Here is a 54,808-nt window from a genome sequence, read left to right as displayed (position 1 = left end):
GGTTCCAGGTCCATCGCAACATTGAGCGCAAGGCCGTGATAGGTGCAGTGGCGGCTGACCTTGATGCCCAGGGCGGCGATCTTGGCCAGGCCCTTGAAGGCGTCCGCCGGATCGGTCGGGCCGGCCAAGACCGCATGGCTGCCGGGGTCGGCCGGGCGCACATAGATGCCCGGCGCGCCGCCGATGCGCAGGCCGGTCACGCCATAGCTGTCCAAGGTCTGGATGAGGGCCGTCTCGAGGCGGAAAACGTATTCCTTGACGAAGATACCCAGGCGTCGCAGGTCCACGAGGGGGTAAGCCGTCACCTGGCCGGGGCCGTGATACGTCACCTGGCCGCCGCGTTCGGTGGCGACGACGGGAATGTCGCCGGGCAGCAGCAGGTGCTCGGGCTTGCCGGCCAGGCCCTGGGTGAAGGTGGGCGGGTGCTCGCAGAGCCAGAGCTCGTCCGGCGTGTCTGCATCGCGCGCCGCCGTGAAGGCGCGCATGGCCTCCAGCGTGGGCAGGTAATCGACCCGCCCGAGGGTCTTGACGATCATGCGGGCATCATAGGCAGACGCTGTAAGCCTTCGCCCACCTGAGCCGACTCGACCCGATGAAGACGCCACTGATTGCCGTTGCCCTGCTGCTCGCCGCCACCCTGGCCCGGGCCGCCTCACTGCCCGACGCGCTGACCGCCTACGACGAGGGCGACCTCAAGGCCGCGGCCCAGGGCTTTGCCGAGTCCGCCCGGCGCGGCGAGGCGCTCGGCCAGTTCAACCTCGCGATGATGAATCTGCGCAAGGAGCTGCCCGGCGCCAGCGACGCGAAGGCCTGGCAGTGGCTGCAGCGTGCGGCGGCGCAGAAGCTGGCACTGGCCGAGAACGCGCTGGGCGAAATGATCGAGCAGGGCCGCCACGGCAAGCCCGACGCGAAGGCCGCCTGCGGCTGGTTTGAGCGCGCCGCGCAACAGGGCAACGGCGACGGTGCCCTCGCCACCGCCACCTGCTACTACCTCGGCCGCGGCCGGTCCCAGGACCTGGCCCAGGCCCACCGCTGGTATCTGGAAGCGGCCAAGGCAGGCGACGTCGGCGCCCAATACATCGTCGCGTCGATGTTCGAGACGGGGTCGGGCGTCGAGGCCGACGCGCGCCTGGCGCGCTATTGGTACGACATCGCCGCCAAGAACGGCGATGACGCGGCCAAGGCCAAGATCAAGGCCATGCAGGCCGGCGACGCGGCGACCTGATCAGAGCACGACCTTGACCATGGGATGCGTGGTCAGCGTGCGGTAGATCTCGTCGAGCTGCTCGCGGCTGGTGGCCGTGATGGTGATGGTCAGGCCGAGGTAGTTGCCGCCCTTGCTCGGGCGCTGCTCGATGGTGGCGGCATCAAAGGCCGGGTCGAACTGTCGCGCCACATGGGCGATGGCCTCGACGAAGCCCTCGACATGGGCGCCCATGACCTTGATCGGAAACTGCGAGGGGTATTCGATGAGCGATTGCTCGGGCGGAATGTCGGGCGGCAGGTTCATCATGACCTCACTTGATCCACAGGCGCAGCGAATCCCAGGCACGACCGAGCAGGCCGGAGCCGGGCACGGCTTCCTGCACGATCAGCGGCACCTCGGCCACCGGCGCGCCGGCCGTCGTCGTCACGCGCAGGGTGCCGACGCGCTGGCCCTTGCTGAGCGGCGCCACCAGGGGGTCGGTGCGCTCGACCTGGGTTTGCAGCTTGGTGCCGTCGCCATGCGGCACGGCGACGAAGATGGCGTCAGCCGCACCGAGCCTGGCTTCCTTGGCCTCGCCCTTCCAGACCGGCACGGTCGCAATCGCCTTGCCGGCGTCAAAGATCTTGACCGCATCGAAGGCCGTGTAGCCCCAGTTCAGCAGCTTCTGGCTCTCGCTGGCGCGAGCTTCCTTTGACGCCGTGCCCATGACAACGGACAACAGGCGGCGCTTGCCGTTGGGGAAATCGCGGTTGGCGCTGGACACCAGGCAGTAGCCGGCGGCCTCGGTGAAACCGGTCTTCATGCCATCCACCGTCGGGTCGCGACGCAGCAGCAGGTTGCGGTTGTCCTGGCGGATCTTGTTGAAGGTGTAGTCGCGCTGCGAGTAGTAGATGTAGTACTCGGGGAAGTCCGTGATGATGTGTGAAGCCACCACCGCGATGTCGCGCGCACTGCTCTTGTGGCCGGGCTCGGACGTGCCGGTCACGTTCTTGAACTCGGTGTTCTTCAGGCCCCAGGCCTGGGCCTGGCGGTTCATCAGCTGCACGAAGTTCTCGACCGAGCCGGCGGCGCCTTCGGCCAGGGCCACGGCGGCGTCGTTGCCGCTCTGGATGATGAGGCCGTGCAGCAGCTCGTCGACCTTTGGCGTCATCGTCGTGTCGATGAACATCAGCGAAGGATCACCCTTGCGTTCATCCCAGGCGCGCTTGGACACGGGCAGCGTCTGCTCCAGCGTCAGCTTCTTGTCGCGCAAGGCGCCGAAGACGACATAGGCGGTCATCAGCTTGGTCAACGAGGCCGGATCCTGAACCGCGTCGGCATCACGCTCGGCCAGGGTCTTGTGCGTGGTCAGGTCGATCAGCACATAGTTGCGCGCCGCGAGTTCCGGTGGCTGGGGGGCCTGGGCCAGGGCAGTCAGCGAGAGCGCGGCGAGGAGGAAAGCAAGCAGTCGTTTCATGGATCTGTTCAGACGCAGCGACTAGATCTTCGTGGGATCGAACGCGCGCACCACAAGGGACTTGAGCAGCGGCAACTGCCCGTGGAAGAAATGGCCCACGCCGGGGACGACGGTCACGGGAAGGCTTTGCGGCCGCGCCCAGTCGAGCACGGCGGCGAGCGGCACAACGTCGTCGACCTCGCCATGGATGACCACGGTGTCGGCAGGCACCGGGGCGGTGTCAAAACGACTGGTCGCCGGGCCGACGAGGACGAGGCGCCGGGCCGGTTCGGCCAGGCGTTGGGCAGCGCGGGAGGCCACGTAGCCGCCAAAGGAGAAGCCAGACAGGATCAATGCCTCGCCGGGCGCGCGAACAGCGTCGAGCACGGCCAGCGCGTCATCAACTTCGCCACGGCCTTCGTCCCAGCCACCTGCCGATTGGCCGATGCCACGGAAGTTGAAGCGCACGGCCCGCCAGCCGAGTTGAATGAAAGCCCGCGCCAGTGTCTGCACGACCTTGTTGTCCATGGTCCCGCCCTGGGTCGGGTTGGGATGGCAGATCAGGGCCGTGCCCAGCGGCGGCGTGCCTGAATTGGAACCAGGCGGCAGGTCGATGGCAACTTCAATCTGCCCGGCCGGGCCGGGGACGAGGCGCTTCTCGGTCTGCGAATTCATCGGCCGACGGAATCCGGCAGCACCAGGCGCTCGACCACCTGGCCGTCGCGCAAATGGCGCTCAACGATCTCGTCCAGGTCGCTCTTGTCGACCCAGGAGTACCAGATGGCTTCCGGGTAGACGACAGCCACCGGGCCGCCGGCGCAGCGGTCCAGGCAACCGGCCTTGTTGACGCGCACGCCACCCTTGCCGGCCAGGCCGAGTTGCTTGACGCGCGACTTGCAGTGGTCGAAGCCGCCTTGCGCGTCATGGTCAGCGCAACTGGCCTCGCCATTGGTGCGCTGGTTCAGGCAGAAGAAGACGTGGCGCTCGTAGTAACTCATCGCCGCGGATTGTCTCACTGGGGCTTTTGCACCAGCCGGGCGGCGAGCCAGACGAGGGCGATGAACGGCCAGGTCCAGGCCACCCAGCGCGTCAGCCCATAGAGGTTGATGAAGCGGCCCTGCTCCCAGGCCTGCATGTTCAAGGCCAAGTAGGGGTCGCTGGGCGCCAAGCTGATGAGGCCGATCAAGGCGCACAGCACGAACAGGCCCAGGGCCGCCGCGACACGCGAGGGCAGCAAGCAGGCCACCAAGGCCAGCACGACGCCCAGGCCCACGCCGGGGCGTGTGGCATCGCTGAGCCAGGCCCATGCATGGTCGGGCCCGAAGGCCATCGCGGTTGACGTCGCCGTGCCCAGCAGGCCCAGCAGCACCGCCCCCCCGGCCAGCGCCAGCCGGCGCAGGCCGGAGCGAGCGACGGTGATCATCAACAGCACCGGCGCTAGCAGCCCGAGGGCGATGGCCAGCGCCTCCAGGCCAGGCGGCAGCTCATGCTCGACGGTGACCGCGTCGCCCCAGTTCAGCGCCCAGGGCGTGCCGGTCAGGGCATCCAGCAACATTCCCCGCCACCAGGGCAGCCATTGACCAAGGCCGAAAGGCAGCGGCGTCGGGTACAGCAGTGCCAGCGGCCACAGCGCCAGCAGAGCGAGGGCCGGTGCGCTGCTGGCGCCAAACCAGTGGTCGCGCACGTCCTCCCAGCGCTCCAGGCCCCCGAGGGCGCTGAGCACCAGGCCCAGGGCGGCACCGAGCAGGCTGCCGGCCGAGTTCAGGACCCAGTCAGACAGGGAGGGCACGCGGCCCGGCACGAAGAACTGCAGGGTCTCCATCGCAAACGAAAGCGCCGGCCCGGGCAGCAGGCCGAGCAGCAGCCCGCCGCGCACCCCCCAGCCCGAGCGCATCGCCGCAGCAAAACCGAGCAGGCCCAGGGGGATGTAGCCAATCAGGTTGGCCTCGACGTCGAAGGCCCAGAAGCGGGCCGGCCAGGGCAGGCTGAACAACCAGGGCAGGCCCATGCCGGGCGGCCAGCGCCAGGGCCAGAAGGGGTAGAGGCTGGCATAGGTGACCAGCCCCATATGGGCCAACAACAGCCAGGTGGCGGAGCTTTGACGGCGACGCACTTCCGACCTCAGAAGGGCTTGACGGTCACCAGCACGACGATGGCCGCGAAGAGCAGCACGGCCGTCTCGTTGTAGACGCGGAACCAGCGGTGGCTGCGCTTGTTGGACAGCGTCTCGAAGCTGCGCAGCAGGCGTCGGTTCATGTGGTGATAGCCGATGACGCCGACGACCAGCAGCATCTTGACGTGCAGCCAATAGCTGCCGGCGAAGCGGCTGGCGCCCCAGCCCACCAGCACCCAGATGCCGAGCAGCAGGGCCACGCCCATCAGGATGCTGCTGAAGCGGTGCAGCTTGTGCGCCATCAAAAGCAGGCGCTCACGTTCGGCATGGCTGTCGGCCGGCACCATGGCCAGGTTCACAAAGATGCGCGGCAAATAGAAAAGGCCGGCAAACCAGGCGGCGACGAAGACGATGTGAAAGGCTTTGACCCAGAGCATGCAGCCATTATGGGCAGCACCGGCGTCAAGCACGGCCGCAGCGCGGACGGGCTTGGGGGAGAGTCGGACATGGGCCGCAGGCACACCGCACGAAGGTGCGGGTTGGGTCGCTCCACGACACAACAGTCCGGTGAACACCAAAAAAAAGCCCCGGTTCAAGACCGGGGCCGAGAAAGCCTTATCGCTGTCATCACGCTAAGGCTCCTGCTCAGGGAGGAAAAGCAGGGAACGACCACCTTGCGGCTATCATTCAAAAACAAGTTTAGCGCGCTTGAGCGGTGACGTCAGGAATAAATGACGTCTGGATGTGTCAACCATCACGCGCCGGGCCGCACCCCCCGCAGCCTGAGGATTCGACTTGGCCCGCTACGTTTTTTCTCCCTCCGCCTTCCCTGCGGCGCGCCCGCGGCGCCTGCGTCGCGACGCCTTCACGCGCGCCCTCGTGCGTGAACATGCGCTGAGTGCCAGCGACCTCATCCTCCCCGTCTTCATCCATGAGGGCGAGAACCGTCTGGACGCCGTGGCTTCCATGCCCGGCGTGTCGCGCCAGAGCCTGGACCACCTGCTGCGCACGGCCGAGCAGTGCGTCGAACTGGGCGTGCCCGTCATCGCCCTTTTCCCCGTCATCGACGCCGCGCTGAAGACGCCCGACGGCGCCGAAGCGCTGAATCCGAATGGCCTGGTGCCGCGCGCGGTGCGCGAGGTAAAAAAACATTTCCCGCAACTCGGCGTGCTGACCGACGTGGCTCTGGACCCTTTCACCAGCCATGGCCAGGACGGTGTCATCGACGAGACCGGCTACATCCTCAACGACCCGACCGTCGAGATCCTTGCCAAACAGGCCCTGGTACAGGCAGATGCCGGCGTCGATATCGTTGCGCCCAGTGACATGATGGACGGCCGCATCGGCGCCATCCGCCAGGCGCTGGAAGCCGCAGGCCACATTCACACGCGCATCATGGCTTACAGCGCCAAATACGCGAGCAGCTTCTATGGCCCCTTCCGCGACGCGGTGGGATCGGCTGCCAACCTCGGCAAGGCTGACAAAAAGACGTATCAGATGGACCCCGGCAACAGCGACGAAGCCCTGCGCGAGGTGGCCCTGGACCTGGCCGAGGGCGCCGACATGGTGATGGTCAAGCCCGGCATGCCTTACCTGGACATCGTGCGCCGCGTGAAGGACGAGTTCCGCGTGCCGACCTTTGCCTACCAGGTCAGCGGCGAATACGCGATGGTCAAGGCCGCCGCGGCCAATGGCTGGCTGGACCATGACGCCGTCATGATGGAGTCGCTGCTGGCCTTCAAGCGCGCGGGCGCCGACGGCGTGCTGAGCTACTTCGCGCTGGACGCCGCGCGGCTGCTGAAAGCGGGTTGAGCCGGTGCGGGTCTTCCACATCGAGACCGACAGTTTTCGCGAGCTTGCGGCCCTGCCCGAAGCGCTGCCGGAGCGTGGCTTCCTGTGGGTGGGCTATGGCCGGCGCGAGTTCGAAGTGGGCGAGCCGGCCGTGCAGCAGGCACTGGCGCGATGGGGCTGCGGCAATATCGTCGACCTGCATGTGTCAGATCTGATCAACAACCAGTTGCCCTCGCATTTCGACTACACGTCCTGGTACGACATGCTGGTTTTCCGGCGCCTCGCCGCGGCGCCGGGCAGCCAGGATCTCTTCGTCGATGACGAGCACGGCACGCTGGCCTCGGCCCAGCGCGCGCTGCGGGCCATCGACACCAGTCCGGTCGGCTTCGCCGTTTTCGACCGCGTGCTGATCACTGTGCACCCGACCGACTGCCAGGTGCGCGAGTTCTTCGCCCAGAAGCTCGACCGCCTGACCGAAGGCCGCGAGAAGCGCGATGCGCGTGGCGGCGCCCGCCTGCCAGCCAGCCCGGCCGACCTGATGCTGCGCATGGTCAACCACATGGTGGACAGCTATCTGGAGCTGCGGCGCCTGCTGACCCGCCAGCTCGGCACGCTGCAGCGCGTGCTGCTGGACCAGAGCAGCGAGTTCGATGACTGGCCGCTGCTGCTGGAGAGCCGCGATGCCCTGCACCGGCTGGAGGACACCTGCGAAGACCAGCGCGCCGCTATCCAGGAGTGGATAGACGCGCTGGACGAATGGCCGGTCGACGGCGACCCGCAGGTGACGCGCGAACGCGAGCTGCTGCGGGTGCGCTCACGCGACGTGCTGGAGCATGTGGAGCGGGTGCTGACCCATGTGCGCCGGCTGGAGTCCTCGGCCGAGTCGGCCGTGCAGATGCACTTCAGCGCCCTGGGGCATCGCACCAACAGCATCATGCGCACGCTGACGGTGCTGACGGCCATCTTCCTGCCGCTGAACCTGATCACCGGCATCTTCGGCATGAATTTCGAATGGATGCCGTTGATCAAGAACGCCAACGGTTTCTGGGATGCCGCCCTGCTGATGCTGGCCGTGGCGCTCGGGCTTTGGTTCCTGTTCCGTCGCAAGCGCTACCTGAGCAGCAGCCGGTAGGTCGACCTCAGCGCAGGCGGCGGCGCGCCACCGTCAGGATGACGCCCAGGCCGCCGAGCAGCAATGCGGCCGTCTCGGGCTCGGGCACGGCTGCCACCGTTGCAAGAACGCTGGAACTTCCGCGCAGGCAGGCCGAACCGCCGGGGCACTCGGACGGATACAGCGGCGCCAGGGCGGAGAAGGAAGAACCGAGCTGCGCATCGGCCGCACCGCCACCGAACAGGGCCGCCACGCCATTGCTGTTGAAGTAGGCGTTGGCCGCGCCGCCGGCCGCCGTGTCCACATCCAGCAGGCCCGTGCTGAAGCCGGTCGGGCTGGCCGTGCCGATGCCCAGGCCGGTGGCGATAAAGGTGTTGCCTGCGGCGTCGACGGCATGGCCCATGAGGGACAGGAAGAGCGTGCCATTGGACGCTTCGGCCAGGTCACCCGCCGAACCCCCGGCGTTGCCGGTCGTGAAGTCGTTGTTGGCGCCAAAGCCGGCATAGACCTTGAGCCAGCCACCGCTGAAGCGCACTTCGCTGGCGCTGATCGACGAGACCGCGTAGCCGCCGAAGACATACGTCAGCTCGCAGCCCGAGCACAGGCCGGAGACCGCCGCAGAGTTGATGGAATCGATCTTGCCGTAGCCGCTCAGCGTGTCGCCGACGGCCAGTGGCACGTTCTGGTAGGTCTGGGTGACCGCGAAGATCTGGCCCAGCGGGATGTCGACGCCGGCAATCGACACGGCGCCCGCGCTTCCTGCGCAAATCAGCGCGGCGGCGGTCGCAAGGGCGCGGATCGACTTCAGCATGGGAGCCTCCGATGACAGGCGAAGTACAAAAATACTCGCCACCGCCGCCGGTTTCCACAGCGAAATACCCCTAGAAGGGGTAGCAGCCTCAGCCGCGTCGGTAGGGGTCGGAGAAGCCCAGGCCGATCAGGATTTCCGCCTCGCGCGTTTCCATCGCCTCGGCCTCGTCGTCGGCCTCGTGGTCATAGCCCTGGGCATGCAGGGTGCCGTGCACGAGCATGTGGGCGTAGTGGTCGAGCAGCGGGACGCCCATCTCGGCCGCCTCACGTTCGACGACCTCGGCGCAGATGACCAGGTCGGCGCCGACGACGGGCTCGTGAGCGTAGTCGAAGGTCAGCACATTGGTGGCGTAGTCCTTGCCACGGTACTCGCGGTTCAGTGCCTGCCCTTCCTCGGCGTCGACGATGCGCACGGCGATCTCGCCCGGCAGCTCCAGCGCCGCGCGGATGAATCGCTGCACCTTGTGGCGCGGCAGCAGCGCGCGGTGGCGCGGGTCGGCAAATTGCAGGGACAGGCTCAGCTCTGGTTTCATAGGTCGCGTGCTTCGCGCTTGGCGCGCGCTTCGTAGGCCTCGACGATGCGCGCCACCAGCGGGTGGCGAACGACGTCGGCGCTGGTGAAGCGCGTCATCGCAATGCCCTTGACCCGGGCCAGCACATGCTCGGCGTCGATGAGGCCGGATTGCGTTCCCCGCGGCAGATCGATCTGGCTGGTGTCGCCGGTGACGACGCAGCGGCTGCCGAAGCCGATGCGGGTCAGGAACATCTTCATCTGCTCGGGCGTCGTGTTCTGCGCCTCGTCGAGGATGACGAAGGCGTGGTTGAGCGTGCGCCCGCGCATGAAGGCCAGCGGCGCGACCTCGAGCTGGCCCTTCTCGAAGGCCTTGGTCACCCGATCGAAGCCCAGCAGGTCGTAGAGGGCGTCGTACAGGGGGCGCAGATAGGGGTCGACCTTTTGCGTCAGGTCGCCGGGCAGGAAGCCCAGGCGCTCCCCGGCCTCGACGGCGGGCCGGGTCAGGATGATCCGCTGCACCGTCGAGCGCTCCAACGCGTCCACCGCACACGCCACGGCCAGGAAAGTCTTGCCGGTGCCCGCCGGGCCGAGGCCGAAAGTGATGTCGTGCGACAGGATCTGCTGCAGGTACTGGTGCTGGCGCGGTGTGCGGGCCGACAGGTCGGCGCGGCGGGTACGCAGCACCAGCGCATCGCCGTCGCCCGGGCTAGCGGCCGAAACAGGATCTGGCGCCTTGGCCTCGACGAGGGCCAATTGCAGCGTTTCGGCTGACAGCGGCCGCCTGGCGCGCTCGTAAAGTCCTTCGAGCAGGGTCCTGGCGCGCTCGGCAGCTGTCTTGGGCCCGTCGACGCGGAACTCGGCGTCGCGGCGCGAGATCTTCACGCCGATGGCCGCCTCGATCTCACGCAGGTGGGTGTCCAAGCTGCCACAGACGCGGGCCAGGCGCGTGTTGTCGACCGGTTCAAGGGTGAAGCGCAGGATCACGATGGGGCTGAAAAGAAGTGGACGGGGATTGTCGCCGGCTCCGTGCAAAGAGGCTGGCCGCTGGTGCATTCCCGGCCTGCGCAGAACAGGCGCTCACGCACAATGCCGCTCCATGACGTCACCGATTGCGCCGAGGGCCTCCAGGGCTCGGCGCCTGCCTCTTTTTTTGCTGCTTTCAGCCGCCCTGCTCTGCCCGGCCGTAGCGCAGGCTCAAGGCTTCGCCGGGCCGGACTGGACGGCCACCTTGCGCGGCTGGCTTGCTGCCATGCTGGCCCTGATGGCGACCGTCATCGGCCTCGTCTCCAGCCTGCACCACCGCGAACGGCCGGCGAGTTTTCTCATCGGCATGATGCTGAGCTGGGTCGTGCTGCGCGCCGCCGCCGCCCCCAGCGCCGCGGGCTTGCGGCCGCTGCTGCTGACCCTGCTCGTGCTGTGCGGCGTTCAATACCTGCTGCGGCAGATGAACTGGAAACGCAGCTGGATCGACCATGCGCTGTTGATCCAATGCCTCGTTGTGCCGGCCAGCCTGCTGCTCGCGGGTGGCCAGGTCGGCATCCTCGGCTCGGTCTGGCAGGCGGTGTTGAGCCTGGAGCTGGTGGCCGCCATGGGTTGGGCGCTGTGGCTGCGCCGCGAGCGCCTGAAGACGAGCGCCGACGAGGCCCTGTCGCGGGAGTTCGTGCTGATGGCCGCCCTGCTGTTGCCGACCATGGCTGCCCTGGTCGCCGAGCGGTTGCTGGCCGCTGCCAGTGAACCGCTGTGGTCATCCGCCGCGCCCTGGCTGAACCTGATGCTGCCGGTGCTGATGCTGGGCCTGGGACTGCAACTGGTGAACAGCGTCGCCCATGCGCGACTGGACGCCGAGAAGCGCATCGCAGCCATCGAGCAGCGCATGTCCGAGCGCATCGCCGAGGTCGAGCGCAGCCACGCCCAGCTCGCCGAGCAAAAGCTCGAGCAGGTCACCGAGCGCGAACGCAAGCGCATCGCCGCCGATCTGCACGACGATCTCGGCGCCAAGCTGCTGACCATCGTGCACACCAGCGAGTCCGACCGTATCTCCACGCTGGCGCGCGAGGCACTGGAGGAGATGCGCCTGTCGGTGCGCGGCCTGACCGGCAAGCCGGTGCATCTCATCGACGCCCTGGGTGACTGGCGCGCGGAGGTCGTTTCACGCCTGGGCCAGGCCAATATCCTGGCCGAATGGAAGTCGCCGGCCGAGGACATCGAGCACACCTTCCAGGCCCGCTCCTACGTGCAGACGACGCGCATCCTGCGCGAGTCGGTGTCCAACATCATCAAACACAGCGGCGCCACCCATGCGACGATTTCCAGCGCGGTACAGGACGGCGATTTCATCCTGACCATCCAGGACAACGGCCAGGGCATTCCGTCCGAACTGGATGGAAGGTTGGACAGAGGCCACGGCATGGCGAGCATGAAATCACGCGCCAAGCAGATGCATGGCCAATGCCTGGTTGAATCCGGCCCTGGGTGGGGTACTGTCATCCGTCTGACGATTCCGCTCTGAATGCCGAGGCTCCCATGAACCACATCCTGCTGCTCGAAGACATCCCGGAGATCCGCGCCTGGCTCAAGGCGCTGGTCAAGCAGGTGTTCGCCAACGCCCAGATCACCGAGTGCTCGCGGGTGCAGGACGCGCTGGCCCTGGTCAATGGCCAGCGCTTCACGCTGGCCCTGCTGGACCTGGGCCTGCCCGACGGTTCGGGCGTCGAGGTCATCGCGGCGCTGCGCGAGAAGCAGCCCGAAGTGCAGTCGGTCATCGTCACCATCCACGACGACGACGAGCATCTCTTCCCTGCCTTGCAGGCCGGTGCCTTCGGCTATCTGTTGAAGGAACAGTCCCGCGAGCTGCTGGTGGAGCAGCTGCAGCGCATGAGCGGCGGCGAGCCGCCGCTGTCGCCGTCCATCGCGCGCAAGGTCATCGCCTACTTCGCGGCTCAGAAAAAGCCCAGTTCGCAGGCGTTGCTGCACGAGGTGTCGCTGACCGACCGCGAGACCGAGGTGCTGCTGCGCGTGGCCAAGGGCTACACGCTGCCGGAGATCGGCGTGCAGCTGGGCCTGAGCCGCCACACCATTGCCGACTATGTGAAGCAGATCTACCGCAAGCTCAATGTGAGCTCGCGTGCCGAGGCGGCGCTGGAAGCTCAACGACTCGGGTTGTTCGGCAGGAACTGATCGCCCTTCGGCCCAGATAATGGGCCGATGATTGGAAGACTGTCTGGCGTCATCGCCGAGAAATCACCGCCGCAGGTCGTCATCGACGTGGCGGGCGTGGGCTACGAGGTGGACGTGCCGATGAGCACCTTCTTCAACCTCGGCGGCCTGGGCGAGCGGGCCGTGCTGCTGACCCACCTGACCGTGCGCGAGGACGCGCACCAGCTGTTCGGCTTCCTCACCCACGAAGAGCGCGCCACCTTCCGCCAGCTCATCAAGATCAGTGGCGTCGGGCCGAAGATGGCCCTGGGCTTGTTGTCGGGCCTGTCGGTTTCAGAACTCGCCCAGGCCGTGTCGCGCCAGGATGCGGGTCGGCTGACCAAGGTGCCGGGCATTGGCAAGAAGACGGCCGAGCGGCTGCTGCTGGAGCTGAAGGGCAAGCTCGGCGCCGACCTGGCTCTGCCCGCCGCCGTCACCAACGACACGCAGGCCGACATCCTGCAAGCACTGGTCGCGCTGGGCTACAGCGAGAAAGACGCCGCCGCCGCGCTGAAGGTGCTGCCCCCTGATGTCGGCGTCAGCGACGGCATCAAGCTGGCGTTGAAGAAGCTGACATGAGCATCCAGACCGACGACTTCGCTCCGGCGCCCCGCGTCGTCAGCGCCGCGCCCGAGTCCAGCCGCGAGGAGGCGATGGAGCGTGCACTGCGGCCCAAGCATCTCGATGACTACGTCGGCCAGGTCAAGGCCCGCGAGCAGTTGGAGATCTTCATCGGCGCAGCCCGCAAGCGCCGCGAGGCGCTGGACCATGTGCTGCTGTTCGGCCCGCCGGGCCTGGGCAAGACGACGCTGTCCCACATCATCGCGGCCGAGCTGGGCGTCAACCTGCGCCAGACCTCCGGCCCGGTGCTGGAGAAGCCCAAGGACCTGGCCGCCATCCTGACCAACCTCGAGAAGAACGACGTCCTCTTCATCGACGAGATCCACCGCCTGAGCCCCGTCGTCGAGGAAATCCTCTACCCGGCGCTGGAGGACTACCAGATCGACATCATGATCGGCGAGGGCCCCGCGGCGCGCTCGATCAAGCTGGACCTGCAGCCGTTCACGCTCGTGGGTGCAACGACGCGCGCCGGCATGCTGACCAACCCGCTGCGCGACCGTTTCGGCATCGTCGCCCGGCTGGAGTTCTATACGCCGGCCGAGTTGCAGCGCATCGTGACGCGGTCCGCCGGCCTGCTGGGCGCACCCATCGACGCCGACGGCGCGCTGGAGATCGCCCGCCGCTCACGCGGCACGCCGCGCATCGCCAACCGCCTTCTGCGCCGCGTGCGCGACTACGCCGAGGTCAAGGCTGACGGCCGCATCGTTGCCGGCATCGCCGACAGGGCGCTGGCCATGCTGGACGTCGATCCACAGGGCTTCGACCTGATGGACCGCAAGCTGCTGGAAGCCATCGTGCATCGCTTCGATGGTGGTCCGGTCGGTTTGGAGAACGTCGCCGCCGCCATCGGCGAAGAGGCCGGCACCATCGAGGACGTCATCGAGCCCTATCTGATCCAGCAGGGCTTTCTGCAGCGCACGCCCCGCGGCCGCATCGCGACACTGGCGGCCTACCGGCATCTGGGCCTGACGCCACCGGGCGGCAAGACGGCACCCGATCTGTTCGGGGAATGAAAACGGCGCCGCAAGGCACCAATAAAAAAGCGCCCCGAGGGGCGCTTTCTGTATTCCGGTCCCGAAGGATCAGAAGTTGTGGCGGATACCAGCAGCCAGCGAGCTGAAGTCCTGACCAGCGACGCCGGTCTGGTAGTTGCCCTTGGACTGGTTGTCGACCTTGGTCCAGAAGCCGTAGACCTTGGTGCGCTTGCTCAGGTTGTAGTTGTAGCCAACCGTCAGCTGCTTGGCGCCGTCGTCGGCCACCATCTTGTCGGCCTTGCCGAAGTTCAGGTGGAACTCGGACTGGCCCATGACGTACATACCGGAAGCGCGCCAGACGTTCCAGTCCTTCTTGCCGACGCCGGCAAAGGTGTTCTCAGCGCGCTGCACATAGCCGCCGATGACGACGGGGCCAAACTCGTACAGGCCGCGGATGGCGATCTGGGTGAAGTCACCCTTCTTTTCGTAGCCGAGGCCGGCATGGGCGGGGCCCATGTCGTAGTTCACAGCGACGTCGAAAGCGCGAGTCGTCGTGTTTTCACCTGCGGCTGCCGAAAGTTCGGCGGAGAAGCCACCAGCGGTCGGGGTGAAGTAGGAGACCTTATTGTTCGTGTAGAACTGGGTCGCGTACAGCGCATCGGCCGAGGTGCCCGTGTCGTGGTTGTGATTGCTGACGTAGTCGGCAGTCGCGAAATACGAGCCCGGGAACCACTTGCCGAGGCGGATGCCACCGAAGCCGCCTTCCAGCTGAACCCAGGAAGCGCGGTTCCAGAAAGTCGTGCCGCCAGTAGCCGCACCGGTGTCGCTGTTCAGGCCGTGTTCCAGCGAGAAGGAAGCCTTCAGGCCGCCGCCGAGGTCTTCACTGCCCTTGAGGCCCAGGCGCGACGAGTTGTTTTGCACAACGACCTTGCGGTCTTGCGAGCCGAACTTCTGGCTTTCGACGGTGGTGTTGATGCGGCCCCACAGGGTCACGCTTTGTGCGAAAGCCGGCGCGGCGGCGGTGGCGGCCAGAGCGGCGACGAGTGCAATCTTCTTCATCGTTTTGCCTTTGTAGAGAGGTTGGGCGAGGCCATGGGCCTGCCTTGAAGGACCAGTGGCGGCCAGTATAGGAGCGGCTTTTACCGCGCCCGACCGCAGCGACGCGTGGATGCAACAGTGGGCCTAGGGACCTTGAAAAGCCCGCCCTGCCTGCATCAAGCCGCGATGTCGTCGGCGCTCAGCCCGGCCAGGTGGCGGTCGTCGTTCCAGCCGATCAGCGTGAATCCTTCGGCTGTTGCCAGCAATCGGTTGATGGTGGCATTGCCGAGCTGCCAGCTGCGCGGCGCGTCCAGGGCGGACCGGGTCGCAGCCCTGTAGAGGCAGTCCAGCACGCCGCCATGGGCGACGAGCGCAATGCTCTGCCCCGGGTGGGCCGCGGCGGCGCGGCGGGCCGCAGCGACGCAGCGCGCGCTAAAGACGGTCAGGCTCTCGCCGCCGCCGACGGCGAAATCGGGCTCACGACGCCGCCATCGGGCGGCATCCTCGGGATAACCCCTATCAATCTCTTCCCAGCTCAACCCCTCGAACCGGCCGAAGGCGCGCTCGCGCAGGGCGGCGTCGAAGTGGATGGCCAGGCCTTGGACGCCGGCCACGGCCTCGGCGGTCTGGCGGGCACGGCTGAGATCACTGGAATAGATGGCCGCCAACGGCTCGTCGGCCATGGCCTCGGCCAGGCGCTGAGCCTGGGCCAGACCCAGCGGGCTCAAGGGGATGTCGGTATGCCCCTGGATTCGCGTGGCGCGGTTCCAGGCAGTCTCACCGTGGCGGATCAGGATCAGTCGAGTGACTTCTTCCATCGCAACTAGACACCCCAGACGACGTCGGCCTTTTCCTTCATGCTGCGCTGCATCAACTCGTGCAGCGGCCAGGCGCGCTGGCGCAGGGACACGCCCTGGCGGCGCGGCACGGCCTCGCCGGCGGCCTTGGCTTCGTCGACGCTGCGCTGGAATTGCGCCTCATCGGCCGCCACGCCGGCTTCCAGCGCCTGGATCAGGCCCGGCAGTGCAGCCACTTCGAGGATGCCTTGTTGGGCGGGTTCGCGCCCCATCAGGCGCAGCACGGCATCGGCCGAATCGGCCATCATGATGACGTCGGCGCCAGCCTTGGATTTGAAGCGGTAGAGCATGGCCGCATTGTGCGCGTGTACTTGCGCGGGCCGAGCGCCGGGCCGCTCCCAAGCCGGCCCGCCTTGGGCGATGCTTGCGGCTCGATGCCGCAAGCATCGCCGTCCCCTCGGGGGCTGAGGCCGGACACGTTGCGCCCAGTGGGCGCGACGTGCCTGCCGAGGAGCAGCGGCACTGCCGCTGCGCGGTCTGCAAGACCGACCAGACACGCCGGCGTTCAGCAGGGCGGGACTGGGCGAGGGGTGCCGTTTCAGGCGCTGGCCAACCCCAGCCAGCCGGACACCGGCGAGTCGACGACATGGCGGCGCGGGCGCACGCGCTGCTCGAATTCGTCAGGCGGCAGCGGCCTGGCAAACAGATAGCCCTGGAACTCATGACAGCCGGCCTGGGCCAGGAAGTCGCGCTGGGCCTCGGTCTCGACACCTTCGGCGATGACTTGCAGGCCCAGGGCCCGGCCCATCTGCACGATGGCGTTGGCGATGCCGACATCGCTGGCGTCGCTGGGCAGGCCCTGCACAAAGCTGCGGTCGATCTTCAGGCGTTGGATGGGGAAGCGCTTGAGATAGCCCAGGGAGGAGTAGCCGGTGCCGAAGTCGTCGATGGACAGCGTGACGCCCAGCGCCGCCAACGCGCGCATGCGCTTGAGAGCCTCCTCGGCATCACCGAGCAGCACGCCCTCGGTCAATTCCAGTTCGAGCAGGCTGGCCGGCAGCGTGGCCTCGCGCAGGACTGCAGCCACCGTCTCGACGAAATGGGCTTGCTGGAACTGCAGGGCCGACACGTTGACCGCGACCGGCATGCGCAGGCCGCGGCCCAACCAGTAGGCGGCCTGGCCGACGGCCTCGCGCAGCACCCACTCGCCGATGGCGACAACAAAGCCACTCTCCTCGGCCAGGGGGATGAATTCGGCGGGCGAAATGTCGCCACGCTGGGGGTCTCGCCAGCGGATCAGCGCCTCGGCACCGATGACGCGGTCGCTGCCCAGCTCGACCTGGGGTTGATAGTGGAGCCGAAAGCGCCCCTCGGCCAGGGCCTGGCGCATGTCGTGGTCCAGGCGCATGCGCGACAGCAGGTCGACTTCCTTGCGCGGCACGTGGAAGCGGAAGCCCGCGCGGCCGCTTTCCTTGACCCAGTGCATGGCGCGTTCGGCGCTGGCCATCAGCTCGTCGGGCGAACTGCCGTCGCCGGGGTGCAGGGCGATGCCGCAACTGGCCGTGACGGTGAAGCTCAACGTGTCGAAGCTGAAGGGCTGGGCCAGCAGTTGCTGCACATGGCGGGCGGCGGCCTCGGCCTCGAACATTTGGGCACCGTCGATCAGCAGCGCGAATTCATCGCCGCCCAGTCGGGCCAAGGTGTCATTGGCACCGACGGCGCCGCGCAGACGCTCGACGACCTCGCGCAGCACGCGGTCGCCATAGCTGTGGCCCAGGGTGTCGTTGATCTGCTTGAAACGGTCCAGGTCGAGATGCAGCAGCGCAAAAGTGGGAGATTCAGCAGGCGCCGGTTGGCCAGTCTCGACGGCGGCCATCTGCTGCACGATGCGGTCGGCCAGCGCGCGGCGGTTGGGCGCGCCGGTCAGCACGTCGGAACGGCCAAGCTCCTCGATGCGCTGGTGCGCAGCCAGCTTCTCGCTCAGGTCGCGGAATGAAAAGACCCGGCCGATGGGCTCGCCGCGACTCATCTGCGGCAGCGAGACCTGCTCCAGCACGCGGCCATCGGCCAGGCGCAGCATGTCGCTGGAGCGCATCAGCGGCGCGTCCAGCAGTGACTCGATGCGCAGGCGGTACTGCTCGCCGTCGCGCATGACACGCTGCAGGCTCAGCCACAGGCCGGCGTCGCCGGGCTCATGCAGCAGCCCGCCGGGCAGGCCCCAGAGCTTGGCAAAGCGGCGGTTGAAACTGCGCACGCGGCCGCCCAGGTCGACGACGAGGATGCCGTCGGCGGTGGACTCCAGCGTCGCGCGCAGTTCGGCCAGCAGGGTTTCGCGTTCGGCTTCGGCGCGGCGACGGCGCGTCTGGTCATGCAGCAGCACCAGCCAGTAGCGGCCGCCGTCGGGCGTGTGGACGGGGCTGATGCTGCGGCTGACCCAGCGCGGCTGGCCGTCGCTGTGAGTCAGCACCGTGTCGGAGCGGATTCGGGCGAAAGGATCGCGGGCGGCGCCCTGCCAGAAGGCCTCGTCCTCCAGCGAGCCGCACAACAGGGCCGGCGGCTGGCCCAGCGCCCGTTCGGGCTTGAGACCGAGCAGGCGCAACGCGGCGCGGTTGACTGCGTTGACGGTCAGACTTTCACCATCCACCAGCCAGGCCGGCTCGGGCAGACCTTCCAGCAGCGCACCGATCACGGACGGCGCCTCCGAGACGCGGGGCAAGGCTGAGTTCGCCTCGCGGCCGGCGTTCACGCGGCCAACTCCCCTGGTCCCGTACTCGCGGCGTCGAAGAAGTAGGCGATGCGCGCCCGGGGGCTGAGGTAGTCGAGCGACGCTCGCGGCAGGAACTGGGGCTTGAGGCTGCGCCGGATGCCGAGGTCGGGCATCTCTTCGAGGTTGAGGATCAGCGCCTCTTCCTTGACCACCTTGACGTCATGGACCATGACGCGAGGCTTCAGCGGACGCGCCGAATTGACCGAAACGACCAGCGCATAGCGGTCATCGGTGAGCTGCACGGTGGAACCCGGCGGGTAGACACCCATCATGCGGATGAAGGCGTTCAGCATGGTCGCGTCGAAGCGATTGCGGCCCTGCGCAAACATCAGCGACAGCGCCTCGTGGGGCGTCATCGCCTTGGACGTGATCAGCGGATTGCACAAGCCATCAAAGCGGTTGACCAGCGCAACGATGCGCGCGCCGGTGCTCATGCGGTCCATGTTGATCTTTTGCGGGAAGCCGCTGCCGTCGGCATGCTCATGATGCTGGGCAACGATGAGCAGCGGGCCGGGTGCCAGGCCCATGGTCTGGGCGATGGCCACGCCCTTGACGACGTGCTGCTGGTAGGCCTGGGTCTCAGCCGCCGTGAAGCTTTCGTCGCGGTGGCGCAGGCGCGCAGCGACCTCGAGCTTGCCGACGTCGTGCAGCAGCGAGCCGACGCCCAGGTCCATCATCTCGTCGCGACCGAGGCCGAAAGCGCGGCCGAGCAGCAGGGCAATGATGCAGACGTTCAGCGCATGGGCCGTGCTGCGGTCACCCGCGGCCTCATTGAGCAGCCGCATATTGAGATCACCCTCGACCAGCATCTTGTCGAGCAGTGCGGCGGTCAGGCTCTCGGCCTGGGTACGGGCGGCATGGGGGTCGGGCTGGACCAGGTCCATGACACCGCGAAAGCCTTTGGCCGCCTCGCCGTACTGCTCCTCGCACAGACGCAGGGCCTCGCGTTGGGCGGCCAGAGCGCGGCGGTGGGCTTCGCGAGCCAGATCTTCAGGGCTGGGTTGCGAGGGGGCGGAACTGTCGCTTGCAGCACTGACGTCGCCGGCATCCGCAGCCACGGCGTCCTCGGACGACTGCAGGTCCAGGTCGCTCTTGGCGGGGCTCCAGCGCACCTGGGTCAAGCCAAGGCGGCGCAGGATCAGCAACTGATCGCTGGAGGCGATCTTGAAGCTCGACAAGGGGAAGGGATGCGACATCCAGCCGAGATCCAGATGAATGAACATCCCGACCGCCAACTGGCTGACATCGATCAGTGGATCGCTTGTTCTATCCTGCATTCGCTCAAAACCCGTGCGCCGGGCACCCTCGACCCGGCCCGAGCTCCGGCAGCCCTGCCGCAGTGCTCGAACCGGTCTCCTRTCATACGTCAAATCGGCCGATCGCGCCCGCTACCGGCTGGGAAAAGTACCGGCGGGGCGCAAGTCGGAGCTTAGCRCCTGAACGTGACCGATTTCCCGCCGCTTAGTCGGGGCAAACGCGGAGGAATGCATGACCGGCGGCCTGAGTGAGGCCGCGTCGAAGCCCCTCTCACCGTCGGGCGTGATGGAGGGCAACGAAGTCGCGATACCAGTGGGCGCTGTCCTTGAGCAGGCGCTGCTGGCTCGCGTAGTCGACATGGACGAGGCCGAAGCGCTTGTCGTAGCCGGAGTTCCACTCGAAGTTGTCGAGCAGGCTCCAGTAGAAATAGCCGCGCACGTCGGCGCCCAGGCTCATGGCGGTGGACAACGCCTGGAGGTGGGCCGACAGGTAGGCGATGCGCTCCTTGTCGGGTACCCGGCCGTCGACGACGCGGTCGGCATTGGCCATGCCGTTTTCGGTGATGAACATCGGCGGCGGGTTGTACTCGCGCGCCAGGCGCACCAGATGCTGGGCGAAGACCTCGGGCACGATCTCCCAGCCCATGTCGGTGAAGCCGCGCTTGCCCGGACCCGGGACGGTCTTGCCGTCCGCGCCGAAGAGGCTGCGCGTGTAGAAATTGATGCCGAGGAAGTCCAGCGGCTGGCGGATGCGGTCCAAGTCGCCGGCTTCGACCCGTGGGGCGTCGGCGCCGACGTATTCAACAGCGTCGGCCGGGTAGGCACCGCGGAAGATCGGGTCCATGTACCAGCGCACGTTGAGCCCGTCGTCGATGCGGGCGGCGCGGCGGTCGGCCTCGTTGGGCGTGGCGGGGAAGGACGGCGTGTGGTTGAGGACGATGCCGAGCTTGGTCTTGGTGACCGCGCGCATCGCGGCGATGGCTTCGCCATGGGACAACATCAGGTGGTGGGCCACCTGCAGGCTCTCGGCACGGCTGGTGCGGCCAGGCGCGAACTGTGCGGTCTCGTAGCCCAGGGTCGCCGTGCACCAGGGCTCGTTGTGCGTCGCGATGCTGGCGAGGCGGTCGCCGAAGCGGCGCGCGATCTCGGCGCCGTAGTCGGCGAAGCGGCTGACGATGCCGCGCGACAGCCAGCCACCGATGCTTTCGTCCAGGGCCTGCGGAAGGTCCCAGTGATAGAGGGTGCCGTGGGGCTGGATGCCGGCTTCGAGCAGGGCGTCGATGAGACGGTCATAGAAGGCGAAGCCGGCCTCGTTCCAGGCGCCCTCGCCCAGCGGCTGCACGCGCGGCCAGCTGAAACTGAAGCGGTAGCAGTCCAGGCCCAGACCCTTCATCAGCGCGACGTCGTCGCGGAAGCGGTGGTAGTGGTCACAGGCGACGTCGATGTTGGACGCATCCTTGATGCGACCCGGCTGGCGGCAGAAATGGTCCCAGATGGAGGCGGCCTTGCCGTCCTCGAAGGCGGCGCCCTCGATCTGCGCGGCGCTGGTGGCGACGCCCCAGAGAAAGCCGGGCGGGAAGGACTGGGCGAGTGCAGCGGGGTCGATGCGGTCGAGGTTGGCAAGGCTCATGGCGGAGAGGCAGGGGCAAAAAGCTGAGCAAGACGGCGGTGGCGCCGCGACGACGGAGCGAAGGCGGGTCAGGAGGGCGGAACGGCCGAATCCGCAGGGCAGCGGCAGCGCTTCATGACGTCTCCTGTGTTGTTTGAATTGGAAGTACCGCTACCAGGCCGACCGCTTTGATGGCGGCGAGCGTCGGACCATCAAGCAGCTCGGGCAAACAGGTTTGAAGCGACACCTGCCCCCGTGGCGTCGTCATCTTGCCCGACAAATGACAACGCTGTCAATACGCGCTGTTAGCGGTAACGGCAGCGCCGCAACGGGCCGATCAAAGCAGGAGGGCCGAGGCGAAAGCGCGCCGGCTCAGCGGGCGCGCGTGGAGTCCCGCACGACAAGTTCGTGCCGCAGCACCTTGTGCAGGTCGGCCTCGTCGGCCGGCCCCGCTGAGGCGTCGGGCCGCTGGCCCGCGACCAGCATTTCCACCGCCGTGCGTGCCATCTCGGCGACCGGCTGGCGCACGGTGGTCAGCGGCGGCCACACCAGGGCGGCGGTCGGCGAATCGTCGAAGCCAGCCACCGACAGGTCGTTGGGCACAGGCAGGCCCAGGCGCTGGGCAGCAGCCAACACGCCCAGGGCCATGTCGTCATTGCTGGCGAACACGGCAGTCGGCCGCTGGCGGCGGCTGAGCAATTGATGGGCCGCGTCGCGGCCGCTCTCAAAAGTGAAGGCGCCGGGCTGGATCAGTTCGGGGTCGGGCTCCAGGCCATGCGCGCGCAGCGCGTTGACGAAGCCCTGGTAGCGCGCCGCGCTGGCCGACTGGTCCGGCGGCCCCTTGATGAAGGCGATGCGCTGGTGGCCCAGGCTGAGCAGCAGATTGGTGATCTCTTCGGCCGCATGCACATCGTCCATGCGCACCGAAGGCACCCCACGCAGGTCGCGCTCGGGCGACATCAGCACGCAGGGCGTGCCGTTCTCGCGCAGCGCGGCGAGCACCTCGGGGTTGTCGCACAGCGGCGGCGTCAGGATCATGCCGTCGGGGCGCAGTGCCATCACCATGCGGTCGATCTGCTGGCGCAGGTCGGGCGCATCGTTGTGAAGTGACTCGACAACGAGGTGATACCCCAGCTCGCGGCATCGCACCGTGGCGCCTTGCTGCACGCTGCCGACGAAGATCGCGCTGGGGTCGTAATAGAGCAGGCCGATCAGGAAGGACCGTCCACCTGCGAGGCTGCGCGCCGACTGCTTGGGCCGGTAGCGCAGCGCCTCCACCACCTTGAGCACCTGATCCCGGGTGCTTTCATGCACGCCGGGCTCATGGTTGAGCACGCGCGATACCGTCTTGATCGACACGCCCGCCTCGCGGGCAACGTCGACGATGGTGGGGGTGGTACCGCGCGGGGTCATGGAGCCCCTCGTCCAAGGATTACCTTGGCCGGTCTTGCAGACCGCGCTGCGGCTTGCGCCGCCGCCCTTCGGCAGGCACATCCAGCCCACTGGGCTGTATGTGTCCGGCCGAAGCCCCCGAGGGGACGGCGATGCTTGCCGGATTGACCGGCAAGCACATCGCCAGCGCGGGCCGGCTCGGGAGCGGCCCAGCGCCCGGCCCGGAAATCATCCGAGAGGGGTTCCATGCGACTGCTCTACTTACTTCTTCTTGGCCTTGGCGGCCGGCTTGGCGGCGGGCTTGGCAGCGGCCTTCTTGGCTGCAGCCTTGGGGTCCACGGCGGCCTTGAAGCCAGCGCCGGCGGTGAACTTGGGCAGCTTGGCGGCGGCGATCTTGATCTTGGCGCCGGTGCTGGGGTTCACGCCGTTGCGGGCAGCACGTGCGTGCTGCTTGAAGGAGCCGAAGCCCGGGATCGACACCGCACCACCCTTTTTGACGGTGGTGACGATGGCGTCCAGCAGGGTCTCGAGGACGCGGCCGGCTTCAGCCTTGCTCAGCTCGTGCTTGGCGGCCAGGTGTTCGATCAGATCGGTCTTGTTCATGCGGGGGGTCTCGTCCAAAAACGCGCCCGAACGGCTCGGGCGGGCGCGATTGTGGCTTATCGCGAGAGGCATACAGTCTCGGCAGAGTCCCGTATCCATCGTTGATGTCAGCCCACGTGCACTTTTCCTCTTTGCTCGATGCCCTGCCCCAGCAAGTGTGGAAGGCCGACGCGCAGGGCCGGCTGCTGTGGATGAACGCGCGCCTGGCCGAGGCGCTGAACCGCCCCGCCCTGCCGGCTGCCCTCGTCAACTGGTTGCACGAGGAGGACCGCAGCGCCTTCTCGGCTCAGTGGGCGGCGGCGCAGCGCAGCGGCCGCTTCGAGATGGAGTACCGCCTGGGCAACCAGTGGGTGCTGGCCCAGGCCCAGCGCCTGCCGGACTCGCCGCTTTGGCTGGGCACGCACACCGACATCGCCGCGCGCCGCACGGTCGAGGCGCGGCTGCGCGAGGCGGACGAGGTGTGGAAACTGGCGCTTGAGTGCAGCGGCGACGGCGTCTGGGATTGGCATGTGCAGGCCGGGATCGAATACTTCTCCGAGCGCTATCTGCGCCTCTATGGCTTCGAGCCGGGCGACGTCGACGCGACACCGGAGGCCTTCGACGCGCGCACCCATCCCGACGACCTGGCGCAGATGGACAAGGACCGCGAGGACCATTTCGCCGGCCGCACGCCGCTCTACCGCAACGAACACCGCGTGCTGGCCAAGGACGGCAGCTGGAAATGGATCCTGAGCCGCGGCATGGTCATCGCGCGGGACACGGCCGGTCGGCCGTTGCGCATGGTCGGCACGCACACCGACATCACCGATCGCAAGCGCCAGGAGGCGCTGGTCTGGCAGCAGGCGCGTGTCGACACGCTGACCGGCCTGCCCAACCGCCGCTCGCTGCGCGAACGCATCGAGCGGGCGCTGGCCCTGCGCGCGCTGCGCGGCGACGAGCTCGCCGTGATGTTCGTCGACCTCGATCATTTCAAGGAGGTCAACGACTCCCTGGGCCATGACGTCGGTGACGCGCTGCTGGTGCAGGTGGCGGGGCGGCTGCAGGAGCACATGCCCCCGGGCGGCGTGGTCGCGCGCATGGGTGGCGACGAGTTCACCGTGCTGCTGGCGACGGATCAGGCGGTGCTCGCGGCCGAGCGCGTCGGGCACGATTTGCTGGAAGCCTTGTCCGAAGCCTTCGAGGTCGCCGGCGAGCGGGTCTATGTATCGGCCAGCATCGGCGTCAGCCTGGCGCCCCGCGATGGCGTCGAGATCGAGGCCCTGTTCAAGCACGCTGATCTGGCGCTGTATGAAGCCAAGGGCGCGGGCCGCAACCGCATGAGCCTGTTCACGCCGGCCCTGCACGAGGCCGCGCAACGGCGCGCCCGGCTGGTGGCCGAGTTGCGCGAGGCGCTGCGGTTGTCGCAATTCAGCCTGGTCTATCAGCCCATCCTGTCGCTGCAAGACCCGACCGCGCCGCCGCGCAAGGCTGAGGCGCTGCTGCGCTGGTCCCACCCGCAACTGGGTGACGTCAGCCCGGCCCAGTTCATCCCGATCGCGGAGACCAGCGGCTTCATCGTCGACATCGGCGACTGGGTCTTTCGTGAGGCCGCAGCCCAGGTGCTGGCCTGGCGCGCGGCGGGGCACGAGGGCTTCCAGATCAGCGTCAACAAGTCACCGGTGCAATTTCTCGGCGAGCGCAGCCACCGTGTGCAGCCGGACTGGGTCACGCATCTGCGCGGCCTGGGATTGCCCGGCGACGCGCTGGCGGTGGAGATCACCGAAGGGCTGCTGCTGGAGCGCGATGAAGCGGTGGCCGAGCGGCTGCGGGCGCTGCGCGAGGCAGGGTTGGCGATCTCGCTGGACGACTTCGGCACCGGCTATTCGTCGCTGAGCTATCTGCAGCATCACGACATCGACACCGTCAAGATCGATCGCAGCTTTGTCGCCGGGCTGGAGAACGGCGGCAAGGCACTGGCGCTGTGCCGGGCCATCGTGACGATGGCGCATGAGCTGGGGATGGAGGTGGTGGCGGAAGGGGTGGAGACGGAGGCGCAGATGGTGGCGCTCAGGGAGATGGGATGTGATTGGGGGCAGGGGTGGTGGTTTGGGAAGGGAGTGCCGGCTGCCGAGTTTGAGGAGCGGTGGTTTGGCGCCATCACAGCGGGCTCGGTTGCCGCCACCACTCGCTAAGGCGCCCATCGAGGGCACCTCAGCGGGGACTCGGTCACCTCCGGCGACCCCGGCGGACGGCAACGCGCCAGAGGCGCGAAGCCTTCGTCGAGGCGTCGGACAAGCCGCAGGGCTTGTCCTCGGTCCACGACGACGCGCCCTTCGAGCCCTCTCCTGGGCCCAAACGCAAAAGGCCAGCACTTGCGTGCTGGCCTTTCTTGTTTGGTGCCCAGGAGAGGACTCGAACCTCCACGGAGTTACCCGCTAGTACCTGAAACTAGTGCGTCTACCAATTCCGCCACCTGGGCTTTCAGGGAGGCCGGACTATAGCCTAGTTCTCAGCCCTCCCACGACGAAGTCGACTCAGATGTCGAACTTCACCCCCTGAGCAAGAGGCAGCTCACTTGAATAGTTAACGGTGTTGGTGGTGCGGCGCATGTACGCCTTCCACGCGTCCGAACCGCTCTCGCGGCCGCCGCCGGTTTCCTTCTCGCCGCCAAACGCGCCACCGATCTCCGCACCGGACGTGCCGATGTTGACGTTGGCGATGCCGCAGTCGCTGCCCGAGGCGCTCATGAAGCGCTCGGCCTCGCGGATGTCGGTTGTGAAGATCGCGCTCGACAGGCCTTGCGGCACGCCGTTCTGCAGCTCGATGGCTTCTTCCAGCGTCTTGTACTTCAGCGTGTACAGGATGGGCGCGAAGGTCTCGTGGCACACCACTTCGGTCTGCGAAGGCATGCGCACCAGAGCCGGCACGGCGTAGTAGGCCTCGGGGAAGCGGTCGGCCAGCGCGCGCTCGCCACCTGACACAAGGCCGCCCTGCTCGCGTGCAGCGCTCAAGGCAAACTGCATCGCGTCGAAGGACTGCGCGTCGATCAGCGGACCGATCAACGTGCCCTGCTCAACCGGCGAACCGATGGGCAGCTGGGCGCGGGCGCGGTCCAGGCGCTCGACCAGGGCGTCATGGATGCTCTCGTGGGCGATGACGCGGCGCGTCGTCGTGCAGCGCTGGCCGGCCGTGCCGTAGGCGCCGAACAGGATGCCGCGCACAGCCAGCTCCAGGTCGGCGCTGGGCGTGACGATGATGGCGTTGTTGCCACCCAGCTCCAGCAGCGAACGGCCGAAGCGGGCCGCCACGCGCGGGCCAACGGCGCGGCCCATGCGGGTCGAGCCGGTGGCGGAGACGAGCGCCACACGGGCGTCGTCGACCATCGCTTCGCCGGCATCGGCGCGGCCGATGATCAGCTCGGACAGGCCGTCAGGCGCGGCGTTACCGGCGGCGCGGTAGGCCTTCAGCGCGCGCTCGAACAGGGCCTGCGTGGCCAGCGCGGTCAGCGGCGTCTTCTCGGACGGCTTCCACACGCAGGTGTCGCCGGCCACCAGGGCCAGGGCCGAGTTCCAGGCCCAGACGGCCACGGGGAAGTTGAAGGCCGAGATGATGCCGACGACGCCCAGCGGCAGCCACTGTTCCATCATGCGATGGCCCGGGCGCTCGCTGGCAATGGTCAGGCCATGCAGCTGGCGCGACAGACCGACGGCGAACTCGCAGATGTCGATCATTTCCTGGACTTCGCCCAGGCCTTCGCTCGTGACCTTGCCGGCTTCGATGGAGACCAGCTGGGCCAGTTGCGCCTTGTGGGTACGCAGCTCTTCGCCGAACAAGCGGATCAGCTCGCCGCGCTTGGGGGCGGGCACGACGCGCCAGGCCTTGAAGGCCTCGGCTGCACGGCCGACGGCCGCCTTCATGTCGGCCGCGCTGGCGGTGGGCAACTGGGCCAGCACGCTGCCGTCGATGGGCGAGCGCACGGTCAGGTCGCCGCCCGAGTTCGAGGTTTGCGGCAGGTGGACGCCGAGGGCGTCGAGAACGGAGAGGGTTTGTTGCTTCATGACGAACATTGTCCTCACGAGATCGATTCGACCTGACGGGACTGTTGATACGCCGAGCCGAAGCGGTTGGCAAGGAAGTCGGGCAAGCTGACCTCTTCCTGGCGGACAAAGCCCTTCTGCGGCAGCTTGCCTTCGCGGAACAGATCAACCGCGGCGCAGATGCCAGCGGCCGTCGTGATCTGGATGGCGCTCAGCGGCTGGGCGCCGTCACGCGTGGCGAAGATCTTGCGGGCGAAGACTTCCTGCAGCAGCACGCCGTTCTTCTGGCCGGACACGGTCACGAAGACGAGGACGACGTCCTGCATCGTCGCGGGCATGCTCTTGCGCATGATGTCCTTCAGCAGGTTCTGGTCGCCCTTCAGGCCCAGGTCGCCCAGCAGGAACTGCATCAGGTCGCGGTGGCCGGGGTAGCGCACGGTCTTGTAGTCCAGGTTGCGCACCTTGCCCGCCCAGGTCTCGCACAGCGTGCCCAGGCCACCCGAGGTGTTGAATGCCTCGTACTCGGTGCCGTCCAGGCTGAAGTGCTCCAGGCCTTCCAACGGCAGCGCAGAGATGGTCTCGCCTTCGTGGACGGCTTCGCAGGGGTGGCAGTACTCGTTGATGAGGCCGTCGACCGACCAGGTCAGGTTGTACTTCAGCGCATTGGTCGGGAAGGCCGGCAGGGCGCCGACGCGCATCTGCACGTCGCGTACCGAGTCGAAGCCGCTGGCCAGGTGGTGGGCCACGATGCCGATGAAGCCCGGCGCCAGGCCGCACTGCGGCATGAAGGCGGTCTTGGCGCCCTCGGCCATCTTCATGATGGCCTTGGTGGCGGCGACGTCTTCGGTCAGGTCGAAGTAGTGGCAGCCGCACTCCAGGGCCAGTTCGGCAGCCGTGATGGCCAGGTGGTAGGGCAGCGCGTTGACGACGGCGTCCTTGCCGCGCAGTTGGGCAGCCAGGGCGGCGCGGTTGTCGCTGTCGACCTCGGCGGTGGAGATGCCCTCGGCGGCCAGCACCTTCAGGTAGCCGGGGTTCTTGTCCAGCACCGTCACTTGATAGTCGCCAGTGGCGTGCAGCAGGCGGGCGATGGTCTGGCCGATGTGGCCGGCGCCAAGCAGGGCGATCTTCATGAGGGGCTCCAGGCAGGTGTTTGCGTTGGGCCGAACTCTAGGCAGTGGTGATGACGAAAGAAAGCACCACTCCGACGAAAGCAATTGCTGTTTCGACGATTCGTCGCGATGATTCGTCGTTATGGATGAATCGCGGGTAAACCCGAACCCCTCGCCAGACGACCTGGACCGACGCCTGATCCTGCTGCTGCAGGCCAATGCGCGGGAGAGCACGGCGACGCTGGCGCGCAAGCTCGGCGTCGCGCGAACCACCGTCGTCGCACGGCTGGCACGGCTGGAGGCCAGCGGCCGCATCGTCGGCTACACGGCGCGCCTGGGCGGCGATGAAGCCGGCCGCAGCGTGCAGGCCTTTGTCGGCATCACCGTCAGCCCCAAGGCCGGGCGTGAGGTCGTCAAGCGACTATCAGAACTGCCCGAGCTGCGCCAGCTCGCCTCCGTCAGTGGTGAGTTCGACTACATGGCACTGCTGCGCGCCGACACTACGGCCCGGCTCGACGCTCTGCTCGACGAGATCGGCGAGATCGACGGCGTGCTGCGCACCAACAGTTCGGTCGTGCTGGCTTTGCGCGTCGACCGACAAACCTGAACCGGACAGAACTGGAGACCACGATGACCTGGCTTGCCCTCGGCCTCGCCCTCTTTCTCGGCATCCACCTGATTCGCGCGCTGGCGCCGCAATGGCGCGACGCGCAAATGGCGCGGCTCGGCGAGAAGGGCTGGAAGGGCCTCTACACCGTGGTCTCCCTCATCGGCTTCGGGCTGATCCTCTGGGGCTTCTCGCAAGCGCGGCTCAATCCCATCGTGCTGTGGCCGCCCATCCACGGCATGAACCACGCGGCCGCATCGCTGATGCTCGTCGCCATGATCCTGATGGCCGCAGCCTATGTGCCGCGCAATCACATCAAGGCCAAGCTGCAACATCCGATGACGCTGTCAGTCAAGGTCTGGGCCTTTGCTCACCTGATCGCCAACAACACGCTGGCCGACGTGATGCTGTTCGGCAGCTTCCTCGTCTGGGCCATCCTCGTGTTCCGGGCAGCGCGGCGCCGCCCGGGGCCGGCACCGGCCGCCGGCACGGTAGCCGGCACGGCGGCTACCGTCGTCGTCGGCATCGCGTTGTGGGCCTTGTTCGCGTTCTGGGCGCACGCGGCATGGCTGGGCATCGCGCCGCTGGGCCGGTGATCCGCACAGTCACGGCAGCGGACGAAGCCGCCTTCATCGCTGCCGCGCAAGCCAGCCGCCAGCTGCATCGCCCATGGGTGCAGCCGCCGTGTGATGCAAAAGCCTTCGCACGCCATCTCGCCCGCTTCGACGGCGCCGCTCATCACGGTTTCGTCGTGGAGGACGATGGCGAGCTGGCCGGCGCCATCAACCTGACCAATATCGTCATGGGCGCCTTGTGCAGCGGCTACCTGGGCTATTACGCCTTCGCCGGCTTCGAGGGGCGCGGGCTGATGACACAGGGCCTGAACGCTGTCGTTCGGCATGCCTTCAAGGAGCTCGGCCTGCACCGCGTCGAGGCCAATATCCAGCCTGGCAACCTGGCGTCCATCGCGCTCGCACGGCGCTGCGCCTTCGCGCTTGAGGGCTATTCACCGCGCTATCTGAAGATCGCCGGTCGCTGGCGCGACCACGAACGTTGGGCGCGTGTCAGACCGTGAATCCCGTTAGCGGCGGGCATAGACTCGCGCGCAGATGATTCGTCTCTCTCGTCTCTTGTGCCGCCGCTGGATGCGCTCAATCGCATGGCTAGCGGGCGTAGCGGCTACGGCGGTCAGCGCCCAGGCCGCCCCCCTCACCGCCTGCGGTGAACCCGGCATCGGGCCGCCCTGGCTATACCGCACACCGGGCCAGCCGCAGCAGCTGAACGGCTTCCTCGTCGATCTCTGGCCGCCGCTGTTTGCCAAGCTCGGCGTCGAGCTCAAGTTGATCGGCGACCTGCCGTTCAAGCGCTGCCTGCGGGCCGTCGCGTCCGGCGAGATCGATTTCGCGCTCGCGGCCTATTACGACGACGAGCGCGGCAAGCTGCTGGCTTTTTCCAAACCCTACAAGACGTTCACGCCCCAGGTCTTCTTCCGCGCAGCGCAACCGCTGCAGATTGCCGACCGCGCCGGGCTGAAGCGCTGGCGCGGCTGTGGCAAGAACGGTTCAACTTATGCCCACTACGGCCTGGGCCCGGGTGACCTGGACCAGGGGGCGCGCAACTACCAGCAGCTGATCGAGAAACTGCTGCTCGGCCGCTGCGACTACTTCGTCGAAGAACTCGAAGTCATCGAGCAATGGGAGCTCGGCAAGGTCGACCACCTGGCCACGCCGGGGCTGGCCCATGCGCCGCTGTCGGACGTCTCACCACCGGCCTTCCATGTGGTCGCCGCACGGGGGAGCGCGGCGGCGGAGCTGCTGCCACGCCTGGATGCCGCCTTCGCCGAGGCGATGCGCAAGGGCGAGGTGGCGCGGCACTGGAAGCGCCACGCGGGCAGATTGCCTTATTGACAGGGCGCGGGACCTCAGGCGGGCGCTGCCGCGGCCATGAGCGGTGGGCGAAGGTCCGCCGCTGACCCGCCGGCAACATCTTCCAAATTAGGGCATGCGGAAACTGTCGAATGGCGTGCTGAAGAACAAGCTGAACCGCCGGTCGATGTCGTGGCTGGGTGCTGCCACTGATGTGTTGCGCGTGCGATCCCATGTGTAGCTGATGCCGGCCCTCAGCTTGTTGTAGTCAGGCGTGCCGTCTTTCGCCAGGCTCGGAATGAAGTAGATGGGCAGGTCCAGTCGATCCTGCTTCACCTCGTGGCGCCGGCCTAGGGTTAGTTTGGGCGCAACCCCCATCCTGCCGAATTCGCGCCGGTACTCCCCGGCCAGCGACCATAACCATGCCTGTTTCGGCGGGCCAAAGGCACCTATTTCACAGAGTACCGACGTGCTGCCGGCGCCCGGCAAGGGGCAACGCGTCTGGCCCTGAGCGGCTTTCCAGGTCGATTTCCGGTCGAGATTGATCTGCCAGGTACCAATGTCTGCGTCTTGCTGCTTGGCAAGGGCCCCCACCGCTTGCACGCCGACCGACCAGGGCCGATGCTTTTCTTTGGCCGCCGTCCAGGGACCATTGCCCGCGAAGTAGTCGTAGGTCGTTTCCTGCACGCGAGCGTTCACGCCAATGTTGTAGAGCAGGTTGAGACCGTTGCCGTCCGAAGCAAGGCTGTTGCGCAAGCGGAAGTTGGCCGCCGCTGTCAGGGCGAGCGATTGCCGTAGCGCATCCCTGTTGCCGTAGAACGATGCAGACCCCTTGGTCAGCGGGGCAGACAGAGTCAGCGACCCGTCCGTGAAGACCTGGTTGTCAGGCGCCTTGACGGAGAGCTTCAACGCTGCCTCGGTGCCCTCCTCCCCCGCCGACAGGGTCACGGCACTGCCGCCGTACGAGCCTCTCGCATCAGGCTGCCGCTCCAGGAAGCTGAGGTATCTCACAGCGAGCGCACGTTCCTCCAAAGTCTTTCTGCTGCTCAGCTCCATGTCCGACGCGCCGAATGTCCGCATCTCCGCCCGCAGGAGAGTGGCCTCGACCGTCTGCGGGGACATCTCGCCGCGCGGCTGTACCGGCGCAGCCGCGGCAGCGACGGCTGGCGCCGCGGCTTGTGCGAGCGTCAGCGTGGGCACTACCGCCTCCTCCCCTCGCATACGCTTGAGCGATTGCCGTGCAGCCAGCAGACGGCCCTGCGCCGCGACCGCCTGCGCGCACTGCGCCTCCGTCGCGTCGAATTGCTCCGCCGCGGCATCCAATTCGGCGGACGTCGCCAGACCGCCCACGTCCAGCGCCTGTACCGCCGCGCGGGACGCATCGCAACGCCGCTGCAGTTCCTGCGACGTCTTCAGCGCCTTGATGGCCTCCGCCAGCGCCTCGCGTACTTGGCCATCGCTGCCGCGAGCCTGAGCCGCCGCCAGGCCGGCTGAAGTGAGCGCCGCAGCGCTGGCCATGATTCGAACCCACTGTGTCGCCATGTCGGTTCCCTCCCAGTCCGCATAGCGTAAGCAGGCGCGCAGGCGGCGCCATCCGCAAAACTGCGCAGGTCGCTCAGTTGTCGCCGGCGCGCACCTGGTCCATCAACCTCGTCAACCCCAGCAATGCATCCAGCATCGGCGTCGCCACGCCGAGCTGCTGCGCCAGCTCTCGCGGCGCGGCTAGCAATGCGTCGGTTTCGATGGGTCGGCCGGCCTCGATGTCCTGCAGCATCGAGGTCTTGAACGCCCCCAACGAGCGGGTGATGGTGTGGCGGTCCTGTGGCGTCTGCGAGATCGGGCAGCCCATGCGTTCGCCGACCTCGGCGGCCTCTCCCATGATGGCCGTCGTGAACTCGCGCACCAGGTCGTCATCCAGGATGCGGTCGGTCGTCGCGCGGGTCAGCGCCGAGACCGGGTTGGTCGTCATATTGCCCCATAGCTTGTACCAGGCGTCACGCTGGATGCTCTCGGCCGCCTTGGCCTCGAAGCCGGCGTCGCCGAGCAGCGCGAGCAGCGCATCGACGGCCGGGCTCGTGCCGCCCGTGGCCTCGCCGATCAGCAGACCGTTGCCCATCACGTGGTGGACCCAGCCCGGGCCGCGCAGCGCGCAGCTGGCATGCACGACGCAGCCGATGACGCGCTGGGGCGGGATCAGCGCGGCGATGCGGCCATCGGGGTCCACGCATTTCAGCGTCAGCCCCTGCACGGGCAAGCCGGCCGTGAACCACCATGGCAGGCCGTTCAGCGCCGTGAGCACGCGCGTGTCCGGCCCGCAAAGCTGGGCGACCTGGGCCGCGACGCCGGCGATGGCCGGGCCCTTGACGGCGAGGATGACCAGATCCTGCAGGCCGAGTTCGGCCACGTCGCCGCTCACGCGCAGCGGCGCACGCCAGCTGTCCTCGCCGCTGTCCAGCCGCAGGCCTTGCTCACGCACGGCCGCCAGCGTGTCGCCGCGGGCCAGGGCGCTGACGGCCACACCTTCGACGCGTTGCAGATGCGCGGCCATCCAGCCGCCGATGGCCCCCAGGCCGACGATACAGACCTTAAACATGGGGATCAGTCTCGCATGCGGACTTGTCCGTGCGAAAGGCTGCGGCCATCATCCGCCGTCCTCCCGAGGAGACCACCATGGCCACCAAGACCCGCAAGCCCGCCACCGCCAAGAAAGCCGCCGCCAACGCCGTTTCCGCACCCAAGCTGGACGCACGCCCCGATCGCCTGGACCTGCGCGATCTTGTCTACCGCTCGCCGCTGCGCTCCCTGCCGCCGCGCTGGCCGATGGACAGCGACCTGAAGCGACTGCTGCCCGCCTACGTGAAGGCCGGCCGCATCCTCAACCAGGGCAACGAGGGCGCCTGCACGGGCTTCGGCCTGGCCTGCGTGACCAACTACCTCTACTGGCTGCGCCACCTCGACGCGCCACGCAGCCGCACGCAGCCCGAAACCGTCAGCCCGCGCATGTTCTACGAGCTGGCCAAGCTCTACGACGAATGGCCCGGCCAGGACTACGAGGGCTCGTCCTGCCGCGGCGCCCTCAAGGGCTGGCACAAGCACGGCGTCTGCTCCTTCAAGCTGTGGCCCTATCCGCTGGACAAGAAGGGCAACGGCATCTTCGAGCGCCCCGCGGCGGGCTGGGACGATGACGCGACGACGCGAGCGCTCGGCGTCTACTACCGCGTCGACAAGAAGAGCGTCGTCGACATGCAGGCAGCCATCTACGAGATCGGCGCCATCTATGTCTCGGGCGACGTGCACGACGGTTGGACGCTTGACGAATCGCCCATGCCGGCCAGCCACGACAAGCTGCCGCGCATTGAGCGCATGGCCCGCAAGACCGGTGGGCACGCCTTTGCGCTGGTGGGCTACAACGAGCGCGGCTTCGTCGTGCAGAACAGCTGGGGCACCGGCTGGGGCGCCAGCGGCTTCGCCGTCCTCAGCTACGAGGACTGGATCACCAACGGCACCGATGCCTGGGCCGTTGCCCTGGGCGTGCCCCAGGACCTGTCGGACATCAAGAGCCGCCAAGCCGTGGCAGCCAAGACGGCAAGAGGCGCCAAGGCCGCGCGCGTGGCCGGCGGGTTTCGCGCCATGGCCGGCCGCGGCCTGTCGGACGTTGGCGCGACGCTGCGTGTCGATGACAACCCGCGCGATGACCCCTGGCCCATCAACCACGTCTTCGCCCACAAGCCCTACCAGCCATTGCGCACCGACGAGGCCTACACCCACACCCTGGTCTCGGGCAACGACGGCCAACTGATGGCGACCGACTTCACCCGTGCCCGCGACGACCGCGAAGGCCTGGCGCGCGAGATCGTCGTCGAGCGCCCCGCGGCCTGGTTCAAGGCCAGCAAGGGCAAAACCGTCAAGCTCGCCATCTACGCCCACGGCGGGCTGAACTCGGAGATCGGCTCCGTCCAGCGCATCCGCGTGATGGCGCCCTACTTCCTGGCCAACGGCATCTACCCGCTGTTCTTCACGTGGAAGACTGGCCCGGGCGAGACGTTGACGGACATGCTCGAGGATCTCAAGCACCGCATCGTCGACTCGGCCGATGTCAGTACCGGCATGCTGGACCGCCTGCGTGAGGTCGCCGCCGAGGCCAAGGACCGCGCCATCGAGGCCGTGGGCCGCCAGTTCGCGCGCGGCATCTGGAGCGAGATGCGCGAGAACGCCGAGGGTGGCGCGACAGCCGACCATGTGCTGGACCTGGCCGCCCGCATGCTGCGCGAGCTGCGCGACGCGCTGGCCAAGAGCGGCAAGACGCTGGAAGTCCACCTCATCGGCCATTCGGCCGGCTCCATCCTGATCGGCCATCTGCTCGGCCGCCTGGGTGGTGCCAACGTCGTGCAGGCCGCCAGCTGCGAGCTTTACGCCGCCGCCTGCTCCAGCGGCTTCGCCGTGCAGCACTACGGTGCGGCCGGCCAGGCTGGCGTGCTGTCGCTGGACCGCCTGCGCCTGCACGTGCTGACCGATGCCAACGAGCGCGCCGACGGTCTGCCCAACGCCGAGCGCGACATCTACGGCAAGTCCCTGCTCTACCTCGTGTCGCGCGCGCTGGACGACATCCGCAAACAGCCGCTGCTGGGCATGGAGCGCGCCCTGGTGCCGCCGGACGCGGCGTGGCTGGACGACCAGTGGGCCGGCCCGCCGAATGCCGACGTTGCCGCCTGGCTCAAGCTGTGGCCCGGCGGCAACCTACTGAACCGCGTGACGACGCCCAAGATCCGCACGACCAAGGCCGGTGACCAGATCGATGCCAGTCATGGCAGCTTCGACAACAACATCGACATCCTGACCGGCACGCTGGAGCGCATCCGCGGCGACGCCCTCGTCGCGCCGATGGAGTGGCTGGACTACTGACGCGTGGGGACGGTTGGAGATGTCCGGTTCCGGCCAGCGCAGGGCTGGCCAAGCGGCCACCATGAGCCATCATTTCTGGAGACGGCCATGGCCTCCATCCACCGCGAAATCCTCGTCGATGTCCCCGCCGCCACCCTCTGGGATGCGATGCGCGATCCCGGCGCGCTGCACACCCGCCTCGCGCCCGCCTTCGTCACCGAGTGCAGGATGGACGGCAATACGAGTGATGAACAGGCCCGCGAGCTCCGCTTCGCCAATGGCATGACGGTGCGCGAACTCATCGTCGACATCGACGACGACCGCCGCCGCATCGCTTGGTCGGCCGTCGGCGGGCGGCTGACCCACCACAACGCCTCGACGCAGATCTTTGAGGAAGGCAGCTCACGCTGCCGCGTCGTCTGGATCGCCGACCTGCTGCCCCACGCACTGGCACCGGCCATCGCCACCATGATCGAGGCAGGGCTGCAGGCCATGAAGGCGCACGCGGAAAGCATTTTCACCGCCTGACTGGCTTCCAATCCAATCGTTGCAATCGACAATCCTTCGCGACAACCTTGATCCGAATGGAATGCGTTCTGTAAAGCGCCTGCTTATCCTTGTCCTGCCCTGGTTGCTGTTCGTCAGCGGCATCGGCATCGTGTTCAAGCCTCAAAGCGGCGCGCAATGGCTTCTGGCTGGGCACTGGCTGCTGATCCCCTTCCTGCCTGTTTACGTGCTTCTTGTGTGGCTTGTGTTTCGCGCCACCCGGCCTCCCAAGGAGACGCCGACGACGCGGTGGATCAAGTCCGTGCAACAGCGAAAGAAATAGCAGAGGCGTCGACAATCACGACCATGAAATACCTCCACACCATGGTGCGCGTCGAGAACGTCGACGCGTCGCTGCGTTTCTACCGCGACGCCCTCGGCCTGCACGAAGTCAAGCGCTCCGAAAGCAGCGCCGGCCGCTTCACGCTCATCTACCTCGCCGCGCCAGGCGACGAAGACGCCCAGGTCGAGCTGACCTACAACTGGCCGGACGCCGACGGAAAGGCAGAGACCTACACCGGCGGCCGCAACTTCGGCCACCTGGCCTACGCCGTAGACAACATCTACGCCGCCTGCCAGAAGCTGATGGACCACGGCGTGACGATCAACCGCCCGCCGCGCGATGGCCGCATGGCCTTTGTGCGCTCGCCCGACGGCATCTCCATCGAGCTGCTGCAGGCCGGCCCGTCGCTGGCGCCGGCCGAGCCCTGGGCGTCGATGGCCAACACCGGCAGTTGGTAAGCCCGCGCCGGGCGTGGTGCAGGCTGAAGCGGGCGACGCCGCGACGTTGACCGGCCTGCGGCTGGGTGCCTGGGTGCTGTGGCGGCGCATCGGCCGCGGCGGCCTCGGCGAGGTCTGGGAGGCCGAGCGCGCCGACGGCCTCTACCAGGCCAGCGCCGCCATCAAGCTGCTGCACGGCGACAGCGCAACGCCTGCCGTCGCGCGGCGCTTCCTGCGCGAGCGTGCAGCGCTGGGCCGCCTCACGCACACCGGCGTCGCCGCCCTGCTGGACGCCGGCGTGCAGGCGCCCCACGCCTACCTGGTGCTGGAGCTCGTCGACGGCCTGCCGCTGGCCGAGCATGCGCGCGCCCAGCTCCCCACCGTGGCGGACCGCGTCACGCTGCTGCTGCGCGTGGCCGAGGCGGTGGAATACGTCCATGCGCGCCTGGTCGTGCATCGCGACCTCAAGCCCGCCAATGTGATGATCACGGCCGCAGGCCTGCCCAAGCTGCTGGACTTCGGCCTGGCGGCCTCTCCCGGCCAGGCCGTGGACGAGGCCCGTGCCGGCCTGACACCGGCCTACGCAGCCCCCGAGCTCATCGAGAGCGGCGACGCCGGCACGGCGGTGGATGTCTTCGCCCTGGGCGTCATGCTTTTCGAGCTGCTGACGGGCCGGCTGCCCTTCGGTGCGCGTGGCGACAGCCGCGCGGCGCTGGAACACGCAGTGCTGCACCAGCCCCCGCATCGCTTCGCCGCGTTGCTGGGCACGCCCGAGGACGAGGACGGCCCCGGACGCCCGCGCGACGCGCAGCGCGCCCGCGGCGACCTCGAGGCCATCGCCGCCAAGGCCCTGCACAAGAACCCGGCCGAGCGCTATGTCGGCGTGCATGCCTTCATCGAGGACCTGCGGCGCTGGCAGACCCAGCGCCCCGTGATGGCCAGGCGCCGCCTCAGCCTGCGGCACCGCACCGCCCTGCTGCTGCGCCGCCACACGCTGCTGGCCGGCCTGTCGGTGCTGCTGCTGGCCAGCTTGACGGCCGGCATCGCCGCCAGCCGCTGGCAATGGCGCGAGGCCGAGTTGGCACGCCAGCGCAACGACAGCGTCGCGCGCTTCATCACCGAGCTGCTCGCCGGTGGCAGCCTGCCTCGCCAGGGCCGCATGCCGTCGGTGCTGGAACTGCTGGACGACAGCCGCGACCGCCTGGACGAGTTCGCCGACGACCCCGCGACGCGGCAACGGCTGCTGGAGGTGCTGTCGCGCACCTACATGGCCCTGAACCGCTTCGACCATGCCCTGCCCTTGGGCGAGCAATGGCTGGCGCTGGCACGCCAGCAGCATGGCGAGGACGAAGCGGCGGTGCTGCAGGCCCGGCTGAGCCTGGGCCAGGTGCACCAGATCATGGGCAACGACGACGAGGCCATCGCGCTGCTGGAGCCGATCGCGGCGCCGCTGGCACGCCGTTTCGGCCCCGACAGCGAGGCGGTGCGCCAGCAGCAGTTCATCCTGGCCGCCGACTACATGCACGTCCGCCGCCTGGACGACGCCGAACGCGCGCTGGAACGCGTGCGCGTGCTGACCGACAGGCTCCACCCCGGCGACGACTACGAACGCGCCGACTACCTGCAGAACCTCGGCGTGCTGCGCCAGCGCCAGGGCCGCCTGGCCGAGGCGCTGGACCTCGTGCGGGCGACGCAGCCGATGTGGACCAGCACCGACCCGCGGTTGACGTTGCCCGTGCTGGTGCTGCGCCACAGCGAGATTTCAATGCTGACGCTGAACGCGCTGTTCGACGGCATCGACACACGCGCCGCGCCACTGCTTGCCGACATCCGCAGCAAGCTCGGCCCTGGCAACGACCTCGCGCTGCAAGCCGCCACCGGCTGGGCCGAGGCGCTGCAGCTGCAGGGCCGCCATGCCCAGGAGGTGAGCACCCGCCAGGCGCTGCTGGACGGCGCAAGTGCCGACGGCCTGGCCCCGGACTCGCTGCTGATCTACCGCGCCGAACTGCTGCTCGCGCAGGCGCGTCTGGGCCAGCCCGACCTGAATGCCATGCGCGCGCTGATGACCGAGGCAGCCGCGCTGGACGGCGGGCCGCGCGGCCGCAGCCTGCTGCTGGTGGCCGATGCCGCCCTGGCCGCCGGCAACCCGGCCCTGGCCGCCGAGGCCGTGCAACACGTGCGCGACAAGCCACTGTCCCCCGCCCTCGCCCTGCCCGGCAGCCGGCTGGCCAAGGTCGAGGGCCGGCTGGCCCGCGCCCGGGGCGAGCTGGCCCGCAGCGCCGAGCTGCTGAGCCAGGTGCGCGGCGTCGGGCGCGTCCATGCCTGGGGCTCGCGCCTGGATGCGGCACTGACCGCCGTCGCCCGAGGCGCCTGCCCTGCTCGCCCAGGCGCGCCAGGCCCGGCCCGCCAGCCTGCCCGACAGGCACCCGCTCGACCTCGTCAGCCATTGGCTGGAGGTGCGCCAGGCCGCGGGTCGTGACGACGACCCTGCCGTGCGTGCCGCCTGGGCGGCGCTGGCCGGCGCACGCGGCCCTGGCGCGGCAGCACCCACGCTGGGCAACCTCGGCGGGCTTTTCCCCTAGGAGTCTGCGCGGCAGAGGCGTGGCCCGCGCCGGGGCGAGTTGCGGGGCGATGCAAGGCGCCGGCGAGGCGTGGGTCGGGACCCACAACGAGCCGGCAACGCCGCAGCGCCCCGCAAATCGCCCCGGCCCTTCGGGTTGAGGCAGGCAGGGGCGCATGCGGCGTTGCTCGTCGTTGCGGGCGCGAGCCCGCGGCCTCCTCGCGCCTTGCCTGCGCCCCTGCCTGCCTCAACGCGGGCCACGCCTCTGCCGCGCAGACTCCTAGCCAAGCGCCAGCGTGTCGGCCCAGATGTTCTCGGCCCAGGCCAGCGCGATCCCAGCCTCGGCCGACGTCGCGGCCGGCGACACGCCCCCGGCACCGGGCACCGCCTTCATCGTCTTTTCTGCCGCGTCGTACTGATGGACGGAAGCCACATGCATGGCCTCGGTCGGCGTGACAAAGCTGTAGCAGGTGTTCATCACCACCGGCGCCGGGTTCACCGCCTCACCCTTGAGCAACTGCAGCACGGCCGCCGCCGCGAGCTTGGCCTGCTGGTTGGCGAGATGGCCCGACTTGGGCATGCCCGGCGCCGAGAAGATCGCGTCGCCGACGACATGCACGCCCTGTGCGGCCTGCGCCTGCATCGTCAGCCAGTCGATGCCGACCCAGCGGCGATTCACGTTGGCAAAGTCGCGCGCCAGATCGCCGGCACGCTGCGGCGGGATCAGGTTCAGCACATCGGCCTTGACGTCCTCGAACTCGAAGCGCGCCGTGCCGTCGGCCAGCACCTCCTTCAACTCGGCATTGGGCCGGTACTCGAGCACGCCGGCATGGTGTTGCGCAAAGGCGCGCTCGAACAGCGCCTTCTTGCTCTGGATCTCGGGGTTGGCGTCCAGCACCAGCAGCTTGGCGCGCGGCTTGGCGCGACGCAGATACGAGGCGATCAGGCAGGCCCGCTCATAGGGCCCGGGCGGGCAGCGATAAGGCGCCTTGGGAATGCTCATCAGCACGACACCGCCATCGGGCAGGGCTTGCAGCTGGCGGCGCAGCGCCAGCGTCTGGGCGCCGGCCTTCCAGGCATGCACGGCACGGCCGCTGTCGAAGGCGGCGGCGAGGCCGGGCACGGCGTCGTTCATGAAGTCGATGCCGGGCGACAGGATCAAGCGGTCCCAGCCCAGGGTGCCGCGGTCGGCCAGCTGCAGGGTCCTGGCCGCGGGGTCGATGCCCACGACCTCGCCGCGCAGGCGCTTGACGCCCTGGGCCTCCAGGCCCGCATAGCCATGGCTGATGCTGAGCGGGTCGCGCACGCCGGCGAGGACGAGGTTGGACATCGGGCAGGAGATGAAGCCCTCGTTGCGCTCGACCAGGGTGACGTCGACCGCCGCGCCGCCCCAGAGCTTGAGATAGCGGGCCGCGGTCGCGCCGCCAAAGCCGCCGCCGACGACAACGACTCGGGCAGTCGGGCTCGATGGCGTTGCACAACCCGCCAGCGCCAAGCCACCGGCCACGACCAATTGGCGCCGCGCAATCATGGCTTGGCCTGCACGGCGAAGTAGGCGGCAACCAAGCGCAACTGCTCCTCGGTAAAGCCCTTGACGATCTGCGGCATGACGGTGCCGGCCTGCCTGCCGCTGCGGTAGTCGGCCAGCAGCTCCAGCATCACGTCGGCCTTCATGCCAGCCAGCGGCGGTATCGCCTGGTTGCGTGGTCGGCCGTTGTTGGCATGGCAGTTGGCACAGGTGGCCGCAAGGCTGCGGCCGACATTGAGGTCTTGCGCCAGCGCCGGGGCGCAGAGCAACAGCAGCAACCAAGCCTTCATTCACAACTCCTCAGAGTTTGTGCGAGCGGTCTCCGCGACTGAATCCGAGCGCATCGAAAGTACCGCTCAGCGGCGCGAAGCCGATCACCTTGAACAGCTCGCCCATCTCATGCTCGGCCAGCAGGCGGTGGGCCATGGCGCGCTCGCCCAGGCTCGCCCCGTGCAGCAGATCGGCGATACCGCAGTTGAGCAGGAAATTGGCCTGGCTGGTGTAGCCCAGCACGACAAGGCCGGCGTCCTGGCCGGCCAGCGCAATGCCGGTGAAGTTGACGTGGGCCGTGATGTCCTTGTCGCCCACGACCACCAGCGGATCGGCATCGGCCAGGTGGCCCTGGTGGCACATCAGCGTGCCGCCGTGGCGCTGCGGGTGGTAGTACTCGGTTTCGGGGAAGCCGTAGTCGATGAAGAAGGCGGCGCCGCGTTTCAAGGTCCGGGCGAGGGTCGCAATGAAGGCCTCGCCCTGCGGGTGGATCTCGGTGACGGTGCCCGGCACCATGCCCGCCTCCAGCGGCGGGCGCAACATGCTGGCGCGGTCTTCAAAGGCAAAGCCCTCGCCCGCCGAGACCACGCCGCGCTCGCGCCAGACCTGGCCGTCGAAGGCAAGGAGCTGGACCGGCATCGCATCCAGCACCTCGTTGCCGATGACGACGGCCTCCAGTTCGGCGGGCAACGCGTCCAGCCAGTCGACGCGCCCCCCCCAATGCGAAAGGCGTTCGCGCTGGCGCTCGCGCAGTTCGGCCGACAGCTCCACTATTGCGTAGCGTGCCAGGCCCGCGCCCAATGCATCCAGCTCCGCGATCAACTGGGCCGCCAGTGCACCCGAGCCGGCACCGAACTCGATGACATCGCGGCAACCGCTGGCGTCCATGGCCTGAGCGAGCTGGCGGGCCAGCGCCCGACCGAACAGCGGCGACATCTCGGGTGCCGTGACGAAGTCCGAGCCCTCGCTGGGCATCTGGCCGAACTTGCGCCGGCCGCCGGCGTAATAGCCCAGGCCCGGCTCGTACAGGGCCATGCTCATGAAACGGTCGAAGCCCAGCCAGCCGCCGGCTGCGGCGATCTCGGCGTGGATCTTGTCGGCGAGCTTCACCGCGCCATTCATCGAGCTTTCACCCAGGCTTCGAACTCGGCCAGCGGCATCGGCGCGCCGACCAGCTCGCCCTGGAACTGCTGGCAGCCCCAGCCAGCCAGCAGCTGCCACTGGGCCGCGGTGCGCACGCCTTCGGCCGTGACGGTCAGGCCCAGGCCGACGGCCATCTGCACGATGGCCCGCGTGATGGCCTGGGCACCGACATCGTCGGGCAAGCGGGCGACGAAGCCCTGGTCGATCTTGAGCTTGTCCAGCGGCAGCTCGGTCAGGTGGGCCAGCGAGGTGTAGCCGGTGCCGAAGTCGTCGACCGACACCGTCAGCCCGAGAGCGCGCAGCTGGGCCAGCGTCGCCGGTGCATGCGTGATGTCGTCGATGAGCATGCGCTCGGTCAGCTCCAGCTCCAGCCATTGGCCTTGCGCGCCGGACTCCTGCAACACGCGCTTGACCGTGTCGGCAAAACCATCGAGATGGAACTGGATGCGCGACAGGTTGACGGCAATGCGCATGGCGCCATGGCCACGGGTCAGGCCGTTCTCGCGCCAGCGCCGTGCCGTTGCGGCGGCTTCGCGCAGCACCCATTCGCCGAGATTGAGCATCAGGCGGTGGCGCTCGGCAACGAAGATGAAAGCGTCCGGCGCCAGCAGGCCACGCCGCGGGTGGCGCCAGCGCAGCAGCGCCTCGGCGCCCGACAGCTGACCCGTCGTCGCCTCGACCTGGGGCTGGAAGAAGAGTTCGAACTCGTTGCGCGTCAGGCCTTGGGCCAGCTCGGCTTCGAGCACGATGTCGGCATAGGCGGCCTCGGCCAGCGAGGATTCGAAGAACTGGTAGGTCGCACGGCCGCGGGCCTTGGCGAGGTACATGGCCGTGTCGGCATGCTGGATGAGGTCATCCGCCTGCCGGCCATCGTCCGGGTAGACGGCCACGCCGATGGAGGGCGTGACCGACAACGCCCGGCCATCGGCCTTGACGGGCACTTCGACGACCGACAGCAGGGCCTCCAGCACGACGACGATGTCGGCGCGACTGGTCAGGTCGCTCAGCAGCACGATGAACTCGTCGCCACCGAAGCGGCCGACGAGGTCGCTGTCGCGCAGCGCACCGACGATGCGCTCGGACACCGTCGTCAGCACCTGGTCGCCCTCGAGATGACCCAGGGAATCGTTGACGCGCTTGAAGTTGTCCAGGTCGATGAAGAGCAGGGCCAGCATCTCGCCCTTGCGCTCGGCGCGGCGCATCTGCAGAGCCATGCGGTCCATGAAGGCCGCGCGGTTGAGCAGGCCGGTCAGGACATCGTGATGGGCCAGGTGCTGGATGCGCGCCTCGTTGGCGAGGCGGTCGCTGATGTCGCGCACGACGGCCATGCGCAGCTGCTCGCCGTCGCGCTCCATCGTGCGCATGATGAGCTCGACCGGAATGCGTGAGCCGTTGCAGTGCGTGACGGCGGTCTCGTAGCGAAGCTCCTGCCCTCGCAACATGACCTCGCGGACCTTGGGCAGTTCGTCGGCGTCGACATAGGACAGCACGTGCTTGCCGATCAGTTCGTCCGCCGACCAGCCCAACATCTTGCACAGGGGCTGGTTGACGTCGGTCATGATGCCGTCGCGGTGGAAGAGGATGCCCTCCACCGTGGCCTGCATGAACTTGTCGAGCCTGGCCTCCGATTCCCGCAGCCGGCGCTCGGCCAGGCGATGGCGCGTGATGTCGTAGACCAGGACCCAGCTGCCCAGCAGCGTGCCCTGGCTGTCGAACTGCGGAATCAGGTGGATCTCGAGGAAGGACAGCTTGCCGCCGGGCTGGATCAGCTCGCGCTCGTAGACGACGGGCTTGAGGTCGCGCACCAGTTGTTCGACCGACACGCGCACGTGCTCGTAGGCCTCGGATCCGACGATCTCGCTGAAGTGCTTGCCGACGATGGAGTCCTGCGTCAGCTTGAAGGCCTCGGCATAGCCACGGTTGGCAAAGAGGCAACGATGGTCGGCGGCACCGTACAGCGCGATCCAGGCCGGCACATGATCGGCCAGCATGCGAAAGCGCGCCGCGTCCAGGGCCTGGCGCTCGAGGTCGAGTTCCCTGGGTGAGCTCACTGGTGCACCCTTCGGCCTACGGCCTGTCCCGCCAAGCGGGAGCGAGCTTGCTTGGGGCGGCCCGGCGCGGCGCTCATCAGTCGTTCACCGTCCGCAGGGCCAGACACAGGTCGTCCCAGGCGCCGGCCTTGTCCGCAGGCGAGCGCAGCAGGTAGGCCGGGTGATAGGTGACGATGACGGGCAGGTCGCGCCAACGGTGCACGCGGCCGCGCAGCTTGCCCAGGGGTTCGGTCAGGCCAGTCAGCCGGCGCGCCGCCTGCAGGCCCATGGCCAGCACGACGCGCGGGCGCAGCAGTTCGGCCTGGCGTGCCAGCACGGCCTCGCAGGCGTCCAGCTCGCCGGGCTGGGAGGCCCGGCCGCGCGGCGGGCGGCACTTGACGATCGGGGTTACGAAGGCGGTCGCTTCATCACCCGTGCGACGTTGGCCGGCGGCGCTCAGCATGCGGTCCAGCAGGCGGCCCGTATCACCGCCGAGCGCTTCGCCGGAGGCGTCGTCGCCTTCATCGGGCGGATCGGTGACGACCAGCCATTGCGCCTGTTGCAGGGCGCCGTTGCCGAAGACGGCGTTGCGGCGCTGCTCGCACAGGCCGCATGCCCGGCAACTCGAGACGGCCTCGCGCAGCGCCGGCATATCCAGGTTGGCGAAGCTCGATGGCGCCGACGGCGCTGCCACACGCACGATGACAGGCGGCGGCGCGGCAACGACGATGGGCTCCGGCTCGGCTTCGACGACTTCGGCGGCCACTGCCGAAGCAGCCGGCAGCCGATAACCCATCTCGGCCAACATGGCCCGCTGGCGTTGGTCCCAGCTCATACCGTCACCGAGAAACTCATCAGGATGGCATCCTCGCGCGGCCCCTGCTGCACCGGGTAATACGCGCGGCGCCTGCCGACCTCGGCGAAGCCGTAGCGCCGGTAGACCTCGCGGGCGCGCTCGTTGCCGACGCGCACCTCCAGCCACAGCTGCGTCAGGCCGCGGCGGCGGCATTCGCCCACCAGCCGGTCCAGCATGGCCACCGCCAGGCCGCGCCCCTGCCAGGCCGGCACAACGGTGATGTTGAGCAGGTGCATCTCGTCCACGCCCGGCATGGCGACCCAATAACCGAAAAGCTCGGCGCGCGGCCCGCGCAGCACCTCGGCCGGGTAGGCGGCCGCCAGCGAGTCGACGAAATTGCCATGCGTCCACGGCACCGGGTAGGCCTGGCGCTCGACGGCGATGATCTCGGTCAGGTCGGGCACCCGCATGGCCTCGGCCTCGAAGGGCGGCAGGCTGCGCTCCAGCAATGCGCTCATGACTTGAGTTCTCGCTCGGCCGTCGTCAGCGCAACCTTGTCGCGCACATAGACGGGCAGGGCCTCGGCCGCGTCGCGCATCTCGCCACGCTGCCAGGCGGCCAGAGCCAGGGTACCCAGGGCTGCAGCGCGCGAACGGGCCTGCGGCCAGGTCTGCGGCAACACGCCCAGGGCCTCGGCATATTCGGTCAGGGCCGTGCCGGCGACGGCCGCGGGCGTCCCCCAATGAGCGGCCAGCGCCGCGGGCTTGTACAGAGCTGGCGCCTCGACGGTGCCCCAAGCGCCATCGGCCCAGCGGTAGCGGGCCGCATAGATCTCGCCGATACGCGCGTCCATCGCCACCCAGAGGTCGTCGCCAGCGCCTTGCGCACGGGCGTCCTCGGCGACCAGCATCAGGCTGTCAATGGCCAGCACCGGCCGGTCCAGCCCGAAGGCCAGGCCCTGCGCGACGGCGCAGGCGGTGCGCAGCCCGGTGAAGGCGCCGGGGCCCTGCCCGAAAGCGATGGCGTCCAGGTCGGCCATCGCGATGCCCGCGCCGGCCAGCAGGGCCTTGACCTCGGGCAGCATGCGTGCCGACGCCTGCGCCCCGCCCTGGGCCTCGAAAACCCGAGTCTGCCCCTCGGCCACGAGGGCCAGGGCCATCGTGTCGGTGGAGCTGTCGAGAGCCAGGAGGGAGGGCATCAACCCAGTGTAACTTTCGGGTCATGCGCAGACAGGCGATGGGATGGGTGTTGGCGGGTTGGATCCTGGGGGTACAGGCGGCGGAACCATTGCCGCTGTCGGTCCAGGTCGCGCTGCGCCAGGCCCAGGTGCCGGCCACCGCTCTGGGCGTGTTCGTGCAGGCCCTGGATGAACCCCGGCCCCGCCTGGCCTGGCAGCCAGACATGCCACTGAACCCCGCCTCACTGACCAAGCTCGTCACCAGCATGGCGGCGCTGGACACCCTGGGCCCGGCCTGGCAATGGCAGACGCCGGTCTGGCTGACCGAGGACGGCGGCCTGGCCATCCAGGGCAGCGGCGACCCGCGCCTGTCCAGCGAGCGCGTCTGGGGGGTGCTGAAGCGCCTGGGCATCAGCGAATTGCGCGGACCGCTGCGCCTGGACCGCAGCGCCTTCACGCCCGGCGCCGCCGAGCCCGGTGACTTCGACAACGAGCCCTGGCGCGTCGGCAATGCGCTGCCCGAGGCCTTGCTGCTGAACTTCAAGGCGGTCAGCTACACGATCCGCGTCGAAGGCATGCAGGCCCGCATCAGCGCCGACCCGGCGTTGGACCCACCCCAGACCGTGCCGACGACGGCCGGGCCCTGCGGCGACTGGCGCGGCGCGCTGAAGCTGCAATGGGCTGCCGGCCAGCGCCCGCGCTTTGCCGGCAGCTATGCGGCGGCCTGCGGCGACCTGACCTGGACCCTGGCCGATCCCGACCCGGCCACCTACCCGGCGCGGCTGCTGGCGCTGATGCTGCGCGAAGCCGGCATCGCCTGGCGCGGCGAGGCCATCGTCGACGCACCAGCGCCCGCCAGCGCGCCCACGCTGCTGTGGCCCGGCCCGACGCTGGCCGAGGCGCTGCGCGATATGAACAAGGCCAGCAGCAATCTCACGGCCCAGCAGGTGTTGCTCAGCACCGCGCGCGCCGCTGGCGTGCCCGCGCCCTCACCCGACACGGCGGCAACCTGGCTGCAGGCCTGGCTGGACGCGCATGCCGGCACGACACCACCGACCCGCGTGGTCAACGGCTCCGGCCTGGCCCGCGAGACGCGCATGAGCCCGGCCCAGCTGGCAGCGCTGCTGCGCTGGGCCTGGGGCCAGCCGTGGATGCCTGAGCTGTTGGCCTCGCTACCGGTGGCCGGGCTGGACGGCACGCTGTCACGCCAGCCCGGGCGCTTTGGCGCCGCGGCCGGGCGGGCGCATCTCAAGACCGGTTCGCTGCGCGACGTCGTCGCGCTGGCCGGCATCGTCGATGCGCCCTCGGGCAAGCGCTGGGTGCTGGTTGCCATCGTCAATCACCCACAGGCCCAGGCCGCGCGCGGAGTGCTGGATGCAGTATTGCGCTGGGTGGCGCAGGACGCGCCGGAGGGCAAGGCCGGGCGCTGACGCGCAGGTCAGGCGTCGCTCTCAGCGGCGTAGGGCTCGACGCCCTGGCCCGTGAACCAGGTGTCCCGCTCAGACACATGGCCGCCGCCGACGGCGTTGTAGTTCACCGTGAGTTCCTCATCGGCGGCAATGTCGCGGATGGCCACGAAGCGCAGCAGCCGCAACTCGACATCGGCCTCGTAGCGCATATTGGCCGGGTTCTCATGGTTGTACATGCTGCCGTAGCCGAGAGCCAGGCAATGGCCGCTTGTGGTGTGAGCCAGCACGCCCCAGTTGAAGAGCAGTTTTCTGACCTCCTCGGGAATCGACGTGTAGGAGCCGGTGAACAGCACGACAGGGCAGGCCTCGACGGTCTCCCCCTTGGCATGAGGCCGTGACGCATAGGCGCCGCGGCCTTTGGTCGTGCCCGTGTCCTTGATGTAGACGCTGGGGGATTGGATGGTCATGAGGCGGATTCTCGCTATCCCCGCGCCCGAGCTTGTGCAGCGAGAGCCGCGCCGCGGTAGGAGGCCACCTACCGGCAGCTTCAACGGCGTCCGACCATCCGCGACGGGCCGCCTCACTAAAGTGCACTGACGAGATGGGGCGCCGCTCCATCCCTGACAGGAGCCGCTATGTCCTTCCTGCTCTATATCGTTGGCCTGGCCGTGCTGCTGGGCGGCTTGGCCTGGGCCCTGATCACGGCCGGCCTGGCCGCCACCTATGTCGCCATCGCCTGTCTCATCGTCGCCGGTGTCGGCATCATGATGGCCGTGTCCCGCACCCGGGCCAAGGATCCGCCGGCCTGACGGCCTGACGTCAGGGCGCCGCTAGCGGGCGGTCGAAGGCATTGGGCCGAGAAATCGGCCTGCCGCGCCCGCCATTCGCGCAGCGCCGCTGCCATTCGCCCACTTCAGCCGGCCATTCGCCCGCCAGCCGGGTCGAAGCCAGGAGATCGGCCCGAGCATGGCCGTCATGAACCTCCGACGCACCCTCCGCGACAACCGCGGCTTCATCCTCTTCCTGCTCAGCTTCGCGCTGTTCCGCACCGCGGTGGCCGATTGGAACCCCATCCCCTCGGGCTCGATGCGGCCGACGCTGCTGGAAGGCGATGTCGTGATCGTCAACCGCCTGGCCTATGACCTCAAGCTGCCGCTGACCGACGTCGTGCTGCTGCCGCTGGGTGAGCCCCAGCGCGGCGATGTCGTCACGCTGAGTTCGCCGGCCGGCGGCACGCGGCTGATCAAGCGCATCGTCGGCCTGCCGGGCGATCGCGTCGAGATGCGCGACGACGTGCTGATCCTCAATGGAACGCCGCTGAGCTACAGCGGCAACCAGTCTCATGGCGAGGCGGTGGCGCCCGGCTGGGTCGTTGACGCGGTGCGCGCCACCGAGGACCTTGACGGCCGGCCCCATGCTGTCCAGTTCCTGCCGGCCCTCAGCGCGCGGCGCAACTTCGCCGAGCTCACCGTGCCGGCAGGGCAGTATTTCCTGCTCGGCGACAACCGCGACAACAGTGAGGACTCGCGCTTCATCGGCACGGTGCCACGCGAGAAGCTGATCGGTCGGGCCCATCACGTCATCGTGGCGGCGGACTGGCTGGGCGAGGACGGCTGGCGGATGGCGCCGCGCTTCGAACGCTGGGTGTCGGCGATCCGCTGAGTGCATGCTTGTCGCAGGCCGTGACCAAGCCCACACCTTTTGCGCCGCCCATCGACTGGCGCCCGTCGAAAGCCGAAGAAGCGGTGTTTTTCGGCACGGGTTTGAGGTGCGGCGGTTCTATCTTCGCGGCCATGACATCCCGCCGCCACCGCCGCTCGCTCCCGCTGCCCAGCTTCGGCCCACGCCGCGTCAGCTGCCCCGAGGGGTCGGTGCGGCTGGTGATCGAGGAGCAGTGGACCTGCGAGGAACGCCCGATGCAGGCCGAGCTGCAGCTGCTGGAGCGCTTCTCGGCGCTGATGGCCGCCCAGGGCTGGCCCGCGCATGTGTCACGCATGGCCTATGACCGCATCTACGCTGGCGAGCGCTTCGGCTTCGCCAAGCGAGCCGGCCGGGGCGAACTCCCTGCCCTGGCACGAGAGCTGATCCTGTGCTGGCGCGCCAACCGCAGCGAGCCAGTGCAGGGCTGAGTCTCAGGCCGCTCGCGTGCCCTGCGGGGGCTGCTGGTCAAGCACCTGCGCAACATGGATCTGTGCCCGTAGCGCAGAACGGTAAGGCTTTGTTCAGTCCGGTTAATGGCGCAAGGATTGCTCACAGCTCGGTACGTTCGTCCGTGAAGGACTGCCTACATTCGCACCACTTTCTTATCCACGAGACTACCGATGTCGAGACTTTCGCCCCTGATCGTCGCCAGCAGCGTCATGTTGCTGAGCGCTTGCGCCACCAAGGATTTCGTCAAAGAGACAGTCGCTCCGGTGCAGACCAGCGTGGACGGCCTCGGCACCCGGGTGCAGGCGCATGACGAGGGCCTCAAGGCCCTGGATGGCCGGCTGCAGGGCAGCGAGGCACGCATGCTGGCCCTTCTGCAGCAGGAGGCTGCAGCGCGAACCCAGGCCTTCAACAACCTGCCCAAGCCGCCCGGTCTGCTGATGAGCACCGTGCTGACCGATGACAAGGTCAAATTCAAGTCGGGCCGCTTCCAGCTCACCGAGCAGGCTGGCCAGGAACTCGATCAACTCGTCGCCAAGCTCAAGGCCGACAACCAGCCGGTGTTCATCGAAATCCAGGGCCACACCGACGCGACCGGCAGCGACACGATCAACCAGCAACTGGGCCTCAAGCGAGCCGAAGCCGTGCGCCTGCACCTGTCTCGCGCCGGCTTGCCGCTGGCGCGCATGGCTACGATCAGCTACGGCGAATCTGCGCCCCTGGCCGACAACAGCACCCGCGAAGGCCGCAGCACGAACCGGCGGGTTCAGCTGATAGTGATGCGCTGAGCTGGAGGGGAAGCCGCAACGCGATTGCGGCACTACAGCTGGACAACGACCAAGCCGCAGGCAGAAGCGACGCTTGAGCGCATCGCGCTCCCTTCCTGCGGCTGAACTGTTCCTGAAGCGGTGGCCAGACTGAAGAGGCATTGGGCGTTGATACCGCGTCCCAGCCCACTGTGTCGTCCGCCGCGGAGGAGACTATTTCGCGGGCGAGAAAGAGGTTGGCGCCAAGAACGAGTTGTCCATCTTCGCAACAATCGGTCCTGCTGCCTCGCTCGCCTTTCTGACCTCGACCCATTCGGGATCGGCGACAAACTTGCTCCACTTGACCTCACGATCGGCCAGGCTCTCCCAGACAAGCATGTAGGTGAGCGCGTTGCTGTCAGGTCCGACTGCCGTCGTCCAATATCCGAGTTGACGAATTCCCAGCCGGTTCCAGATGCCCACGGTGTGATCGCGAAATCTTGCAAGAACGTCGGGTAGCCGGCCAGGCATTGCCGTATAGACGCGCAGTTCGTAGATCATCGACATCAGTCCTGGGAAGATTGTTGCGAGTTGACGGGGTGGCGGGCGTGACCGCCAGGCTCACATTGTGCTGTCCAAGCGCGCGTGCTGGCGTCGCCGGGAAGACGCCTGCCAAGAAAGCGGGCAAGTTGAAGGGGCGTCCTGGACCGGGTTGCTGCCGACTTCCAGCCGTGGCGACGCCGAGCTTGCGGACGGCCCGGTGCTACAGTGCGCCGCTCGTTCACCCCGCCGCCGGTCAGTGTCCGCCTCGACACCCAAGCCTTCCCAGCCGACGAAAAGTCGTCGTCACAGATTGCCCACGCTCGCTGACGTCGCGCGAGAAGCTGGCGTGTCGGATGTCGCGGCCTCCTGCGCGCTCAACGCCGGCAAAGGCTCGACGCGCGTATCCATGGAGACGCGCGAACGGGTGCTGGCGGCGGCGGAGCGCCTGCGCTACCGGCCAAACGCGACGGCACGCGCACTCAGCCGTCAGCGGGCCAACGCCATCGGCTTCGTCGCGAACATTGCCAATGAGGAACCCAACCTCTACTTCCTGGAGGTGTTCAATGGCGTCGTGCGGGGCGCGACCGAGGCCGAGCAGGCGACATGCGTCTTCCCGCTCAGCGGCTGGGAAGAAGCGCCCAAGCGCATCCCCGCGCTGTGCGACGGCCGCGTCGACGGGCTGGTCGTTCTGGCGCCGTATCTGGAAGATGACAGCACGAGCTGGCTGCCTCCCCATACGCCCTTGGTCACGATCCATGCGGGCATGCAGCTGCAGGGCCAGGTGAACGTCGAGGCGGACGACGAGGCGGGCGGCTTTGGCATCGTGCGCCACATGCTTGAACTCGGCCATCGCCATATCCTGTGCGTGGGCGGGCCGCCGCACACCAAGGGTGCGGACCGCCGTGTCGAGGGCTTCTTGCGCGCGCATGCCGAAACCGGCGTAGAGGTCGCTGCCGACCATGTGATCCGTACCTGGTTCACCGTGCAGGGCGGCCGACAGGCGATGGAGACGTGGCTGCAGGGCCACCGCGGTGAACGGTTGCCCGAGGCCATCTTCTGTGGCAACGACGCCATCGCGTTCGGTTGCATGGAAGCGCTGGAGGCGCGAGGGCTGAGCGTGCCTCGGGATATTTCGATCGCTGGCTTTGACGATACCTTGCTGGCCCGCACCCTGCGCATGACGACCGTGCGCCAGCCCCTGCTCGAAATGGGTCGTCAGGCGGTCAACGTCCTCATGCAATTGATCGAGGCGCAGCGCAGTGGACAGATGTACGAGGGCCCGCGCAATATCGTCCTGCCCGTCGAGATCCTTCCCGGCCGGACTTTGATCGCCCCTGCGCGCGGCGCGATGCTGACGATCTCCTGAAGCTGTAAGCAGGTGCAGCGGCGCCGATGGGTTTCCCCTAATTAGTTCGGTTGTCGGCCGAATTAAGATGACCTCGCGGCGCTGCTGCAATTTTTTCGCCGAAATGATTCGGCGTCGAATCAATCCTCGCATGGTGCTCACGCCGACCTGCCAAGCCTCGGACCACCCGGATCGACCGGCGGCGGTCGCCATGCACGCCCACACCACGTCGAGCAGCCGCGGGCCATCCTGCCCGCGCCGTTTTGAGCCCAGCCTGGCCCGCAGGACCTGGTGCTGGCACTGCCTCCGGCAGTCCATCGATGTCGTCGGGATGTAGCCATGCATTGAAGCTGCATCTTTCACAACGCTCGTGACCGGAGGAGACAACCGGCCGAGCACTTTTCAACCTTGAAAGGTAGAACATGAGAACCTTGATACCCGCACTGCTGCTCGCCTGCGGCGCGAGCGCAGGCACCCTCGCGCAGGCGCAAAGCTGCGGCAGCGGCGGCGGCGCCACCGTCTGCCTGAGCGCCAACGGCTCGGCCAACGACAACCAACTCAGCTGGACCGTCAGCGGCAACGTCTCTCGCCTGGAGGTCTACCGCGACACGGACAGCGACCCCAACGGCCGCACCCGCATCGCCGTGCCCGCCACCAACGCCAGGAGCTACGCCGACGCCTCGGCCAACACCGGCACGCCCTACTGGTATTGGGTCAAGTTCACGACCAGCACTGGCAGCTACAGCTCCGGCTCGGCCTCCGCCACGCGCGGCAGCAGTTGCGCGCCGACCGCCGTCACGCCGTGGGTCAACGTCAATGGCTCGTGGACGCAGACCGCCTCGGGCACTGTCAGCCCCGGCAGCTCGGCCATCCTGGGGCCGCAACCCATCTCAGGTGGCATGTGGTCGTGGAGCGGCTGCGGCACCGCGGGCGGCTCGCGCGAGCAGACCATCACGCCTACTGCCAGCTGCACGGCCACCGCCACGTATACCAACAGCTGCGGCGCCAAGAGCAATCAGGCGTTCGTGATCACCGTGCCAGGCTCCATGCGCGACCTGACGAGCGTCCAGCTGTCGCAGCAGATGTCCCCCGCCTGGAACCTCGGCAACACGCTGGACGCGGTGCCGGCTGAAACGTCCTGGGGCAACCCCGTGGCGAGCCAGCAGTTGCTCAACGCGGTGAAGGCGGCCGGCTTCAAGACCGTGCGTATTCCCGTCACCTGGAACCAGTACGCCGACGCCGACGGCAACATCAACCCGAGCTGGATGGCGCGCGTCACCCAGGTCGTCGGTTACGCCCGCAACGCCGGCCTGTATGTCGTGCTGAACACCCATCACGAAGGCGACTGGCTGATTCCGACCTACGCCCGCCAAGCCAGTGCCAACGCGCGCCTGGCCCGGATGTGGACGCAGATCGCCAACAACTTCAAGGACCACGACGACTACCTGCTGTTCGCCGGCACCAACGAGATCATGGTCGCTGGCGACTACAACCCGCCGACGGCCGAGTACCAATCCGTCCAGAACGGGTTCAACCAGGTCTTCGTCAACGCGGTGCGGGCCACGGGTGGCAACAACGCCAAGCGCCATCTCGTCGTGCAGGGCTTCAACACCAACATCAACGCGACCTACGACGGCTTCGTCAAGCCCACCGATCCGGCGACGAACCGGATGTTCATCGAAGTGCACTTCTACGATCCGTTCAACTTCGCGCTGAACGACAAGAGCGGCATCTGGCAGTGGGGTTCGATCGCGACCAATCCGGCCGCAACCGAACCCTGGGCCCACGAAGCCTACGTGGACGCGCAGTTCCAGAAGATGAAGTCCCGCTTCGTCGACGCCGGCATGCCCGTGCTGATGGGCGAGTACGGCGCCATCCTGAGGACCGAGTACGACCCGGCTGGCACTTACCGCACCTACTGGACCAAGTACGTGACCAAGTCCGCCTACCAGCACGGCATCGTGCCGACGTGGTGGGACCCGGGCTACACCACCAATCACGCGTCGGGCCTGTTTGATCGGTCGAGCGGCGTCCAGTCCTTCCCGGACCTGATCAAGACCATCGTCGACAACGCCAAGTGATGTGACGAAACCAAGACCGTGAAAACGACGGCCGGGGCGTGCCTTGCACGCCCCC

At 68.0% G+C, this 54,808-nt stretch carries 55 protein-coding genes and 1 tRNA gene (1 of these 56 cut by a window edge); 24 read left to right on the top strand and 32 right to left on the bottom strand.

What is annotated here, in order from left to right:
- Nucleotides 1-536: the 5' portion of a lipoyl(octanoyl) transferase LipB gene (gene lipB / locus ACXJLH_RS26875; protein ID WP_457447412.1), read on the bottom strand. Its footprint begins 142 nt before the window's first position; 536 of the gene's 678 nt are visible here — the first part of the coding sequence; its start codon is at nt 534-536; the stop codon falls past the left edge of the window.
- Between the two features lie 56 nt (nt 537-592).
- Between lipB and ACXJLH_RS26870 the strand changes: the two genes are divergently transcribed.
- A complete protein-coding gene (locus ACXJLH_RS26870; protein WP_457447410.1) occupies nt 593-1,225 on the top strand; it encodes a tetratricopeptide repeat protein in 633 nt (210 codons plus the stop codon).
- Here ACXJLH_RS26870 and ACXJLH_RS26865 read toward each other — a convergent pair whose 3' ends face one another.
- From ACXJLH_RS26865 to ACXJLH_RS26840, 6 genes are read right to left on the bottom strand one after another with little or no spacing between them, the layout of a single operon-like run.
- Nucleotides 1,226-1,510: a DUF493 family protein gene (locus ACXJLH_RS26865; protein WP_056194323.1), complete on the bottom strand. Its 285-nt coding sequence runs from the start codon at nt 1,508-1,510 to the stop codon at nt 1,226-1,228.
- Between the two features lie 7 nt (nt 1,511-1,517).
- Complete coding sequence (locus ACXJLH_RS26860) at nt 1,518-2,663, bottom strand: D-alanyl-D-alanine carboxypeptidase family protein (RefSeq protein ID WP_457447408.1); 1,146 nt, start codon at nt 2,661-2,663, stop codon at nt 1,518-1,520.
- A 21-nt stretch (nt 2,664-2,684) separates the two neighbouring features.
- Nucleotides 2,685-3,317, bottom strand: coding sequence for an alpha/beta hydrolase (locus ACXJLH_RS26855; RefSeq protein WP_457391367.1), 633 nt, complete (start codon nt 3,315-3,317; stop codon nt 2,685-2,687).
- Complete coding sequence (locus ACXJLH_RS26850) at nt 3,314-3,640, bottom strand: (2Fe-2S) ferredoxin domain-containing protein (protein WP_056194333.1); 327 nt, start codon at nt 3,638-3,640, stop codon at nt 3,314-3,316. Before ACXJLH_RS26850 ends, ACXJLH_RS26855 begins: the two co-directional genes overlap by 4 nt.
- 14 nt (nt 3,641-3,654) lie before the next feature.
- The gene (locus ACXJLH_RS26845; protein ID WP_457356199.1) at nt 3,655-4,755 is read right to left on the bottom strand and encodes a VanZ family protein; all 1,101 of its coding nucleotides are present in this window, start codon (nt 4,753-4,755) and stop codon (nt 3,655-3,657) included.
- Nucleotides 4,756-4,763: 8 nt separating this feature from the next.
- A complete protein-coding gene (locus tag ACXJLH_RS26840; RefSeq protein ID WP_056194341.1) occupies nt 4,764-5,192 on the bottom strand; it encodes a CopD family protein in 429 nt (142 codons plus the stop codon).
- A gap of 358 nt (nt 5,193-5,550) precedes the next feature.
- Here ACXJLH_RS26840 and hemB point away from each other — a divergent pair, with 358 nt between their 5' ends.
- A complete protein-coding gene (hemB, locus tag ACXJLH_RS26835) occupies nt 5,551-6,567 on the top strand; it encodes a porphobilinogen synthase (protein ID WP_457356198.1) in 1,017 nt (338 codons plus the stop codon).
- Between the two features lie 4 nt (nt 6,568-6,571).
- The gene (locus ACXJLH_RS26830; RefSeq protein WP_056194347.1) at nt 6,572-7,678 is read left to right on the top strand and encodes a magnesium transporter CorA family protein; all 1,107 of its coding nucleotides are present in this window, start codon (nt 6,572-6,574) and stop codon (nt 7,676-7,678) included.
- A gap of 7 nt (nt 7,679-7,685) precedes the next feature.
- On the opposite strand, the gene ACXJLH_RS26825 is transcribed toward ACXJLH_RS26830, so the two are convergent.
- The 3 genes from ACXJLH_RS26825 to ACXJLH_RS26815 form a co-directional block, all read right to left on the bottom strand.
- Nucleotides 7,686-8,468 (bottom strand): PEP-CTERM sorting domain-containing protein, encoded by a 783-nt coding sequence (locus tag ACXJLH_RS26825; RefSeq protein ID WP_056194351.1) that lies wholly within the window; start codon nt 8,466-8,468, stop codon nt 7,686-7,688.
- 88 nt (nt 8,469-8,556) lie between these two features.
- Nucleotides 8,557-9,000, bottom strand: a complete 444-nt coding sequence (ybeY, locus tag ACXJLH_RS26820) for an rRNA maturation RNase YbeY (RefSeq protein WP_056194354.1) — start codon at nt 8,998-9,000, stop codon at nt 8,557-8,559.
- Nucleotides 8,997-9,965: a PhoH family protein gene (locus ACXJLH_RS26815; protein WP_056194356.1), complete on the bottom strand. Its 969-nt coding sequence runs from the start codon at nt 9,963-9,965 to the stop codon at nt 8,997-8,999. The genes ybeY and ACXJLH_RS26815 overlap by 4 nt, the downstream gene beginning before the upstream one ends.
- A gap of 166 nt (nt 9,966-10,131) precedes the next feature.
- Between ACXJLH_RS26815 and ACXJLH_RS26810 the strand changes: the two genes are divergently transcribed.
- From ACXJLH_RS26810 to ruvB, 4 genes are read left to right on the top strand one after another with little or no spacing between them, the layout of a single operon-like run.
- The gene (locus tag ACXJLH_RS26810; protein ID WP_056194359.1) at nt 10,132-11,490 is read left to right on the top strand and encodes a sensor histidine kinase; all 1,359 of its coding nucleotides are present in this window, start codon (nt 10,132-10,134) and stop codon (nt 11,488-11,490) included.
- A gap of 14 nt (nt 11,491-11,504) precedes the next feature.
- Complete coding sequence (locus ACXJLH_RS26805; protein WP_056194361.1) at nt 11,505-12,158, top strand: response regulator; 654 nt, start codon at nt 11,505-11,507, stop codon at nt 12,156-12,158.
- A 27-nt stretch (nt 12,159-12,185) separates the two neighbouring features.
- A complete protein-coding gene (gene ruvA, locus ACXJLH_RS26800; protein ID WP_457356196.1) occupies nt 12,186-12,755 on the top strand; it encodes a Holliday junction branch migration protein RuvA in 570 nt (189 codons plus the stop codon).
- The gene (gene ruvB, locus ACXJLH_RS26795; RefSeq protein WP_056194366.1) at nt 12,752-13,810 is read left to right on the top strand and encodes a Holliday junction branch migration DNA helicase RuvB; all 1,059 of its coding nucleotides are present in this window, start codon (nt 12,752-12,754) and stop codon (nt 13,808-13,810) included. Before ruvA ends, ruvB begins: the two co-directional genes overlap by 4 nt.
- A 69-nt stretch (nt 13,811-13,879) precedes the next feature.
- Here ruvB and ACXJLH_RS26790 read toward each other — a convergent pair whose 3' ends face one another.
- The 8 genes from ACXJLH_RS26790 to ACXJLH_RS26755 all read right to left on the bottom strand — a co-directional run bounded on the left by ACXJLH_RS26790 (nt 13,880) and on the right by ACXJLH_RS26755 (nt 23,233).
- A complete protein-coding gene (locus tag ACXJLH_RS26790) occupies nt 13,880-14,830 on the bottom strand; it encodes a porin (protein ID WP_457447405.1) in 951 nt (316 codons plus the stop codon).
- A gap of 155 nt (nt 14,831-14,985) precedes the next feature.
- Nucleotides 14,986-15,627 carry a histidine phosphatase family protein gene (locus tag ACXJLH_RS26785; protein WP_056194488.1) on the bottom strand — a complete coding sequence of 214 codons (642 nt, stop codon included), beginning with the start codon at nt 15,625-15,627 and terminating at the stop codon, nt 14,986-14,988.
- 5 nt (nt 15,628-15,632) lie between these two features.
- Complete coding sequence (locus tag ACXJLH_RS26780; RefSeq protein WP_056194372.1) at nt 15,633-15,956, bottom strand: DUF1840 domain-containing protein; 324 nt, start codon at nt 15,954-15,956, stop codon at nt 15,633-15,635.
- Nucleotides 15,957-16,204: 248 nt separating this feature from the next.
- The gene (locus tag ACXJLH_RS26775) at nt 16,205-18,322 is read right to left on the bottom strand and encodes a putative bifunctional diguanylate cyclase/phosphodiesterase (RefSeq protein WP_082532505.1); all 2,118 of its coding nucleotides are present in this window, start codon (nt 18,320-18,322) and stop codon (nt 16,205-16,207) included.
- Nucleotides 18,323-18,348: 26 nt separating this feature from the next.
- Nucleotides 18,349-19,650, bottom strand: coding sequence for an HD-GYP domain-containing protein (locus ACXJLH_RS26770; protein WP_457323898.1), 1,302 nt, complete (start codon nt 19,648-19,650; stop codon nt 18,349-18,351).
- Between the two features lie 250 nt (nt 19,651-19,900).
- Nucleotides 19,901-21,259 carry a GH1 family beta-glucosidase gene (locus ACXJLH_RS26765; protein ID WP_457447403.1) on the bottom strand — a complete coding sequence of 453 codons (1,359 nt, stop codon included), beginning with the start codon at nt 21,257-21,259 and terminating at the stop codon, nt 19,901-19,903.
- 351 nt (nt 21,260-21,610) lie between these two features.
- Entirely contained in the window at nt 21,611-22,651 is a 1,041-nt protein-coding gene (locus ACXJLH_RS26760; RefSeq protein WP_056194380.1) for a LacI family DNA-binding transcriptional regulator, read from the bottom strand.
- A gap of 240 nt (nt 22,652-22,891) precedes the next feature.
- Entirely contained in the window at nt 22,892-23,233 is a 342-nt protein-coding gene (locus tag ACXJLH_RS26755; protein ID WP_056194383.1) for an HU family DNA-binding protein, read from the bottom strand.
- 116 nt (nt 23,234-23,349) lie between these two features.
- Here ACXJLH_RS26755 and ACXJLH_RS26750 point away from each other — a divergent pair, with 116 nt between their 5' ends.
- Nucleotides 23,350-25,404, top strand: coding sequence for a putative bifunctional diguanylate cyclase/phosphodiesterase (locus ACXJLH_RS26750; RefSeq protein ID WP_457447401.1), 2,055 nt, complete (start codon nt 23,350-23,352; stop codon nt 25,402-25,404).
- Between the two features lie 202 nt (nt 25,405-25,606).
- Here ACXJLH_RS26750 and ACXJLH_RS26745 read toward each other — a convergent pair.
- The 3 genes from ACXJLH_RS26745 to ACXJLH_RS26735 all read right to left on the bottom strand — a co-directional run bounded on the left by ACXJLH_RS26745 (nt 25,607) and on the right by ACXJLH_RS26735 (nt 28,379).
- Nucleotides 25,607-25,691, bottom strand: a tRNA-Leu gene (locus ACXJLH_RS26745).
- Nucleotides 25,692-25,746: 55 nt separating this feature from the next.
- Nucleotides 25,747-27,270, bottom strand: coding sequence for an L-piperidine-6-carboxylate dehydrogenase (amaB, locus tag ACXJLH_RS26740; protein ID WP_457447399.1), 1,524 nt, complete (start codon nt 27,268-27,270; stop codon nt 25,747-25,749).
- 14 nt (nt 27,271-27,284) lie between these two features.
- Nucleotides 27,285-28,379, bottom strand: coding sequence for a saccharopine dehydrogenase NADP-binding domain-containing protein (locus ACXJLH_RS26735; protein ID WP_457447398.1), 1,095 nt, complete (start codon nt 28,377-28,379; stop codon nt 27,285-27,287).
- Between the two features lie 121 nt (nt 28,380-28,500).
- Here ACXJLH_RS26735 and ACXJLH_RS26730 point away from each other — a divergent pair, with 121 nt between their 5' ends.
- The 4 genes from ACXJLH_RS26730 to ACXJLH_RS26715 all read left to right on the top strand — a co-directional run bounded on the left by ACXJLH_RS26730 (nt 28,501) and on the right by ACXJLH_RS26715 (nt 30,872).
- Entirely contained in the window at nt 28,501-28,965 is a 465-nt protein-coding gene (locus tag ACXJLH_RS26730; RefSeq protein ID WP_457356190.1) for an Lrp/AsnC family transcriptional regulator, read from the top strand.
- A gap of 23 nt (nt 28,966-28,988) precedes the next feature.
- Entirely contained in the window at nt 28,989-29,561 is a 573-nt protein-coding gene (locus ACXJLH_RS26725; protein WP_457447396.1) for an NnrU family protein, read from the top strand.
- The gene (locus tag ACXJLH_RS26720) at nt 29,531-30,040 is read left to right on the top strand and encodes a GNAT family N-acetyltransferase (RefSeq protein ID WP_457447394.1); all 510 of its coding nucleotides are present in this window, start codon (nt 29,531-29,533) and stop codon (nt 30,038-30,040) included. The genes ACXJLH_RS26725 and ACXJLH_RS26720 overlap by 31 nt, the downstream gene beginning before the upstream one ends.
- A 70-nt stretch (nt 30,041-30,110) precedes the next feature.
- Nucleotides 30,111-30,872, top strand: coding sequence for a substrate-binding periplasmic protein (locus tag ACXJLH_RS26715; RefSeq protein WP_457447392.1), 762 nt, complete (start codon nt 30,111-30,113; stop codon nt 30,870-30,872).
- 87 nt (nt 30,873-30,959) lie between these two features.
- On the opposite strand, the gene ACXJLH_RS26710 is transcribed toward ACXJLH_RS26715, so the two are convergent.
- Both ACXJLH_RS26710 and ACXJLH_RS26705 read right to left on the bottom strand, forming a co-directional pair.
- The gene (locus ACXJLH_RS26710; protein WP_457447390.1) at nt 30,960-32,372 is read right to left on the bottom strand and encodes a hypothetical protein; all 1,413 of its coding nucleotides are present in this window, start codon (nt 32,370-32,372) and stop codon (nt 30,960-30,962) included.
- A 73-nt stretch (nt 32,373-32,445) separates the two neighbouring features.
- The gene (locus tag ACXJLH_RS26705) at nt 32,446-33,423 is read right to left on the bottom strand and encodes a 2-dehydropantoate 2-reductase (protein ID WP_457447388.1); all 978 of its coding nucleotides are present in this window, start codon (nt 33,421-33,423) and stop codon (nt 32,446-32,448) included.
- 77 nt (nt 33,424-33,500) lie between these two features.
- On the opposite strand from ACXJLH_RS26705, the gene ACXJLH_RS26700 reads away from it, so the two are divergent.
- The 5 genes from ACXJLH_RS26700 to ACXJLH_RS26680 all read left to right on the top strand — a co-directional run bounded on the left by ACXJLH_RS26700 (nt 33,501) and on the right by ACXJLH_RS26680 (nt 39,456).
- Nucleotides 33,501-35,732 carry a C1 family peptidase gene (locus ACXJLH_RS26700; protein WP_457447386.1) on the top strand — a complete coding sequence of 744 codons (2,232 nt, stop codon included), beginning with the start codon at nt 33,501-33,503 and terminating at the stop codon, nt 35,730-35,732.
- An 87-nt stretch (nt 35,733-35,819) separates the two neighbouring features.
- Nucleotides 35,820-36,239, top strand: a complete 420-nt coding sequence (locus tag ACXJLH_RS26695; protein ID WP_457324487.1) for an SRPBCC family protein — start codon at nt 35,820-35,822, stop codon at nt 36,237-36,239.
- Between the two features lie 19 nt (nt 36,240-36,258).
- Complete coding sequence (locus ACXJLH_RS26690) at nt 36,259-36,540, top strand: hypothetical protein (protein WP_457324486.1); 282 nt, start codon at nt 36,259-36,261, stop codon at nt 36,538-36,540.
- 23 nt (nt 36,541-36,563) lie between these two features.
- Nucleotides 36,564-36,998: a VOC family protein gene (locus ACXJLH_RS26685; RefSeq protein ID WP_457324485.1), complete on the top strand. Its 435-nt coding sequence runs from the start codon at nt 36,564-36,566 to the stop codon at nt 36,996-36,998.
- A gap of 16 nt (nt 36,999-37,014) precedes the next feature.
- A complete protein-coding gene (locus ACXJLH_RS26680; RefSeq protein ID WP_457447384.1) occupies nt 37,015-39,456 on the top strand; it encodes a protein kinase domain-containing protein in 2,442 nt (813 codons plus the stop codon).
- Nucleotides 39,457-39,817: 361 nt separating this feature from the next.
- On the opposite strand, the gene ACXJLH_RS26675 is transcribed toward ACXJLH_RS26680, so the two are convergent.
- The 7 genes from ACXJLH_RS26675 to tsaB form a co-directional block, all read right to left on the bottom strand.
- Nucleotides 39,818-41,068, bottom strand: a complete 1,251-nt coding sequence (locus tag ACXJLH_RS26675) for an NAD(P)/FAD-dependent oxidoreductase (protein WP_457447382.1) — start codon at nt 41,066-41,068, stop codon at nt 39,818-39,820.
- The gene (locus ACXJLH_RS26670) at nt 41,065-41,355 is read right to left on the bottom strand and encodes a c-type cytochrome (protein WP_457447380.1); all 291 of its coding nucleotides are present in this window, start codon (nt 41,353-41,355) and stop codon (nt 41,065-41,067) included. Before ACXJLH_RS26670 ends, ACXJLH_RS26675 begins: the two co-directional genes overlap by 4 nt.
- A gap of 10 nt (nt 41,356-41,365) precedes the next feature.
- Nucleotides 41,366-42,457 (bottom strand): class I SAM-dependent methyltransferase, encoded by a 1,092-nt coding sequence (locus tag ACXJLH_RS26665; RefSeq protein ID WP_457447378.1) that lies wholly within the window; start codon nt 42,455-42,457, stop codon nt 41,366-41,368.
- Entirely contained in the window at nt 42,454-44,529 is a 2,076-nt protein-coding gene (locus tag ACXJLH_RS26660; RefSeq protein ID WP_056194435.1) for a putative bifunctional diguanylate cyclase/phosphodiesterase, read from the bottom strand. Before ACXJLH_RS26660 ends, ACXJLH_RS26665 begins: the two co-directional genes overlap by 4 nt.
- A gap of 76 nt (nt 44,530-44,605) precedes the next feature.
- A complete protein-coding gene (locus ACXJLH_RS26655) occupies nt 44,606-45,343 on the bottom strand; it encodes a uracil-DNA glycosylase (RefSeq protein ID WP_457391407.1) in 738 nt (245 codons plus the stop codon).
- Nucleotides 45,340-45,822: a ribosomal protein S18-alanine N-acetyltransferase gene (gene rimI / locus ACXJLH_RS26650; RefSeq protein WP_056194441.1), complete on the bottom strand. Its 483-nt coding sequence runs from the start codon at nt 45,820-45,822 to the stop codon at nt 45,340-45,342. Before rimI ends, ACXJLH_RS26655 begins: the two co-directional genes overlap by 4 nt.
- On the bottom strand, nt 45,819-46,502 hold the full coding sequence (gene tsaB, locus ACXJLH_RS26645) for a tRNA (adenosine(37)-N6)-threonylcarbamoyltransferase complex dimerization subunit type 1 TsaB (protein WP_457447376.1): 684 nt from the start codon (nt 46,500-46,502) through the stop codon (nt 45,819-45,821). Before tsaB ends, rimI begins: the two co-directional genes overlap by 4 nt.
- Nucleotides 46,503-46,540: 38 nt before the next feature.
- On the opposite strand from tsaB, the gene dacB reads away from it, so the two are divergent.
- On the top strand, nt 46,541-47,911 hold the full coding sequence (gene dacB, locus ACXJLH_RS26640; protein ID WP_457447374.1) for a D-alanyl-D-alanine carboxypeptidase/D-alanyl-D-alanine endopeptidase: 1,371 nt from the start codon (nt 46,541-46,543) through the stop codon (nt 47,909-47,911).
- 8 nt (nt 47,912-47,919) lie between these two features.
- Here the strand turns inward: dacB and ACXJLH_RS26635 are convergent, their stop codons facing one another.
- Complete coding sequence (locus ACXJLH_RS26635; protein ID WP_056194450.1) at nt 47,920-48,357, bottom strand: SET domain-containing protein-lysine N-methyltransferase; 438 nt, start codon at nt 48,355-48,357, stop codon at nt 47,920-47,922.
- A gap of 168 nt (nt 48,358-48,525) precedes the next feature.
- Here ACXJLH_RS26635 and ACXJLH_RS26630 point away from each other — a divergent pair, with 168 nt between their 5' ends.
- From ACXJLH_RS26630 to ACXJLH_RS26615, 4 genes are all read left to right on the top strand, one after another.
- On the top strand, nt 48,526-48,699 hold the full coding sequence (locus tag ACXJLH_RS26630) for a hypothetical protein (protein WP_056194453.1): 174 nt from the start codon (nt 48,526-48,528) through the stop codon (nt 48,697-48,699).
- Between the two features lie 166 nt (nt 48,700-48,865).
- A complete protein-coding gene (gene lepB / locus ACXJLH_RS26625) occupies nt 48,866-49,552 on the top strand; it encodes a signal peptidase I (protein WP_457447372.1) in 687 nt (228 codons plus the stop codon).
- 131 nt (nt 49,553-49,683) lie between these two features.
- Nucleotides 49,684-50,019 (top strand): hypothetical protein, encoded by a 336-nt coding sequence (locus tag ACXJLH_RS26620; RefSeq protein WP_157281263.1) that lies wholly within the window; start codon nt 49,684-49,686, stop codon nt 50,017-50,019.
- Between the two features lie 192 nt (nt 50,020-50,211).
- Nucleotides 50,212-50,826 carry an OmpA family protein gene (locus tag ACXJLH_RS26615; protein ID WP_457322975.1) on the top strand — a complete coding sequence of 205 codons (615 nt, stop codon included), beginning with the start codon at nt 50,212-50,214 and terminating at the stop codon, nt 50,824-50,826.
- Between the two features lie 192 nt (nt 50,827-51,018).
- Here the strand turns inward: ACXJLH_RS26615 and ACXJLH_RS26610 are convergent, their stop codons facing one another.
- Nucleotides 51,019-51,345: an NIPSNAP family protein gene (locus ACXJLH_RS26610; RefSeq protein ID WP_457322976.1), complete on the bottom strand. Its 327-nt coding sequence runs from the start codon at nt 51,343-51,345 to the stop codon at nt 51,019-51,021.
- A 292-nt stretch (nt 51,346-51,637) separates the two neighbouring features.
- Here ACXJLH_RS26610 and ACXJLH_RS26605 point away from each other — a divergent pair, with 292 nt between their 5' ends.
- Both ACXJLH_RS26605 and ACXJLH_RS26600 read left to right on the top strand, forming a co-directional pair.
- The gene (locus tag ACXJLH_RS26605) at nt 51,638-52,693 is read left to right on the top strand and encodes a LacI family DNA-binding transcriptional regulator (protein WP_157281266.1); all 1,056 of its coding nucleotides are present in this window, start codon (nt 51,638-51,640) and stop codon (nt 52,691-52,693) included.
- 401 nt (nt 52,694-53,094) lie between these two features.
- Nucleotides 53,095-54,753: a glycoside hydrolase family 5 protein gene (locus ACXJLH_RS26600; protein WP_457447369.1), complete on the top strand. Its 1,659-nt coding sequence runs from the start codon at nt 53,095-53,097 to the stop codon at nt 54,751-54,753.
- Nucleotides 54,754-54,808 lie beyond the last annotated feature (55 nt).

Source organism: Roseateles sp. P5_E4 (genome assembly GCF_054049255.1).
The sequence above is the reverse complement of the archived record's forward strand: the minus strand, read 5'-3'. Positions and strand labels throughout refer to the sequence as shown.

What these genes read in the sequence shown, in the direction of transcription:
- ACXJLH_RS26870 (WP_457447410.1), top strand. Translation starts at nt 593, where the DNA reads ATGAAGACGCCACTGATTGCCGTTGCCCTGCTGCTCGCCGCCACCCTG.
- ACXJLH_RS26865 (WP_056194323.1), bottom strand. Translation starts at nt 1,510, where the DNA reads ATGAACCTGCCGCCCGACATTCCGCCCGAGCAATCGCTCATCGAATAC.
- ACXJLH_RS26860 (WP_457447408.1), bottom strand. Translation starts at nt 2,663, where the DNA reads ATGAAACGACTGCTTGCTTTCCTCCTCGCCGCGCTCTCGCTGACTGCC.
- ACXJLH_RS26855 (WP_457391367.1), bottom strand. Translation starts at nt 3,317, where the DNA reads ATGAATTCGCAGACCGAGAAGCGCCTCGTCCCCGGCCCGGCCGGGCAG.
- ACXJLH_RS26850 (WP_056194333.1), bottom strand. Translation starts at nt 3,640, where the DNA reads ATGAGTTACTACGAGCGCCACGTCTTCTTCTGCCTGAACCAGCGCACC.
- ACXJLH_RS26840 (WP_056194341.1), bottom strand. Translation starts at nt 5,192, where the DNA reads ATGCTCTGGGTCAAAGCCTTTCACATCGTCTTCGTCGCCGCCTGGTTT.
- ACXJLH_RS26825 (WP_056194351.1), bottom strand. Translation starts at nt 8,468, where the DNA reads ATGCTGAAGTCGATCCGCGCCCTTGCGACCGCCGCCGCGCTGATTTGC.
- ybeY (WP_056194354.1), bottom strand. Translation starts at nt 9,000, where the DNA reads ATGAAACCAGAGCTGAGCCTGTCCCTGCAATTTGCCGACCCGCGCCAC.
- ACXJLH_RS26805 (WP_056194361.1), top strand. Translation starts at nt 11,505, where the DNA reads ATGAACCACATCCTGCTGCTCGAAGACATCCCGGAGATCCGCGCCTGG.
- ruvA (WP_457356196.1), top strand. Translation starts at nt 12,186, where the DNA reads ATGATTGGAAGACTGTCTGGCGTCATCGCCGAGAAATCACCGCCGCAG.
- ruvB (WP_056194366.1), top strand. Translation starts at nt 12,752, where the DNA reads ATGAGCATCCAGACCGACGACTTCGCTCCGGCGCCCCGCGTCGTCAGC.
- ACXJLH_RS26790 (WP_457447405.1), bottom strand. Translation starts at nt 14,830, where the DNA reads ATGAAGAAGATTGCACTCGTCGCCGCTCTGGCCGCCACCGCCGCCGCG.
- ACXJLH_RS26785 (WP_056194488.1), bottom strand. Translation starts at nt 15,627, where the DNA reads ATGGAAGAAGTCACTCGACTGATCCTGATCCGCCACGGTGAGACTGCC.
- ACXJLH_RS26780 (WP_056194372.1), bottom strand. Translation starts at nt 15,956, where the DNA reads ATGCTCTACCGCTTCAAATCCAAGGCTGGCGCCGACGTCATCATGATG.
- ACXJLH_RS26770 (WP_457323898.1), bottom strand. Translation starts at nt 19,650, where the DNA reads ATGCAGGATAGAACAAGCGATCCACTGATCGATGTCAGCCAGTTGGCG.
- ACXJLH_RS26765 (WP_457447403.1), bottom strand. Translation starts at nt 21,259, where the DNA reads ATGAGCCTTGCCAACCTCGACCGCATCGACCCCGCTGCACTCGCCCAG.
- ACXJLH_RS26760 (WP_056194380.1), bottom strand. Translation starts at nt 22,651, where the DNA reads ATGACCCCGCGCGGTACCACCCCCACCATCGTCGACGTTGCCCGCGAG.
- ACXJLH_RS26755 (WP_056194383.1), bottom strand. Translation starts at nt 23,233, where the DNA reads ATGAACAAGACCGATCTGATCGAACACCTGGCCGCCAAGCACGAGCTG.
- amaB (WP_457447399.1), bottom strand. Translation starts at nt 27,270, where the DNA reads ATGAAGCAACAAACCCTCTCCGTTCTCGACGCCCTCGGCGTCCACCTG.
- ACXJLH_RS26735 (WP_457447398.1), bottom strand. Translation starts at nt 28,379, where the DNA reads ATGAAGATCGCCCTGCTTGGCGCCGGCCACATCGGCCAGACCATCGCC.
- ACXJLH_RS26730 (WP_457356190.1), top strand. Translation starts at nt 28,501, where the DNA reads ATGGATGAATCGCGGGTAAACCCGAACCCCTCGCCAGACGACCTGGAC.
- ACXJLH_RS26725 (WP_457447396.1), top strand. Translation starts at nt 28,989, where the DNA reads ATGACCTGGCTTGCCCTCGGCCTCGCCCTCTTTCTCGGCATCCACCTG.
- ACXJLH_RS26720 (WP_457447394.1), top strand. Translation starts at nt 29,531, where the DNA reads ATGGCTGGGCATCGCGCCGCTGGGCCGGTGATCCGCACAGTCACGGCA.
- ACXJLH_RS26715 (WP_457447392.1), top strand. Translation starts at nt 30,111, where the DNA reads ATGCGCTCAATCGCATGGCTAGCGGGCGTAGCGGCTACGGCGGTCAGC.
- ACXJLH_RS26710 (WP_457447390.1), bottom strand. Translation starts at nt 32,372, where the DNA reads ATGGCGACACAGTGGGTTCGAATCATGGCCAGCGCTGCGGCGCTCACT.
- ACXJLH_RS26705 (WP_457447388.1), bottom strand. Translation starts at nt 33,423, where the DNA reads ATGTTTAAGGTCTGTATCGTCGGCCTGGGGGCCATCGGCGGCTGGATG.
- ACXJLH_RS26700 (WP_457447386.1), top strand. Translation starts at nt 33,501, where the DNA reads ATGGCCACCAAGACCCGCAAGCCCGCCACCGCCAAGAAAGCCGCCGCC.
- ACXJLH_RS26695 (WP_457324487.1), top strand. Translation starts at nt 35,820, where the DNA reads ATGGCCTCCATCCACCGCGAAATCCTCGTCGATGTCCCCGCCGCCACC.
- ACXJLH_RS26685 (WP_457324485.1), top strand. Translation starts at nt 36,564, where the DNA reads ATGAAATACCTCCACACCATGGTGCGCGTCGAGAACGTCGACGCGTCG.
- ACXJLH_RS26675 (WP_457447382.1), bottom strand. Translation starts at nt 41,068, where the DNA reads ATGATTGCGCGGCGCCAATTGGTCGTGGCCGGTGGCTTGGCGCTGGCG.
- ACXJLH_RS26670 (WP_457447380.1), bottom strand. Translation starts at nt 41,355, where the DNA reads ATGAAGGCTTGGTTGCTGCTGTTGCTCTGCGCCCCGGCGCTGGCGCAA.
- ACXJLH_RS26665 (WP_457447378.1), bottom strand. Translation starts at nt 42,457, where the DNA reads ATGAATGGCGCGGTGAAGCTCGCCGACAAGATCCACGCCGAGATCGCC.
- ACXJLH_RS26655 (WP_457391407.1), bottom strand. Translation starts at nt 45,343, where the DNA reads ATGAGCTGGGACCAACGCCAGCGGGCCATGTTGGCCGAGATGGGTTAT.
- rimI (WP_056194441.1), bottom strand. Translation starts at nt 45,822, where the DNA reads ATGAGCGCATTGCTGGAGCGCAGCCTGCCGCCCTTCGAGGCCGAGGCC.
- tsaB (WP_457447376.1), bottom strand. Translation starts at nt 46,502, where the DNA reads ATGCCCTCCCTCCTGGCTCTCGACAGCTCCACCGACACGATGGCCCTG.
- dacB (WP_457447374.1), top strand. Translation starts at nt 46,541, where the DNA reads ATGGGATGGGTGTTGGCGGGTTGGATCCTGGGGGTACAGGCGGCGGAA.
- ACXJLH_RS26635 (WP_056194450.1), bottom strand. Translation starts at nt 48,357, where the DNA reads ATGACCATCCAATCCCCCAGCGTCTACATCAAGGACACGGGCACGACC.
- ACXJLH_RS26630 (WP_056194453.1), top strand. Translation starts at nt 48,526, where the DNA reads ATGTCCTTCCTGCTCTATATCGTTGGCCTGGCCGTGCTGCTGGGCGGC.
- lepB (WP_457447372.1), top strand. Translation starts at nt 48,866, where the DNA reads ATGAACCTCCGACGCACCCTCCGCGACAACCGCGGCTTCATCCTCTTC.
- ACXJLH_RS26620 (WP_157281263.1), top strand. Translation starts at nt 49,684, where the DNA reads ATGACATCCCGCCGCCACCGCCGCTCGCTCCCGCTGCCCAGCTTCGGC.
- ACXJLH_RS26615 (WP_457322975.1), top strand. Translation starts at nt 50,212, where the DNA reads ATGTCGAGACTTTCGCCCCTGATCGTCGCCAGCAGCGTCATGTTGCTG.
- ACXJLH_RS26610 (WP_457322976.1), bottom strand. Translation starts at nt 51,345, where the DNA reads ATGATCTACGAACTGCGCGTCTATACGGCAATGCCTGGCCGGCTACCC.
- ACXJLH_RS26600 (WP_457447369.1), top strand. Translation starts at nt 53,095, where the DNA reads ATGAGAACCTTGATACCCGCACTGCTGCTCGCCTGCGGCGCGAGCGCA.